We start from the raw sequence: 57,671 nt of genomic DNA on the forward strand, positions 1-57,671 counted from the left end.
GGGATAACCTCACATCTCAATGCAATATTTAGAGGTCAACTCCAACGTCAGGATTGGTTGCTTTATGCTTCTACTCCACAATCAGGCGATGACTTTAAGCGTTCTCTTCGTCAGTTCAAAGTAAATAAAGACAAAATAAAAATTCAGGTGATATATTCGAAGTCTCGGTAGTTCAATCGATTTCGAATAAGTGCTCCTAATCCTCTTCTTAATTTTAAGGAAGTGGATTATTTTTTTTGGCATGAAAGCTGTTCCTTTGTGGAAGTTTAAACCAACCTTTAAGAATTTTTCAATATGTGTGGAATTGTAGCGTATGTAGGGCAGCAGGAAGCATTGCCTATCATTCTCAAAGGCCTCAAAAGACTTGAATACCGGGGATATGACTCAGCTGGTGTAGCGCTTTTGGATAAAAACGGCCTTAGTATTTACAAAAAGAAAGGAAAAGTCTCTGAACTCGAAAAACATCTCGATTCAAACGGGGAAATCAAATCCAAAATTGGGATTGGTCACACACGTTGGGCGACTCATGGCGAACCCAATGATGTAAATGCACACCCGCATTATTCAGCCTCAGAGAAATTTGCAATGATTCACAATGGAATCATCGAAAATTACGAAGTGTTAAAGCAAGATCTCTTAAAGAAAGGGTACAAATTCGAAAGTGATACGGATACTGAAGTTTTCGTCAAATTCATCGAAGACATCTATGTCAACAATCACTGTACGCTGGAAGAAGCCCTACGTCTCGCGCTTCACAAAGTAGTCGGAGCCTACGCCATTGTATTGATTAATAAAGAAGAGCCGGATACCCTGATCGCAGCCCGAAAGGGTTCTCCCTTGGTAATCGGAGTTGGTGAAGATGAATACTTTTTGGCTTCTGATGCGACGCCTATCATCGAATACACCAATAAGGTAGTTTATCTGGATGATTATGAAATAGCAGTCATCCGAGAAGGAAAGCTTCAGGTCAAGACGATCGAAAACGTAGAAACCAATCCTTACATCAACCAGCTTGAAATGGAGCTGGAAGCAATTGAAAAGGGCGGGTACGAGCATTTTATGCTCAAGGAAATCTATGAACAGCCGAAGTCTATTGCTGATTGTCTCAGAGGTCGTCTGGATGCGAAATCCGGCAGATTGGTTTTGGGAGGTCTTCGGGATTACATGAATAAATTCCAAAATGCAGAGCGGATCATCATCACTGCCTGCGGCACTTCTTGGCATGCTGGATTGGTTGCAGAATACCTCTTTGAGGAATTTGCCCGAGTGCCGGTCGAAGTAGAATATGCCTCAGAATTCCGGTACAGAAATCCAGTCATAAATGAAAAAGATTTCGTTATTGCCATTTCTCAATCCGGTGAGACTGCAGATACGCTAGCAGCTATTGAGCTCGCAAAATCAAAAGGTGCAACCATCTTCGGAGTTTGTAATGTGGTAGGGTCTTCCATTCCTCGTGCAACGCACGCCGGATCGTATACGCACGCGGGTCCAGAAATTGGAGTAGCATCTACTAAGGCATTCACTGCTCAAATCTCAGTGTTGGCGATGATGGCGCTTAAGTTGGGTTACCAAAGAGGGACTTTACCCGAGAACCGTTACATCCAGTTGTTGAATGAACTTGAGGCTATTCCTGCCAAAGTAGAGCGAGCGCTTAAGACCAATGATTTGGTCAAATATATTGCCTCGGAATACAAAGACGTAAGAAACGCACTTTACCTAGGCCGTGGGTATAATTTCCCAGTTGCGCTTGAGGGTGCTTTGAAACTTAAAGAAATCTCCTACATCCATGCCGAAGGCTATCCTGCAGCTGAGATGAAACATGGACCGATTGCCTTGATTGATGAAGAGATGCCGGTTGTATTTATTGCTACACAAGACAGCTCCTATGAGAAAGTAGTCAGCAATATTCAGGAAGTAAAAGCAAGGAAAGGAAAAGTAATCGCTGTAGTCACCGAAGGAGATACACAGGTGAAGGCCATGGCCGATCACGTGATCGAGATACCAGCAGTAGACGAAGCTTTTGTCCCTTTGGTGGCTGTGGTACCTTTGCAGCTTCTCTCATATCATATCGCTGTGATGAGAGGCTGTAACGTGGATCAGCCAAGAAATCTAGCTAAATCGGTAACAGTAGAATAACCAAATGAGGCTGCCAGATTTGGCAGCCTTTTTTAATTACATTCACCCGAAGTCCAAGATTTCAATCCTGAAAGATCAGCAGCACATTCATTAGGGTAAGTTTTGCCATCGCAGCCACAAACAGGCCTGTAATCAAAAGTACAGGGGCCAGACCTGATTCGCTCAGGATCTATGCAATTGGTGATGGGCATCTCGTCCTCACAATGTGAAAAGATAAAAAGAGATCCAAAAAAAAGAATGACCGGCAATTTTCTCATGCAGTTTTGACGAGAATTCAACCCAATCTGCTACAAATCCTTTCGCTGTCTTTACATTTAGCGAATACTCAGCCGATTAATTCCTTACTTTTGCGCAGCGAATAAAACCCATGCTGGACAAATTACAAGCCCTCAAAGACCGATTTGAAGAAGTAGGTCAACTGATCATCATGCCGGACTCGATGTCTGACATGAGCAAGTACACTAAGCTCTCCAAAGAATACAAAGACCTTGAGAAAATCGTCATAGCCTACGACGAATACAAGCTGGTCCTTCAAAATATAGAAAGCTCAAAGGAAATTTTGGATAAGGAAAAGGATCCGGAGTTTCGTGAGATGGCAAAAGCGGAGCTGGATTATTTAAGAGAGCGAAAGGATGTCCTGGAGGAAGAGGTGAAGCAACTCTTGATTCCAAAAGACCCAAATGATTCCAAAGATTGTATTCTCGAAATCCGTGGAGGAACGGGTGGAGATGAAGCTTCTATTTTTGCCGGTGACTTGTTTCGGATGTACGAGCGGTTTTGTGAAATGCAGGGCTGGAAATTGACCGTGCTGGATTTGACCTTTGGGTCGGCTGGGGGCTATAAAGAAATCATTGCCACAGTCTCCGGAGCGGATGTCTATGGGATGCTGAAATATGAGTCCGGAGTGCACCGTGTGCAGCGAGTGCCAGCTACCGAATCGCAGGGACGGGTGCACACATCTGCAGCTTCTGTGGCTGTTCTCCCCGAAATGGATGAAGTTGAGGTGCATTTGGACATGAATGAAATCCGCAAAGACACTTATTGCTCCTCTGGCCCAGGAGGTCAATCGGTAAACACGACCTATTCAGCCGTACGATTGACTCACTTGCCATCCGGCTTGGTAGTGACCTGTCAAGATGAAAAGTCGCAGATCAAAAACTTCGAAAAGGCCCTCAAAGTATTGAGATCCAGGCTGTATGAAATTGAGCTGACCAAACACAATGATGCGGTCGGAGCACAGCGCCGATCCATGGTAGGAAGTGGGGACCGTTCTGATAAAATCAGAACCTACAACTACTCCCAATCACGAGTTACTGATCACCGAATCAATAAAACGGTCTACAATTTGCCAGATGTGATGGACGGACACATTGAAGAGTTCATTTCTGCACTTCGATTGGCAGAAAATCTCGAAAAAATGAAAGCGGGCGGAATCGAGTAAGTAAGATGGACTTTGAAGGATTGAATTAAGAGGGTATATTGAACAAATAAAAAAACCGGCGGAAGAATAACCTGAATATTTTTATGATCATAAACGGAGAAAAAGAAATAAGCCTAGTCACATGGAACGACTCCCATTTTCATCAACTCTACCCGCTAGCAAATAATCCAAAAATCGCTATGAATTTGAGGGATAGCTATCCTCAGCCTTACACCATTCATGATGCAAGACATTGGATCGAGCACAATCAAAAATTCAATCCACCGCAGAATTTTGCCATTGAATTTGAAGGCAAGTTGGCAGGATCAATAGGTGCAGAACGCGGAAAAGATGAACTCCGTACCAATATGGAGCTAGGTTTTTGGATCGGTGAGCCTTTTTGGGGAAAAGGAATTGCCTCCGAGGCAGTGAAGCTTTACACAAAATACATTTTTGAAAAATTTGATATCCAACGACTCTTTGCGCAAGTCTATGACTTCAATGGAGAATCCATGAATGTGCTGGAAAAAGCGGGATATATCCCTGAGGCAATTTTGAAAAAAGCCTTTATTAAACGAGGTAGGATTGGTGACATTTTCCAATACGTCATGATCAGAGACGAAGAGTAATCTTCGTCTCTTTTTTTTAAGCTTACCTCACCAGGACTTTTTGGGACATAATTCCATTTTTTCCCCTCAGTTGCAGGATAAGTATACCTTTTGGAAGCCCGTCAAAGTTTATTTCTGACTCTCTTGGGCTGATTTTTCTATCTCGAATCAGCTGACCAAGGGAATTGAAAATCTGCAAGTCAGTCCATAGATCCAGATTCTCTGAAGTGATCGTCAGATTGCCGCTAGTAGGATTTGGATAGATTTTCAATCCAAAGTCTTTATTCGGCTCTAGGGCTGTGATCACGTTGACATTGACGGCAAGTGATCTTTTTGTTCCAAATCCACATTCGTTCTGAGCCTCTACACTCAATTCAAAATTGCCCTCCGACTCCCAATCGACCAAAATTCTGTTACTCCCCTGACCTGAGACTATTTTTCCGCCTGCTGATACAGTCCATCGGTAATCCAATCCTGTAACTGCTACAATCTCATAGTATTGCTCACCAAGACCTATTTGATTAGCCCCGGATATTTCGGAAGGTTGGTCAGGTGATGCGTTGATGATGACATTTTTTCGAATCGGTTCTGTTTTTCCGCATCGGTTTTCTTGAGTGACTGAGACCAGTTGGTTACCTGATTGTGACCAAGTGATTTCTATTTGGCTTGTTCCTTGGCCTGAAATGATCTCTCCGCCCGTTACTGTCCAAGTGTAGGTTGTTCCATCCAAGTTGGGAAGGCTATAGCTAGATGAACCTGCTGTACAGCCTAAACCATCACCGGCAATCAGTACAGTGCTAGGTGCAATCTGGGAAACAGCTACTTCCAAGGCAGAGGTTTCCCCGCTTCCACAGAAATTGGATCGGGAGACCAAGACTGCATTTCTGCCTGGGATGGTCCATTTTACTTCTATTTGATTGGTTCCCTGCCCGGAAATGATCTCGCCACCATCCACTCTCCAGATAATCTCAGAACCTGCTAGGGGAGATTCGGAGACGGCATATATTTCATTTGAGATACATGATTGTGAGTTGCCCGCAATCTCACCTAGGGATCCGACAGGAGGTATACAATTGTAAGTGATGATGCTACCATCCGCACCTACGAAATAAGCTTTAGTATCAGTGCCTGCGCTGACCCCGGTAAAGTTTCGCAAAGTTCCCGTAGATGATTCAAGCCAAGTTTCTCCGCCATCCAATGTGACGAGGGCCATGCCTTCATCACCCGCGATGAAACCGACATTCGAATCAAAGAAATCGACGGAATTGAGATTTTTCGCAGTTCCAGATTGCACTATTTTCCAATTTCTTGCTTTGTCTTCAGATTTGAGGATGATTCCTCCATCTCCTACGATGATCGCTCTAGTCGTATCAAGTTTTGCCAGCGCATTTAAGTTTTCTCTAGTTACTTTTGGCAGATTCTCCCACACATTTCCTCCGGCGCTCCAGCTGATCTGGCCATTTTCACCTATCGCAAACCCAGTGACAAAATCAAAAAATGTGACGTCTTTCAGATTTTCGGTTGTACTGCTGAGGATCGTTTGATCCCAAGTCACTCCTGAATCGAAGGAGCGGGTAATGAATCCGTTATTTCCAGCAGCATAAAGTACCGATGGAGCAAAAAGATAGAATCCCGAAAGGGTTCTTGAAACAGGTAAAAACACAGGGACCCAGGTCGAACCGGTGTTTCCTGTCCTGTAGATTTTTCCATTTGGCGAACTGGCATAGCCAAAAGCTGTATTCCAGAAATCTATGGACTGGATGAATTCGGGCTCTGGGATTGGGCGACTTACTAAAGTGGTCGCACCATTTGAAGTCACAAAAAATGCTCCGCTTTCTCCCGCAATGAATCCTGTATTTTGATTCTTAAAATCGACTGAAGTAAAATTATTTCGTACCCCGGCAAACTTTTGTGTCCAGCTAGCACCGGAGTTGGTGGAATTGATCAGGTAACCATCCTGACCCAAGGCTGAGACAAGGGCGGTATTTGGTTTAAAGTTGAGATTTTTGATGTTGCGAAAATTGCTTGCCCCAAGGTTGGCCTTGGCAAATGTGGTCCCTGAATTGGCTGTTCGAACGATGGTTGCAGAATCTCCTACTGCCACTACGGCTCGAATATCCAAAGGGTTCACAGCTACTTTATTTAGGGTCCTGGTAGAAGTGGAATTGAGGGTGGTCCAGTTACCTCCTCCATCGATAGTTTTTAAGAAAATACCGCCTTCACCTACGGCATAACCAATTAGCGAATTGGAAAAGGCAATCCCCTTTATATCAATGCCGGGGGAAATGGTAAAGGAATTCCAATTCAGCCCCTTGTTGAAAGAAGAGAGAATAACCCCATCATTTCCTGCCAGAAAGAGTGTATCCTGACCTACCATCGCAATATCATTCAAGTCTAAACTTGATCCGCTGGAAATTTTGCTCCAAACGCTTCCCCCGTTGGATGACCTGATGATTTCGCCATTTTTTCCAACGGATATTATTTCTGTCTCAGAGATCTTGGCAATACTAAGTAAATCATTCTGAGTGCCTGAGGTTTTCTTTTCCCAATTTTCCCCTCCTGAGGAGGTAATAAAAACAGCACCATTGGTTCCTACGGCCACACCAGCAGTCTCAGTAAGGAATACAACGTCTAAAAAATGAGTATCAAAATTCTGCAATACTTCTTCCCAAGTCACTCCTCCATCTGAGGTCCGAATGATTAGATTCTCTCCTACAGCTACTCCCTTTTGTTCATCGATCCAATAGATGGATTCCAAATCTAGTCCCCAGCCCTGCATCCTAGTCCAAGTCTGACTCCAGGCTGCCCCCGTAATCATAAAAAGTAAGTAGAATAAGAGAACAAGTTTTTTCATAGGGGTTAGTAGAATCTCAAAAGATGAAAATTATCCATCTTTAAAAAACACTCCAATATTAATCGAATTACTCAGAAGATAATCTTGCGTAAAGCACTGTATTCAAATAAGGACAGATAAATTTAAAGTATAATTCAATTAATCATGAAAAAGGCAGTTTTATCAATAGCAATTCTGGTAATCATAGCAGCTTGTGGTCCCCAAGAAAGGATATCCTCCGAAACATTCAAGAAAGTAAACGAATCCATGGAAGTAAAGCGCCTGGTCGAGTCTGAAATCATCAACGAGGCGATGATCTGGGGCGATTCGATTTCTAAGGAAGCACAACAATCCTTGATCACTAGTCTTCAGGATGCGATTGCTCTAAATGGCGTACCTGGAGCTATTGATTTTTGCAATATTCAGGCTCTTCCCATTTTATCGGATTTAAGCCAAAAATATGGAGTTCAAGTGCGGCGTGCATCAAATCGCTACCGAAATCCCTCGGATCAGCCTACCGACGAGGAAAAACCAATCTTGGAGGCCTATGAATTCAATGCGGAAAATGGGAACAAAAGCGATCCCAACATCCAAAAAGTCGAAAATGGAGAGGTTTTTTTATATACCAAGCCCATCGTGATTCCAGGTGGAATGTGCCTTAGCTGTCATGGTGACCCAAAATCTGAAATCAATGAAGCAACGCTCCAGAAGTTGTCCCAGCTCTACCCTGAGGACAAAGCCAAAGGGCATAAAGTCGGAGACCTGAGGGGTATGTGGTCTATCAGAATTCCAAAAAGTGAGGTGGTAAAGAGGCTATAAATTTGAATCTGTATGGCAAATTATACTTTTTTTCAAAAACAGTATTTTTTTGATTAAGTCTGTTTCATTATTGAAAAAAAATATAAATAATTCAAGAAAAAAAATTGTTTTATTGTTCTTTATCCTTAATTAATTCAAAAAAAATAAAAACCGTTAGAATAAACAGCAAAATACAGTCAGTTTTTAAATACAAACAGTTAGATTTTTAGGTGAAAAATCAGGCAATTTGGATCATTGATTTATTTTATAATTTTCATTAACCCAAAATTGCCTATGAAAATCTCTACCAGTGTCAGGCTGACCTGCCTGACATTTTTGATGTGCCTATTCTATTTTGGCACTGCACAGGCCCAGACCAAGGAGGTGTCTGGTGTTGTAATTTCCGGCGAGGATAATTTGCCCTTACCAGGGGTTTCTATCCTTCTAAAAGGTACCACTTCTGGTACGGTAACAGATGTCGACGGGAAATTTAAAATAGCCGTCAGTTCTGATCAGTCTGTTCTTGTTTTTTCCTTTATTGGTTTCCAGACTCAGGAAGTGGTGGTTGGAGCACAGAGTGAATTCACTATCACTCTTGGCCCCGACATGAAATCACTGGAAGAGGTGATCGTAGTGGGCTATGGGGAGCAGAAGAAAGAAACGATCACAGGCTCTGTGGCCACAGTCAAAGGAGGAGAACTTGCCAAATCTCCCGCCGTCAACCTGTCCAATTCCATTGCCGGACGTATGCCAGGTGTTGTAGCAGTCAACCGTAGCGGTGAGCCAGGTTATGATGGATCTTCTATCCGTATCCGAGGATCAAATACTTTGGGGAACAATGACGCATTGATCGTCATCGATGGGATTCCAGCCAGAGCAGGCGGTATTGATCGATTGAATCCAAATGATATTGAGAGCATCTCTGTACTCAAAGATGCCTCTGCTGCAATCTACGGATCAAGAGCTGCGAACGGCGTCATCCTCGTGACCACCAAAAGAGGAAAAAGCGGCGTTCCTGAGTTGACTTTCCAAGTCAATCAAGGTTGGGCCCAACCTACGGTAGTACCTGACTTGGCTGATGCTGCACAATATGCAGGAATGCTCAATGATCTGGATATATACGCTTTGCCAGTGAGCGAATGGAACGCTGCCAATGAAGCGTACAAGCAAAACGGAGAATACCTCCGACCAAATGGTCAAATCCGAAATGCACCTTATACTCCTGAAGAGTTGGAACTTTATCGTAATGGCTCTGATCCCTGGTTTTACCCCAATACGGACTGGTATTCTGCCACACTCAAAGAATGGTCTCCTCAGACTCGAATGAATGCGCAATTGGTAGGTGGAAGCGATAAAGTACGCTACATGACTTCAATAGGCTATCAAAATCAAGATGGGTACTACAAGCAGTCGGCTACAGGATTTAAGCAATATGATATCCGACTGAACCTCGATGCCGATGTGAACAAATACATCAAAGTAGGAGTAGGTATTCTGGCGAGGGAGGAGCAGCGATTCTTCCCGACAAGAGGGGCTGGCGCTATTTTCCGTATGCAGATGAGAGGTAAGCCTAATCAGCCAGCTTTCTGGCCAAATGGGCTACCGGGTCCTGATATTGAAAACGGTGAGAACCCAGTGGTGATCACTACAAATCAGACTGGATATGACCGTGACACGCGTGATTATTTTCAAACCAATGGTACACTGGAGATCAAAATACCCGGTGTAGAAGGATTGAAAATTACAGGTACTGCCGCAGTGGATAAGACCATGCGATTCTTAAAAAGATGGGAAACACCATGGACACTATACCAGCTAGGCTCAGGATTTGAGGCGGATGGAGTGACACCAGTGTTGGTACCGTCCAAGAGAGGTCCGGCCGAACCACGCTTATCGCAGGGGAATGAGAATACACTAAACATTCTGTTGGGAACCGTGGCTTCTTATGACAGAGTCATCGCAGAGAATCATACCATCAACATTTTGGCAGGTTTCAATAAGGAGACTGTAGAAGGTAATAACTTCAATGCCTTTAGAAGATATTTCATTTCTTCTGCAATTGACCAACTGTTTGCTGGTGGGGATTTGGAGAAAAATAACGGCGGTAGTGCATTTGAACGTGCACGTTTGAATTACTTCGGCCGGGCATCCTACAATTACAAAGAGAAGTATCTGGCAGAGTTTCTTTGGAGATATGACGGATCCTATATTTTCCCTGAAAATACCCGATATGGATTTTTCCCAGGGATCATGTTGGGTTGGGTTGTTTCCGATGAGAATTTCTGGAAAAACAGCCTTGGAAAAACCTTTGACTTTTTCAAAATCAGAGGATCATGGGGCCAGCTCGGAAACGATCAAATCTTCTTCAATGGAGTCCTTCAGGAATACCAGTTCCTATCCACATATGGCTTTAGCTCCTACATCGCCAATGGGACTGAGGTAAAAACCTTGTTTGAAACTCGTGTGCCAAACAATGCTATTACTTGGGAGATCGCCAACAATTCCAACTTAGGATTTGAAGGTCAATTTCTCCAGGGCAAAGTATTCTTTGAATTTGATGTCTTCTACAATAAAAGAACCAACATCCTCTGGAGAAAAAATGCCTCTGTTCCTCAAAGTACGGGCTTGATCTTACCTGCTGAAAACATCGGTGAAGTCGAGAACAAGGGATTTGATCTCAATCTGGGCTACCGAGGAAATATTGGAGATATGACTTTCTCTGTCGGTGTCAATGGAGGTTATGCTAAAAACAAAATTCTGTTCTGGGATGAAGCTCCGGGAGCTCCCGAATGGCAACGTTCTACTGGCAAGCCGATGAACACGTTTTTGGTTTACCAATATGATGGTGTTTTCGCTACACAGGAAGACATCGATTCAGAGTCTTTGGATTACTCAGCTATCACCAATAACCTCCGGCCTGGAGATATGAAGTATAAAGATTGGGATGGAGATGGAGCGATTACAGACAAAGACCGGGTGAGAATGGACAACAATGATATTCCATTGTTTCAAGGTGGGATGACCATGAATTTCGCATTCAAAAACTTTGACTTGGCCGTACTATTTCAAGGGGCGGCAGGAGCAAGACAGTACGTGAGTGCAGGTGAATCTGGAAACATTGGAAATTACTTGTTGGAAATCCACGACAACAGATGGACTATTGATAATCCAAGCAGCGTGCATCCGAGAATAGCCAATAGAAGTGATCAGTATTACTCTGGAGGAAACACCTATTGGTTTAGAAACACGGATTATATCCGTCTGAAAAACGTAGAACTAGGCTATAATTTCCCTGCGCACCTCTCTGAGAAAGTGGGAGTACGGAACCTTAGAATCTATGCGAATGGACTCAATCTGTTGACTTGGGATAAGTTTGGTGCATTTGACCCTGAATCAAATAGCTCCACTGGACAGTATTACCCTCAGGCCAGAATTATCAGCACAGGAATTAATGTCACATTCTAACATTTGGAACACATGAAAAGAATCAATAAATATTTTGCTTTTCTGCTCGCAGCTTGCTTCACCTTGACAGCATGTAACGATGACTTTCTGAATACCAAGCCCTTGGGTGAGGTGGATGAGACAAGCGTATGGACAGATCTTGCTTTAGCAGAAGCATTCGTGGTAGGTATCTACCAAGGTCTGGGTAATGGCGGTTTTGACGAGCAAATGCTCGCTTCGCTGACTGATGAAGCTATCTTCACTCACCCGGGCCGTGGGATCAATACGATCACCGAAGCCAGATCCAATCCCGCCGATATTGGCTGGGTTAATGGGACTTTGGCCTGGAATTCTATGTATTCGAGGATCAGAGCGGCAAATCTTGCCATAGAAAAGCTTACAGACCCTGATTTTCCTCATTCAGGAGCAACTGCTGACCGTTTAATCGCTGAGGCTAAATTTATGAGAGCCTATTATTATCACCAGTTATTAAGATACTATGGTGGTTTTCCGATCATCGATTTTGCATACACCTTGGACGCAGAGACATTTGAAATCCCGCGCAACACCTTTGAGGAATGTGTCAATTTCATCGTAGCGGATCTTGATGAAGCAGCTAATCTGCTCATAGGGAAATCTGCCATCCGTGGTCGAGCGACCCAGGCATCAGCTTTGGCTCTAAAGTCCAGAGTACTTCTGTACGCAGCCAGCGATCTTCATGATGGCCCTACTGCATCTTCCAAGTCCGCAGATCTAGCTTCTTATGGCAACCTTGAAATCTTGGCGTATACTTCCGGCAATAGAACCGAGAGATGGCAAAAGGCTCAGGCTGCAGCTAAAGCAGTTTTGGATATCACTTCAGGAAACCAAATGGGGCTTTCGGCTCCAGTAGCTCATGAAGATGGAATCCAGACCTATATCAATAACTCAATGGCGAGAAATGGTGGTGAGTCTGAGATTCTTTTGGGTCGGTATTTTATCAATCTGAAAACCGAAAACGGCGGTCGGCAAGGCCTATTTAATGGTCCAAACGGCTACAACAACTGGGCTGGAAATACTCCGGTACAATTGCTTGTCGATGATTATGAAATGATGGACGGCACTTCCTTCTCTTGGGATAACCCTGAACATGCAGCTGCTCCTTATGACAACAGAGATGCTCGATTCTACGCTTCAGTTCTTTATGATGGAGCCCAGTGGAAGCCTAGATCTTCTGCCAATCAACCCCGGGATCCATTGGGTCAGATCCAGACTGGAACCTACGAAGTAGTCTCTGGAGGAGAAGTAGTTCCCCATTTCGGATTGGATACTAGAAACAGTCCGATCGAAGACTGGAATGGATCCTACACCGGCTATTATTTCCGCAAGTTCATTGATGCCAATCCCGCCATTGTGGATCAGAATACATGGCAGGAAGTTCCTTGGCCAGTATTGAGATATACAGAGGCGGTGTTGAATTATGTGGAAGCCTCCATAGAATTGGGACAGGAAGATGAGGCTAAAGCCTGGCTAAATCAGATTAGGTATCGAGTCGGTCAGCCTGCGATCACGGAAACAGGAGAAGCGCTCAAAGAGCGATACAGAAACGAGCGACGAATAGAGATGGCTTATGAAGAGCAGCGCTATCACGATGTACGTCGTTGGATGATTGCTGAAGAAACGCTGGGAAGACAGGCAAACGGCATCAACATCACCGGTACCCTCAAGCCAGGTCAGTCGCTCAGTACATACAGATATGATCCCACGGTCTACAATTATGTCTACAAAGTAATCGACATGGATCCGGGTAAGGAAAACCGTAAATGGTTGGATAAGATGTATTATCTACCCATCCACCGGGACGAAATGAACCGAAATGCACAACTGGTTCAGAATCCGGGATACTAAAAATCCTGATTAACTTGTCTGAGCTATCCCATCTGGGGTAGCTCAGATTTTATTTCTATGAAGCATTTTAATACACCCTGTTGGCTGATCCTCCTTGCATGGATGATTTTTTCCTGCGAAAAAGAAAATCAGCAAAATCAAATTGAGGATTCTGAAGCCATAGATCCCATATTTCAACTACTTAATCCTGATTCGACAGGAATTACTTTTTCAAATCCGATCGAGGAAAATCTCAATTTAAACGTACTCATGTATGAATACCTCTACAATGGTGGAGGAGTAGCCATCGGAGATCTCAATCAAGATGGATGGGATGACATTTACTTTTCGGCAAATGTGGGGCAGAATCAACTGTACCTCAATGAAGGCGATCTGAAGTTTAAAGATATCACCCAAGTTTCAGGAGCCTCCGGTAGACCGGGGCCATGGAAGACAGGCGTTGTTTTGGTGGATATTAATGGGGACAAAAAGCTGGATATCTACCTTTGTCACTCTGGCGCTTTGCAACCTGAAAAGCGGAAAAATGAGCTCTTTATCAATCAAGGAAATGATGCCAATGGCATTCCCCAATTCAAAGAAATGGCCGAGGAGTATGGCATAGCCTCCCAGTCCACCTCTACCTCAGCAGCTTTTTTCGACTTTGATCTCGACGGAGATTTAGATCTCTTTCTATTGAATCACAATACCAAATCAATTCAGAATTTTGATCCATCTGTCACCAAAAAGCTTCTGACTGAAAAGCACGAAGCAGGTTCTCAGCTCTTTGAAAATCAAAATGGAAAGTTTGTTGAGATCACTCAAAAAGCTGGAATTTCAAGTTCTAGCCTTTCCTATGGCTTGGGTGTGTCCGTGGCCGATGTGACTGGAGATGGATGGCCGGATATCTACATAGGCAACGACTACTCTATGCCGGACTACCTGTATATCAATCAGCAAGACGGGACATTTCGGGATGAAATCCAGACTATGCTGGATCATGTCTCTCATTTTTCGATGGGTAATGACATCGCTGACATCAATAATGATGGCTTGCTGGATATTTTTACGCTTGACATGCTTCCGGAGGATAATTTGAGACAAAAGCTCCTCCTTTCTCCCGATAATTTCGAAATGTTTCAGTTGAATCTGGACAGGGGGTTTTACTATCAATACATGCGAAACATGCTGCATATCAATGCAGGAGATGGGACTTTTCAGGAAGTTGGACAGCTCTCGGGCATCTCCAATACTGACTGGTCTTGGGCAGCACTTTTTTCTGATTTTGATCTCGATGGGTGGAAAGATATCTACATCACCAACGGCTATCTGAGGGATTACAACAATCAGGACTTTTTGAAATACATGGATAACTATGTCAGGACTTCCGGCGGACAGTTGAAGCGGGAGGATTTGCTCAATCTGGTCAAATCCATGAGTTCTTCCAATTTGAAAAATTACACCTTTAGGAATAATGGTGATCTGACCTTCGAAAATGTAAGTCAGGCATGGGGCCTTGCCCAAAACGGTAACAGCAACGGTGCAGCCTATGCTGACCTCGACAATGATGGTGATCTTGATCTAGTCATCAACAATATTAATTCCCCAGCTTTTGTCTATGAAAATCTCGCGGTGCAAAAGCAAAAGGGAAATTTTCTAAAGATCGAGCTAAATGGGGAAGGGAAAAATACCCAGGGCCAAGGTGCTTTGGTTTCCTTGTTTTCCAAGGGGAAAGTACAAGTTCAGGAGCAAAATCTCTATCGCGGATTCCAATCTTCCGTTTCTCCCAAATTGATATTTGGCTTGGGGCAGAATTCAGGGGTTGATTCCGTTCAGGTGACTTGGCCAGGAGGGGAAGTTTCCAGACTTTTCAACATTGAAGTCAATCAATCTATCGTGATTTCCCAAGCAGAAGCACAGAAAGTTCCAAAATCCAAACCTATCAAAATTGATCCTTTGCTGGCTTCAGTTGGCAAACTTGACGTTCCAAAAGCTTTAGAAGTAAATGATTTCAAGCGTCAGCCTCTGTTAAGTTTTGGAATATCCGGCAATGGAAAAGCGATGCTTGCAGAGGATTTCAACTCAGATGGAAATCCAGACATTTTCATAGGGGGTGGGGCAGGAGTAAGCGGCAGAATATTTTTTGGCCAAAAAAACGGGCAGTTTGGAATACCTGATTCCACAGCATTTTATACCTCTGCTGGGTCTGAAGACAGCGATGCCTTGAGTTTTGATGCCAATAGCGATGGATTTCCGGATCTGTTAGTGACCAGTGGAGGCATGCATCAATTTTCCAATGGAGATTCAAAGTTTCAAGATCGCCTGTATCTCAATGACGGCAAGGGGAAATTTACTCTTTCTCCAAACTCACTTCCCACTGAAGCTTTTGCAACAGGCTCAGCTATTATTCTTGATTTCAATGGTGACAGCATATCCGACATTTTTGTCGGAGCTAGGGTCATTTCCGGCCAGTATCCGACTTCTTCAGGAGCCAGGATTTGGATTGGCGATGGACAGGGGAATTTCACTGACCAAACCGATCAGTTGGTTCCAGAATTCAAAAACTTGGGCATGATCACAGATTCAGGCGTCGCAGATTTGAATGGTGACGGACAGGAGGAGCTGGTCCTAGTAGGCGATGCCATGCCGATTTCTATCTTTTCCAAGACAGAAAATCGCTGGATCAATACCACAACAACCTACTTCGAAACACCTCAGGTCGGATTTTGGTCTGATTTGCTGATTGGTGATTGGGATGGTGATGGCAAGCCAGAGCTTTTTGTGGGCAATCACGGACGGAATTCCCAGCTATTTTCATCCGAAGAACAGCCCATGGAATTGCTTTACAAAGACTTTGATGGCAATGGATCCACCGATGCAATCCTGAGTTATTACATTCAGGGCGAAAAATATCCTTCAGCCAGCCGCGACGAGGTTTTGGGTCAGGTTCTGTTTTTGAAGAAGAGATACCTTGATTTCAAAAGCTTCTCTGAGGTGAAAATGGATGAGCTTTTTACTCCTAAAGAGCGAGAAGATAGTCGCTCTATTTTCATCAATCGGCTTGAAACCAGCTATTTTGCTTTGGATCAAAATTCAAAATTTCAGCCCAAATCTCTTCCTTTGGCAGCCCAGTTTTCACCGGTTTTCGCCGCTGCAGCTGTAGATTTGAATCAGGATGGAAACTTAGACCTGATTTTTGGAGGGAACCTGTTTGATACCAAACTCAAATTTGGGAAATACGACGCCAATCATGGAACAGTATTTCTAGGTGATGGGAAGGGAAGCTTCCAATCAACAAGTTCAATGGAATCCGGTCTCGCTCTTAAGGGTGAAATAAGAAAAATTGAGGTACTTGGTGATTATTTGCTTTTCTATCTGAAAGACAGCGGAATTCATGTTTTTAAGCGCCATTTATCAAAAGAAATACCTCAGTAAAATCAGAATACAGTAATTTAAATTTGTAATTGCCCCGGCGTAACCCTGAATTCGAGCTTGACCGAAAAGTTATTCACAAGAATGATTATCTGAAATGCGAGATTGCAAATGGCCGCGAAAAAATATAGTCAAATGAAAAAGTACCTTGCTGCAACAGGCTTGTTGCTCATGAGCTTCCAGGTGAATCAAGATGATGTCTTTGAAGCCTATACCCAAAAAATACCCGGAACAGAGGTCACTTTCGACCTTACACCTATACCTGCCGGTTCATTTTTGATGGGCTCGAATGATCAGCAGTTTCCTGATCAAAATCCAGCACATGAGGTGAAAATCGATGCCTTCTGGATCGGTGTACATGAGGTGACTTGGGATGCTTTTGAGCTTTTTCTGGATAAGCATTACGAAGAATCAATGACCGAAGGTGGATTGGAGGAGCGGGTAGATGGATTGACGCGTCCCAGCTTGCCATACCTTGATATGACTTTTGGGATGGGAAAAGAAGGCAAGCCTGCCGTAGGAATGACACAATACGGAGCCCTTCAATTTTGCCATTGGCTGTATTTGAAGACCGGTATTTTCTACAGAATTCCAACAGAGGCTGAGTGGGAATATGCCGCAAGAGCAGGATCAAAAGAGCGATTTTTCTTCGGTGATGATGCTTCCAAACTTTCCGAATTTGCTTGGACCAAAGCAAACAGTGAGGGAAGTACTCAGCCAGTAGGCAAAAAGAAACCCAATGCATGGGGACTTTTCGATGTTTATGGAAATGTTCAAGAGTGGACTATGGATCTTTACGAACCCGATTTTTATACCAGGTCAGGCAAGGATAATCCACTTAATAAAGCGGACAAACTTTATCCCCATGTTGTTCGGGGAGGTAGTTTTAAAACTGCAGAGGATCAGATCGGCTCAGCTTACCGAAGCCCATCGGACCCGGCTTGGAAGCGCATCGATCCCCAAATCCCAAAAAGTCAATGGTGGTTTCCAGAGGCGCCGTTTATCGGCCTGAGGATCGTAAGACCGCTTATTCCACCTTCTCCAGAGGAAATCCAAGCTTATTATAACCAAGAGCCAATCGCAGATTATTAACAACCCTAATTAACCATATCTATGAAAAACTTGAATTCCAGAAGGGATTTTATCAAGACCTCCGCCCTCGTCACAGGTGGGATATTGGCCCCTTCATTTATCGTTCCAGGGGCATATGCTGCTCCTGCCAATGAATTGAAACTGGCAGTAATCGGCTGTGGCGGCCGGGGAACAGGCGCAGTATTTCAGGCTTTTGAGACAGGACATCCGATCAAACTCGTTGCAATGGCGGATGCATTTCAAGATCGATTGGACAATAGCTACAAGGCGATTTTTGACAAGTATGGCAAAGACAAAGTGGATGTACCTGTAGAAAAACGTTTTGTAGGATTTGATGGGTATAAGAAAGCCATGGCAGAGGCAGATGTAGTCATTCTGGCCGCACCTCCAGGCTTCCGTCCCTCCCATTTTGAAGAGGCGGTGAACCAGGGGAAGCAGATTTTTGCTGAAAAGCCGATGGCTACAGACGCAGCAGGTATCCGAAAGGTGTTGGCAGCAGCCGAAGTTGCCAAGGCCAAAAAATTGAATGTGGTGGTAGGTCTGCAGCGTCACTATCAGAATAACTATCGGGAGGTGATGAAGCGGGTGCACAATGGTGACCTCGGAGAAATCATTGGTGGACAGGTGTACTGGAACGATGGAGGAGTTTGGGTGCGCGAGCGGAAGCCCGAGCAGACCGAGATGGAATACCAGATGCGAAATTGGTATTACTTCAACTGGCTCTGCGGAGATCATATCGTAGAGCAGCATGTGCACAATATTGATATCGCCAACTGGGCTAAAAACGCTTACCCAGTCAAAGCAGAGGGAACAGGTGGGCGAGCTGTCCGCACAGGCAAAGACCATGGAGAAATTTTTGATCACCACGTCCTGACTTTCACCTATGCGGATGGGTCAGTGATCCATTCGGAGTGTCGTCATTTCCCGGGTGCCGCAAACCGTGTCGATGAAACCTTCCAAGGAACCAAAGGAAAAGTATTTCTAAGTGCAGGAAATCACGGCGTGATGACCGATTGGAAAGGCAATCCCATCTACACCCATGATCGGGAAAATCAACCAAATCCGTACCAGCAAGAGCACGATGAGCTTTGGGCCACTTTGGTCAAAGGCGAATACAAGTTTGCTGATGCCGAAAACGCTGCGAAATCCACTATGACAGCCATTATGGGCCGCTATGCCACCTATTCCGGCAAAGTGTTGACTTGGGATGAAGCGCTAAATGGATCGATTGATTTGTTCCCAGATACATTAGCATGGGATGCCATGCCAAAGATCCTTCCTGGCGATGATGGATATTATCCACATGCAATTCCGGGTAAATCTAAAGTGGTGTAATCATGGAAAGAAGAGGATTTATCAAACGGATGGGCTTGGGAAGCGCCATTCTAGGAGCAACTGGCGCGATGAGTATTCCGGCAATAGCAGGAGAAAAAGTGAAGGCTCCCACGTTCAATATGGACTTTGCACCGCATTTCGGGATGTTTAGAAATTCTGCCCCGGGAGGAATCGTCGACGAGCTGAAATTCATGGCAGATCAGGGATTCCGTTCTTTGGAAGATAATGGGATGCTCAAAAGATCAGTAGCAGATCAGGAGTTGATCGGAAAAACGCTCAATGACCTTGGCATGCGAATGGGCGTCTTTGTCATTGATGGCGGCGACAACTGGAAAGTATCTCTGACTACAGGCAAGCAGGAATTTTTGGACGTGTTCCTGAAAACCTGCCGGGAATCTGTGGAGGTAGCCAAGCGGGTTGGAGCCAAATGGGCAACGGTTGTTCCGGGGTATTTTGAGCGGAATCTCCCCATGGGTGTGCAGACTGGAAACGTCATCGAAGCCTTGAAACGGGGTGCTGAAATACTGGAGCCTGCTGGCTTGACCATGGTGTTGGAGCCGTTGAGTGATAATCCGGATCTTTTTCTTCGCCATGCAGACCAGACGTACATGATCTGCAAAGCAGTGGATAGTCCGAGCTGCAAGATCCTCTACGACATCTACCACATGCAGCGTAACGAAGGAAACCTAATCGCGACGATGGAGAAGACTTGGAGTGAAATCGCTTACATCCAGATCGGAGATAATCCGGGAAGAAAAGAACCGGGCACCGGAGAGATTCATTACGGGAATGTTTTCAAGTACATTCATTCCAAAGGATTTAATGGCGTCATGGGTATGGAGCATGGGAATGCGCTACCGGGTGTCGAGGGAGAAAAAGCCCTGATCGAGGCCTACAGAAAAGTGGATATTGTATGAAGCTAAAGCTTCTTTTGATGATTGGACTGATTTGGGCAAATTTTTGCCATGCCCAAACAATCCAATGGAAAGAACTAGAAACACCTGTGAAAGCCTCCCTGAGGGGGCTTTCACCCGTTTCGGACAGGATTTGCTGGGCAAGCGGAAGCGGTGGAACCTGGCTCAAGACCACCGATGGAGGTGAGACTTGGGAGACTGGAGTGATTGCTGGATTGGATACGGTGGATTTTCGTTCGATTCATGCTTTTGATGAAAATACCGCTGTAGTTGCTTCTGCCGGTCAGCCAGCTGTCATTTACAGAACGGTGAATGGAGGCCAATCTTGGGAAAAAGTCCACCAAGAAGGTCCAGAAGCATTTTTTGACGGGATTACCTTCCTAAACGAAAGCAAAGGCTTTATCATCGGCGATCCCGTCGGCGGAAAATGGATGATCTTGGAGACCTCAGATGGAGGTAAAAGCTGGAAATCATTGGAAAATTTGCCTGCTGCCGAAGTGGGAGAAGCAGCTTTTGCTGCAAGTGCCTCATCGATGATTGTGACAAAAAAAGGACTGTTATTTGGTACAGGAGGTGCTGTTTCAAATCTTCATCAGTATGATTTCCAAAGTGAAAGCTGGAAAAAAACAAGAACCCCTATTTTGCAGGGAGAAGCTTCACAAGGAATTTTTGCACTTGTGGAGGCAGGTAAAGGGGTGATTGCTGTAGGAGGAGATTACACCAAACTTGATTTTAGGGAGAAAAATGCATTTCGGATAAATGGTAAATCCATCCAACTACCTAAAGAATCCCCACTGGGCTATCGGTCTGGAATTGCCTTTTTGCCCATTAAAAAACTAACCCTTGCTGTGGGCCCTTCTGGCTCGGATTTATCAAAAGACAATGGAATGACTTGGGTTAATTTTTCCTCGGTAGGGTATCATGCTGTCAGGATTTCACCGGATCAGAAATCAGTTTGGGCGTCGGGTGGACAGGGAAGGATCGGGCTTTTGAAACATTGATAAAAAATTAAGGCTAGCATTAGTTAAGTTTCATAATTTCCGCTTGATCTTTTCTGAAAATTTAAAGTTTTGGCTTTCCCTGCTTTTTATACCACCGCTCAGTAGTATATTTATCCGAGAAATTAGCTCGAATACAATCCAAAAACTGACGAATCGTATCACCCATGTTTGAAATAATCCCCTCCATTTGGATAATTGACGGAAAATGTGTCCGGTTGAAAAGAGGCGATTTTGCGACTCAGGAAGTGATTTCCAACAATCCTCTTGAGATTGCCCAAACTTTTGAAGGCATCGGTATCAAGCGTCTGCATTTGGTAGACTTGGATGGGGCCAGACGTGGAGAGCCCAAAAACTACCACATCTTGGAAGCCATTGCTGGATATACTGACCTTTTGGTAGACTTTACCGGAGGTATTTCTACAGACGGAGATGTGATCAAGTGTTTTGAGTTTGGAGCCAAAACGGTCACCATCGCTTCTGCTGCAGCCAACCATCCGGAGCGATTTGCTCAATTTATTCTATCCTACGGTCGTGAAAAAATCAATCTGGCTGCGGATATTAATCCTGCGGATCATAAAATCAAAATCAAAGGTTGGCTCAAAAAGACAGAAATCGATTTGTTTGATCACATCGAATTTTTCTATGATCGAGGTTTGAAGTATTTGAAATGCTCAGATGTGACCCGAGATGGAGTGATGGAAGGACCAAATTTTGGGCTTTACAAAGAAATTATGGAGAAATTCCCCTCCATCCATATTGCCGCCTCAGGTGGGGTAAGGGGTATTGACGATTTCAAAAAAATCCGTGACCTCGGCCTAGCAGCAGCTGTTTTTGGACGGGCATACTATGAAGGCAAGATAAGCATCGGCGACCTGGAGAAATTTCTTCAGGAGTCCTAAAAAAAAAAGAGGCAATTGCCTCTTTTTTTATGTCAATTCTGGAAAGCAACTTGAAAGTTCTAGTCAAAAGATTGGAATTACTTCACCTGTTTCCCATGCTTCATCACCAGATCCACATCCTGTAGCAGGTTGATGTAGCGAAGGACGTCCCCACGCACGGCGATGATGTCGGCGTATTTTCCTTCAGAGATCGTTCCGTAATCCTTATCTACTTTCATGGCCACCGCAGGCCAGTAGGTCGCAGCTTTGATTGTCAGGAGTGGATCCATGCCAAAATGATTGACCCAAACATCGAGTTCGTTCCAGGTGCTTTGGCTGTGAAACTTCATGGGAATGCCGCTGTCCGTACCCACGAGCATCACCACGCCGCTTTCTTTCAATTGCGCAAACTTTCGATCCAGAGTGGGCTTTCTCACCGGAGTCAACTGGAAGTAAGACATCCTTCCCGGAAAGCGTAGCGAAGCACGGATATCCCTAATAATCGAATCCGGCAAACCCAAGTGCCATGACGTGTCGTCCAGCTTTTCGGGATTGTCGCGTACGTATTCGTAATTGAAGAGTCCCTCCACAGTCGGTGTCCAGAAGAGTGGACCAAGGTTCATTTTGGCTGCCCGCTCTTTCATCATCCGCATGATGTCTTCGGGATATTCCGGAGCAGAACTCAGGCCTGTATGCTCAAAGTTGTCCACGCCTATCTGAAGTCCGATGCGGATTTCGTCAGGGCGGTGAGAGTGACCTACGACCATTTTACCGTACTTGTGCGCTTCATCTACCACGGCTTGGGCTTCCTCCAAGGTCATCTGATCCTGATCGATCAGCTTGATCACATCAACTCCTGCGTCGATTAGTTTTTTGACTTTGGCCCGGGCATCGGCGGCCCCATTCACTCCCCAGCGGAAAGCTTCGGTATTGGGATAAGGAGCTTTTTGGATAAAAGGACCAGACACATAGATCGTCGGGCCGGGAATTTCACCCTTGTTGATCCGGTTGCGAACGTTAATGCTAGCTTCTAAAGGCGCTCCCAAATCTCTGGCACTGGTCACTCCTGCCATCAACAGTTGATGCGCAGAAGAAGGCATGATCACCGACTCAAACACATCGATATAGGTGCTGTCCCAGTGGGTGTAGTCGCTGTGTCCATTGAGCATGAGGTGCACGTGCATGTCCCAAAGGCCTGGAAGAACGCTCATTCCCTCGGTAGAAATAATCTCTGCACCGGCGGGAATTGCCAAACTTCCCACTTGGCCGATAGCTTTGATCCGCTCTCCTTCGACAATAATGACCGAGTTACGAATCGGTGTACCTCCAAAACCGTCGATCAGGGTGCCACCGACAAGGGCTTTGAGATTTTGGGAAAAGGAATGGGAGGTTATCAAAAAGAAGAAAAACAAGAGGGTGTATTTCTGAAGATTCATAGGATTAATGGCTTTGATATGATTTTAAAAGGTAATGAATTTGGGCTTTAAATTTTAACTTTCGCCCTCATTCCAAGTTTGCAAAAATGCCCAAAGGAAAACTTTTCTTAATCCCCAATGTCCTCGCCGATAATACGGCACATTGGGTGATTTCGCCCCAAGTACAAGAAGTCATCGCGCATACCAAGATCTTTTTGGTCGAAAATCCCCGCTCTGCCCGTCGCTATATCTCCAGCCTGAAGCTTGGAGTGAATCTGGAAGAAGTGCACATGGAGGTGTTAGACAAAGGAACTCCGCCAGAATCCATCAACCGACTCATGCAGCCCCTAATGAACGGGGCCGATATCGGCGTAATTTCCGAAGCGGGCTGTCCGGGAATCGCCGACCCGGGATCCTTGGCAGTCGCCTATGCTCACCAAAAGGGAATTCAAGTCGTCCCGATTTCAGGGCCGAGTTCCATGTTTTTGGCACTGATGGGGTCTGGATTTTCAGGGCAGTCTTTTGCTTTTCATGGATATTTGCCCATAGATAAAAAAGAACGAGCTGCGGCATTGAGAAAATTGGAGTCCGAATCCCTTCGGGAAAAGCGGGCCCAGATTTTTATGGAAACTCCCTTTCGGAACAATCAGATGCTCGAAGAAGTCTTGGGTACCCTTTCAGGAAATACCAAGCTCTGCATCGCAAAAAATCTGACCGCAGCAGACGAATTGGTCCAGACTAAAACCATCTCCGAATGGAAAAATTTCCCTCTTGATCTTCATAAAATCCCAACCGTTTTTGTTCTCCAATCCTTCTAATAGCCATGTTTACGATAGACGCGCACCTCGACCTAAGTATGAATGCCCTCGAATGGAATCGGGATCTGACCAGACCGGTCTCAGAAATCAATGCCCGGGAAAAAGGTCTGTTCGACAAACCTGATCGGGGAAATTCAACCGTTTCACTACCTGAGCTGCGCAAAGGAAACATCGGTCTGGTCGTCGCGACACAGATTGCTCGCTTTGTGGCGCCGGAAAATCCCCTTCCGGGTTGGCATTCTCCAGAGCAGGCTTGGGCTCAGACTCAGGGACAATTGGCTTGGTATCGTGCCATGGTAGAAAAGCGAGAAATGACCCAAATCCGGGATTGGAATGAGTTGGAAGCGCACTTGGCTCACTGGAACCTAAGTGAGGACAAAAGCCAAATGCCAGTGGGATTTATCCTTTCACTGGAGGGTGCTGACTCGATCGTGAATCTCGATTATCTGGAGAAAGCCTACGAAAGCGGTCTCCGCGCCTTAGGTCCGGCACATTATGGCCCAGGGAGATATGCTTTTGGTACCGATTCTTCCGCGCCCTTGAGTCAGCAGGGAAAAGAGTTGGTGAAGAAAATGGACCAACTGGGGATCATTCTCGATGCGACACATCTCTGTGATTTGGCGTTTTGGGATGCTTTGGAGATTTACCAAGGTCCCGTTTGGGCCAGTCACAACAACTGCCGAGCGCTCGTCGATCACAATCGGCAATTTTCAGATGAAATGATCAAAGCACTGGTAGACCGTGGAGCTGTAATCGGAGGGGCATTTGATGCCTGGATGCTCAGTCCGGGTTGGGTGCGGGGAAAAAGTACACCCGAAGAGCGCAACGTCACTATCTCAACTGTTTTGGATCATTTGGATCATATCTGCCAAGTCGCAGGCAACGCCAATCACATCGGGATAGGTTCTGACTTGGATGGAGCATTTGGCACAGAGCAGAGTCCTGCAGATCTGGAAACTATATCAGATCTACAGAAAATACCTGAATTGCTTCGCCTTCGGGGCTATTCAGATTCCGATGTTCAAAAAGTGATGCATGGGAATTGGTTGAATTTTTTGAAGAAAGCCTGGGGATAATCACATAATAATTGAATTATATTGATAAGAATGGTTTGTTTTATTAGTCCCAATTCAATTATTTGCGACACTATCCACGCTGATTATCACCTATGAATTTCAAACGTTTACCAATTTCAATCTTTTTCGCTCTTGTTGCTTTTTCATCCTATTCTCAAAAAATCATGCTTACCGCAGATCATTCTGATGCAAAATTTATTTTGCTGAATGATTACGATGACTCTGACAAGCAAGAATTGGGGACAGGCACAGTCGAATTAAAGCTGGAGAAAGACTCCAAAAACCGCGTAAAAGTCACCAAGCCAGGCTACCAGCCTGTGATCAAAGAATACAACAAAGACCTCAAATGGGATAAAGAGCAGTGGATTTCTCTGACTACCAGACAGGTAGATATCACTGCCGAGCCTTTTGATGCTGAGATCTTAGTCGATGGAAGGGTCATAGGAACCAAAGCGATCTACCTCTATATCCAAAAAGACCGCTTCCTGACAGTAGAGGTCAAAAAGCCCGGCTTTGCCACTGCCACCAAGGTCTACTACAATCAGCCGGATAAAGAAACGCCTCCGATGAAGGATCATTTTATCCTCAAGGACAGGCAGATCCGACTAGAAGTCATGCCTGCCGATGCTTCAGTTGCAGCCAATGGGATATTGCTCGGAAAAGGAAATCAGGATATTAGAGTTCCCTTTGGAGACTGTGTCACCGTATCTGTCACCAAGGATGGCTTTGTGAACTATGAAAAAGTGCTGTGTAACAAAGAAGGTGATCCTGAACCTCCGGTACGTGATAAGGCTGTCTTGGAAGATCGATTGGTGAAAATCACCACAGCTCCAAATGATGCATCGATTGAGATCGCCGGCAAGCGAGTGGGCAATGGAAACTATGACCTGAAGGTGCCAAAGAATTCCTGCGTAGAGGTCAGAATCAGCAAAGATGGTTTTATCCGATATGTAAAAAACTACTGCAATCAGGCGAATATGCAAGAGCCACCAGTTGCAGATTTTCTTGAAATGCAAGTAGATGAAGCTTATACTTCGTCTGTCTCTTCAGATCTGGCAAATGTCAGGATCACCATTCCGGTAAAAGTAGGCATCGCTCCAGAAGAATCCTGGAAGATTCTCAGCTCGATCATCACTGGCTATTTTGACATTTTGGAAACGGTCGATTACAATACCGGCTACCTCACTACAGCATGGCAAGTACAAAATTTCCAATCCAGCATTATCCGTACACGGGTGATCGTATCCTCAGGAGGGAATAGCGATCAGATTACCTATGCCGTCAAGCTGGTCAGTCAGGAAGCTTTCTTGGATGGAAAAAATTCTGTGACGGTCAAAGACGACGAGAAATTCGAAGATTGGGCAAGAATCCTCAAGAAATACGATGGCTTGATTCAGGAGATTCAGGCAAGACTTCAAAACTAAATACTCCCCCACCAACCAAATCCAAAACTCCGAACCAAAATTCGGAGTTTTATTTTTTATTTTTTTCGGGAGATTTTTCACAATATCAATCGATTTCCTAGCAGGTTTTACTCCAAGGTCCAATTCATGTGCAATTGGAGGCCTTTTTTCAATTCCTAAACTTTGTAATTTATCAGGCCAAAGAGTGGTTTTGAACCCTTTTTGGCCAAACCCAAAGTATTCCCAATGCAAAAACCCAAACTCTCCTTTTCCCAGATCATCAACATGAATGTTGGTTTTTTTGGGATTCAATACAGCTTTGGACTCCAGCAAAGCGCGGTAAATCCTATCTACGATATGCTCGGTGCAGCACCTGATGAGATCCCGCTTTTAAACTTAGCAGGACCGATGACGGGCTTATTGATTCAGCCGATCATTGGCGCCCTGAGTGACAGTACCTGGAGCGATAGGTTCGGCAGAAGGAAACCCTACTTTTTCATTGGTGCTTTGATGTGTAGCATTTGTCTCTTTTTCTATCCATTCAGCAGCACATTATGGATGGCTGCAGGCTTGCTTTGGGTCCTTGACGCGGCTAACAATACCGCCATGGAGCCCTATCGTGCATTGATAGCCGACTCACTCCCAGAGGAACAATATGGACAGGGTTTCTTGACCCAAAGCTTCTTCACGGGCCTCGGCATCACGCTGGCCAATATTTCACTTTTCGTATTTCAGATTTTCTTCAAAGGAATGATCGGTTCGCTGCCGATGTGGGTCTATGCGTCATTTTTCCTAGGGACGATTTGTTCGATCACCTCGGTGCTTTGGAGTATGTCCAAAACGCCTGAATACCCACCTTCCGCTGAAGAATTGGCACTTTTGAAGGAGCGAAATAAAGGCATGCCTCATCCGGCTATCCAGTTTTTCCTATCGATTTTGACGACCCTAGTTGCGTATTTGGTATTTTTCCTACTGCTGATTCCTTCGATTTTTGACAGAAAACTGATTCGAAAAACGATCCATTGGGCAGAAAACAACCCGACAACCAAAGTCCTTTTTGCCCAAAATCTGGAGATCATCGAGTCCATCATCCAGATGCCTTCTGTGATGTGGAAGCTTGCTTTAGTTTACCTTTTCCAATGGTATGCGCTTTTTTGCTATTGGCAAAATGCGGCAAAAAGCATCGCTCTCTCGGTATGGGATGCGACACCTGCGAGTGATCCGTCCAAGTATGAGGAGGCTGTAGGTTGGACAGGCCTAGTCAATGGCTGGTATAATATCGTGACCTTTCTTTCGGCCTTCTTTTTAGTAGGCTTGGCCCGAAAATTTGGTCCCAAAAAAGTCCACTTCTTCTGTCTGGTGATGGCAGGTGTCGGATTGATCATTTTCCCGATGATCGAAAACAAATACCTCCTCTTTGCTCCTATGACGGGATTTGGGGTAGCCTGGGCAAGTATGATGGGGATTCCGTATCTATTGGTGGTCAATGAAATCCCCAAAGAGCGCTATGGCGTGTATATGGGAATCATCAATATGATGATTGTGATTCCAATGATTCTGCAGACCATCACATTTGGATTTATTTCCAAGACTTTCCTACAAAATGACGCGGGCCAAGCCATTACTTTCGCCGGTGTCTTGCTGCTAATCGCCGCAGCAGCCACCTTAAGAATCCAAGAAAACAAGCAAATCAATCCAGAAGTCGCACCCATCTCAGGAGGACATTAATCGCAACTATCAAAAATTACAAGTACCCAGAAATGCATCCCGAATCACTTATAAACGATAAAATCAACCAGCTTTTAAAAGAAAATAGGCTGGGGAAAACAAGCGCTGACAAAGCTTTTGAATCCCGCCTTTTTGATCATTTGCCTCTTATTCACCGGCTTTTTGGAGAAATCTACAGTGCACATCCTGCTGCAGAGGATCAGTTTTTTCAATTGATCGTCAGTCTGGTCCAAGGTCATCAATCTCGGGAGAAGGCTTTAATTAAGCGGGACCAGGAAAAAGCTAAAAATGGCATCTGGTACCTGAGTAATGAGCTGGCAGGGATGAGTTTGTACGTGGATCGCTTCGCAGGTCATCTGAAATCGATGCCTGACAAGCTTCCGTATTTAGAGGATTTGGGGGTGAATTTCCTTCATATCATGCCGATTTTCGAAAGTCCTGCCGGAGAAAGTGACGGGGGATATGCTGTGTCGGATTTTCGTAAGGTAGATGCGCGATTTGGGACTCTGGAGGAGTTGATTTCCCTTCGGAAAAAGATGCACCACCAAGGCATGTATCTGATGCTGGACATTGTTCTCAATCACACTTCCCATCACCACGAATGGGCCAGAAAGGCTAAGTCAGGGGATTCATACTACCAGGATTTTTTCTACACTTATGACAACCGCTGGATTCCGAATGAATTCGATGCAGCGATGCCTGATATTTTCCCAGAAAGCGCCCCAGGCAACTTCACTTGGAATGAAGAAATGGGCAAATGGGTGATGACGGTTTTCCACTCCTATCAGTGGGATTTGAATTACACTAACCCGATCGTTTTCCGTGAAATGATGGAAAATATCCTCTTCTACGGAAATCTGGGAGTCGATTTGCTTCGAATCGATGCGCCGGCATTTATCTGGAAAAAGACAGGAACCAGCTCTCAAAATCTTACTGAAGCGCATACGCTACTCCGCCTGATCAAGCAATGTGTCCAAGTGGCCACGCCGGGGATGGCTTTACTTGGGGAAGCGATCGTCGCGCCAAAGGAAATCATGAACTATTTCGGAACGGGAGAATTTATCGCACAAGAGTGTGATTTTGCCTACAATGCTACCCAAATGGCACTCCAGTGGGATATGTTGGCTTCCGGTGAAACCCAGATCATGCTTAATGCACAGCACGAAATCCTCAAAAAACCCTACGGCACATCCTGGATTACGTATACCCGCTGCCATGACGACATCGGCTTGGGATACGATGATTACATGATTGCGCAGGCGGGGAAAGATCCCTACCAGCACCGCAAGTTCTTGAAAGAATACTATTCCTTCTCCGGTGAGCAGTGGATGAGTCCGGCTCGAGGTGCACTTTTCTCCTCCAACCCAAAAACAGGTGATGCGCGAATCAGTGGTACGCTTGCTTCACTCTGTGGTCTGGAAAAAGCATTGATCGAAAATAGCCCGCTTGGAATTGACCAAAGCATCCAAAAAATCCTGATGATGCAGGCCCATTCCATCTTTTTGGGAGGATTGCCGATGCTGTTTTATGGGGATGAAATCGGCTATACCAATGACTACAGCTACCAAAATGATCCTGGTAAAAGCTACGACAACCGATGGATGCATCGCCCGATAATCGATTGGGAGAAGGTAGCGAAAGCGAAGACTGAAGGGACGGTGGAAAACAGGATTTTCTCAGCGCTGAAAAAAATGCTTCAGATCCGAAAGCAACGAGACCTTTTCAGCGATCTCAGCAATATCACCTGGATGGGCCCACACAATATTCATATAGCAGGATTTGTGCGGAGAAAAGGAAATGAACGGGTGTACTGTCTTTATAATTTCAGTGATCAGGCAGCATATCTGACCTGGTATGCCTTTCGTGAGCAGGGGGAAGGAGCTGAGGTTTTGCTAGACATGTGGGCAGAAACCGAATACCGTATCGGTCCTGATCATGAGTATCTGATTTTAGCACCGCATGGTTTTGTGATTTTGGAACCAAAGTAAAGGCTGCATCATCTTTCAATCGCGCTTTTGAGAGGATTGCCTTACGATCAGTTCTGTTTTCATTTCCACGAGCTGTTCCTCTCCGACTTCATGATTCTTTATCAAATCGATCAGCATTTCGGTGGCCTTTCGCCCCATTTCAAAGCCATGCTGATCTACAGAACTGAGATTAGGCGAGATGTATTCCGAAAGCATCCAATTGCTGAACCCCATCAGACCAACTTGTCTTGGTACATCGTACCCGGCAGATTTTAGGTATTTCATAGCTCCCAATGCCACTAAATCTGTGATACAAAAAATCGCATCTGGTGGATTGGGACTTTCCATGAGTTCCTTGGTGAAGTCGTACCCTTCTTGCTCCAAGATATCCCAACAGCCTTTTACCCATTCTTCACGATATTCCAGTCCATGGTCTTCAAGCGCTTTTCGATAACCTTGATACCTTCCTTGGGCATTTTTGACTTCTAACCTTCCACTCAGGTGGGCGATCTTCCGATATCCGTTGTAGATCAAATTTTTTACAGCTTCATAGGCTCCTTCAAAATCATCAACCACCACTTTGGGAGAAAGGATATGATCCGTCACTTTGTCAAACTGCACAATGGGCTTCCCTTCGTCCAAAAAGTCCTGCAAGTGCTCGGCTTCGAAGGTCTCATTGGACACAGAGATCACCAGTCCGTCCACGCCGATTCCCAATAAGGTACGACATGCAAAAATCTCCCCGTCTTTCACATCACCGGATTGGGATACGAGGACATGATAGCCGTGCTTTTTGGCAGTTTCGATTACACCTGATATGGTGGTGGAGAAAAAATGATGGACGATATGAGGGACCACCAACCCAATGAGCGAAGTTCGATTTTTACGAAAATTGACAGCCAAAGTATTGGGAACGTAATTGTGCTTTTCTGCATATTCCTTTACCTGTCTGATCGTCTCTTCCGAAATTGAATGATAGCCATTTAACGCACGAGAAACCGTGGAGGGAGAGAGATTCAGCGCAAGCGCAATATCTTTTAGAGTGACTCTTCGCTTTTCAGACATGTACAGGATAGTTTGGGTTTTATAAGTTATTTGATTTAGGCAGAGTTAACAATTCAAATACAAAAAAGACCCAGAAAAAATCAGGGAATTGTCTGCTCTGTTCCATTTTTAAAAAAAGTCTATCTTTAACATAGGGTGTTTCAAATGCCCAAAACAACAATAACCCAAAAACTATGCAACCTATTGTACAGATCTCCCTGGATCTGACCAATATTGACGAAGCACTGGAAACTGCTGCTTTGGCACTCCGGGCTGGAGTCGATTGGCTGGAAGCCGGGACTCCGCTTATTTTAGCAGAAGGTCTTCATGGAGTTAGAAAACTCAGGGAAGCATTTCCCGGAATCCCCATCGTCGCCGATCTCAAAACCATGGACGGTGGCTACCTCGAAGCAGAAATGATGGCCAAAGCCGGAGCCACTCACGTCGTGGTCATGGCACGGGCGCATGCCGAAACCATCAAATGCGTGGTCAAAGCCGGAAAAGACTTCGGAGTGGAGGTCATGGGTGATAATATGATCTGCCCTGACATGGTGGAAGGAGCCAGGTTTTTGGAGGATTTGGGTTGCGACTATGTCATACACCACATCGGTTACGACGAGCGTAGAGGGATTGCAGCCGCTGGACATCGGATGCCAAGCCCACTCGATCAGCTTCGGGAGGTGGTGAAAGCGGTGAATATTCCCGTACAGGCTGTGGGAGGGCTCTCCCTAGAGCAAGCCATCAAATGTCCTCAGTATGGCGCACCGCTTGTAGTTTTAGGCGCCCCATTGACCATCGATGCAGATTCCTTCAAAACGGCAGATGGCAATCTCGAAGAATCACTTCGGATGATCTGCGCCGCAATTCATGCTCAAGAAACTGTTTTCCCTACTAAATCCTAACCCATGTCCAGCATCAAAATACCTGCAGTAGTCAATTTTTCGGAGAAAAAACATTCCGTCGAAATCCGTGAAATCTCGATTCCTGATATTGGAGATGAAGATATTTTACTCGAGGTGGAAAATGTCGGCGTCTGTGGCAGTGACCTCCATCAGTGGACTTCGGATCACAGTTGGCCGGTGAATTATCCGGTCGTTTTGGGCCATGAGTTTGGAGGAAAAATCGCAGCAATTGGAGATCGAGTTTCTGGCTGGAAAGTCGGGGATCGAGTTGTCTCCGAGACCGCAGCCGTGATCGACAATCAAAATCCCATGAGCAAGGTTGGGCTTTACAATTTGGACCCAACGCGAAAAGGTTTCGGCTACGGCGTAAATGGAGCAATGACTCGCTTCGTCCGAGTTCCGGCTCGTTGTCTTCACGCGGTTCCAGAAAGTCTATCTTTTGAAGAAGCCTGCCTGACCGAACCTTGCTGCGTCGCTTTCAATGCCTTGGTGGGGAACTCCCATATCAAACCGGGTGACAGGGTGGTAGTAATAGGACCTGGAACAATTGGAATTCTTTGCGCGGCTGTAGCCAGACTTTGCGGAGCAGAAGTTGCAATTCTGGGTTTGGAAGGAGATCGCGGCCGATTGGAAATCGCGCGAATAGCCTATGGATGTGACCCGCTGATTGGAGAAGATGCCGCCGAGGCTTGGGCTAGAAAGCGGGATGGTCTGGGTGCTGATCTGATCGTGGATGCAGCGGGTCATAGCAGCACTTTGAAAATTGCCATGAAACTCGTCCGTCAAAATGGTCAAATCACGAAAGTGGGTTGGGGTCCTCAGCCTTTGAATTTTTCAATCGATCCCATCGTGCAGAAAAATGTACGGCTTCAGGGAAGTTTCAGTCACAATTGGCCGATCTGGGAGCGAGTGATTTCACTCTTGGCTAGTGGCGCATTGAATGTCAAGCCGATCATCGGAGGCGTTTGGCCAATTACCGAATGGCATGAAGCTTTTGAAAAAATGCATACCGGACAAATTGTTAAAGCAGTACTTAAACCCGTCTAACATGCGACTCAAAGACAAAGTCATCATCGTCACCGGAAGTACCACTGGGATCGGCAAAGCCATCGCCAAACGCTGCATAGCGGAAGGTGCAAAAGTGGTCATTCATGGGTTGGAGCAGGACCTTGGCAAAGAGGTCTTGGCCGAAATCGGAACCGAACACGCCGTATTTCATTGCGAAGACATCACCACTGAAACTTGTCCTGACAATCTGGTAAATCTTGCAGTGAAGACTTTCGGGAAACTCGATGCCGTAGTCAATAATGCTGCTTTGGTCATCGCCTCCGATATCCACAATACCGATCGGGCTTTTTTTCAAAAAGTACTCGACATCAATACCGTTGCGCCTTTTCTCCTGATTCAAAAAGCACTTCCCGAACTCATAAAATCCAGAGGCTGCGTCCTTAATATTGGCTCGATCAATGCCTGGAGCGGTGAGCCCAACTTACTTGCTTATTCTGTTTCCAAAGGTGCAATCATGACTTTGACAGGCAATCTGGGCGACTCCCTGATGCGGGAATATGGCATCCGTGTCAATCAAATCAATCCGGGCTGGGTACTTACCGAGCGGGAAAAAGAGCGGAAAAAGCTCCACGGCCTATCCGAGACTTGGTATGAAGAGTTACCGTCGATTATCGCTCCCTCGGGAAGAATTCTCTGGCCGGAAGAAATCGCTGCCGCCTGTATTTTTTGGCTTTCTGACGAAAGCGGTCCAGTATCCGGACAAGTCTTGACTTTGGAACAGCATCCGATGATCGGCCGCAATCTCCCAAAAGACACTAAAACCTTTAAATAAGCTCCGATGCCCAAATTAGCCGCATTTCCCAAAGCTTTCATGCAGCAACTCTGCAAAGATGGAAGCATGAAAATCGCTGATTGGGTGAAGCTTGCCGCTCCACTTAAGATCGACGGATTGGAATGGTATGCAGGTTTCTTGGAAATGGGAAACGAGAAAAACTGGCCGAAATTTCGGAAGATGGTCGAAAACGAGGGCATGGTCATTCCGATGATGTGCTGCTCACCGGATTTTACCCATCGGGATAAAGCTTTCCGTGATAAGGAAATCCAAAAACAGCGACGCTGGATCAATATGACTGATGAACTTGGAGGAAAATACTGCCGAGTTTTGTCAGGCCAATTTCGACCCGAGCTTTCCATCGATGAAGGAATCAAACTCGCCAAGGACTGTATCGAAGCTTGCCTTCCCTACGCCCAAAGCCTGGGAATTACGCTGATTATTGAAAATCACTACAAAGACGATTTCTGGGAATATCCTGAGTTTGCCCAAAAGCGAACTGTTTTCACTCGGCTCGTCAAGTCGATTCAACATCCGAATTTCGGGGTGAATTACGACCCGAGCAATGCGTTTCTGGCAGGGGAAGATCCGTTGGATTTGCTCTACGATGTCTCCGAACGGGTGGTGACCATGCATGCCAGTGATCGATTTTTGAAATATGGCACGATCGAGGACCTGAGAAAAGAAGAAGGCGGGGCCGTCGGCTATGCCAAGCGACTCAGCCATGGAGAAGTCGGCAAAGGAATGAATGACTACGATGCCATCTTCACCGAACTCAAGCGCGTAGGTTTCGACAACTGGATCAGTATTGAAGATGGTGTTGATGGTATGGATCAGTTGGAGCGCAGCGTGGCGTTTTTGAAGAAGAAGATCGCCCAGTATTGGGGGAGGTGATTTACGAGTTACGAATGACGATTTACGACATCTTTTCTTCAAGTTGACCTTGTTTTAAGCTGGAATCATTAGTGTCCTATAAATTTTCAAATCTTTCAATCCAACCACCGTGAAAAATACCTTAATGAAATCTATTCCGAGTCAGTGCTTCCTCGGCGAAGGCCCGCTTTGGATAGCCGAATTAGGCTCTTTCTTCTGGGTAGATATCGAAAAGGGAAACCTGCATCGCTACCATTTGGCTTCTGAAAAGCTGGAAATCCGGCATTTCCCACATTATTTGGCAGTTGTTCTTCAAGGTCAAAATGGAAAGTTGATTCTGGGTTTGGATCGGAAGTTAGTACGCTACGATTGGGATTCGGAGGAAATGGAAGAACTCTGTGAAGTGGAAGCCAATGAATCCCTGCATCGCTTTAATGATGGAAAAGTTGACCCGTATGGTCGCATTTGGATTGGGACCCTGAGTACCAAATTCACCCAAGGCGCAGGTTCGTTGTATCGAATTGATTCGGCTCTGAAACCTGAAGTCCAACTGAAAAACTTAACCATTTCCAATGGAATGGCTTGGACGGAAGATCAAGAGACGTTTTACTTTATCGATACTCCAACTCGAAAAATTCAGGAATATTCATTTGCTCCAGAGACAGGAGAAATTGAATTTAGAAGAAATGCTATAGAGATTCCCGAAGACCTGGGATTTCCTGATGGGATGTGCATCGACCAAGAAGGCATGGTTTGGGTTGCGTACTATGGAGGTTCGGGAGTCTATCGCTGGGATCCCAATACAGGTCAACTTTTAGACAAAATAGACCTTCCCGTGCCGCATGTCACTTCCTGTTGCTTTGGGGGAGAAAATTTGGACTTGATGCTCATCACATCTGCTCAGGAAAACATGTCCGAAGATGATTTGGGCAACTATCCCCAAAGCGGAGATGTGTTTTTGGTGAAGGTAGAAGTAAGAGGATTTGAGCCAAATAGAGCTTCTCTTTGATTTATGTTCCCACAGATTGTCACAGATTAAAATCACAGATGCACACAGATTTTCCACTGTATTTATTTTATCAGTGTAAATCTGTGTCCTTATCCGTCCTGATCTGTGGGAAAATAAGAAAGCCAATCTCTCGATCGGCTTTTCTTAATTTCTATAGCAGCGGCCTGAATTGACTCAGGAATCGCACGTCGTTTTCAGTAAACAGTCGCAAATCCTTGATCTGATATTTCAGCATCGCGATGCGCTCGATGCCCATTCCGAAGGCAAAACCCGTGTATTTTTTCGAGTCAATGCCACAGTTTTCCAAGACATTTGGATCCACCATGCCACTTCCTCCGATCTCTACCCAACCGCTTCCTTTGCAGACATTGCAGCCTTTTCCTCCGCAGATCAAGCAAGAAATATCGATCTCCGCACTGGGTTCGGTGAAAGGGAAGAAAGAAGGTCGGAATCGCACTTTGGTCTCCTTGCCAAACATCTCCTTGGCAAAGTGGTACAGCGTGTTTTTCAAATCGGCAAAACCCACATTTTCATCCACATAGAGTCCTTCCACTTGGTGGAAGATACAATGTGCACGGGCGGAAATCGCTTCATTCCGATAAACCCGTCCAGGAGAAAGCGTCCGAATCGGCGGTTTTTGGTTTTCCATTACCCGCACTTGTACCGATGAAGTGTGCGTACGAAGTGCGATATCTGGATTTTTCTCGATGAAAAAAGTATCCTGCATTTCACGGGCGGGGTGATTTTCAGGGAAATTCAGCGCGGTGAAGTTGTGCCAATCGTCCTCGATCTCAGGACCTTCGGAAAGGTTGAAACCGATCCGCTCAAAGATCTCGATGATCCGCTGACGGGTCGCGGTAAGTGGATGAATTCCTCCCAAAGGATAATTTGACGGCGGCAAAGTCAGGTCGATATCCGCAGATTTCGACTTTTTATTGGATGAAGCCACCTTCTCGATCAGCTCCTGAAACTTCTCCTCAGCCAATTGCTTGACGCTGTTTACCACCTGACCGTAGGTACGCTTTTCCTCATTCGGAATCTGTCCCATCGCTGCAAAAAGCTCCCCAACGACACTTTTCTTGGAGATGAATTTCATCCGATAAGCCTCTAATTGGTCGGGAGTATGCGCCACTGCTTCTGCTATGGCCGCTTTGATTGCTTCGATTTTCTCTTGGTACATGACTGCAAATTATTCCAGCCACAAAGCTATCAATTTTGAGCTTTTAGGCGCAAAAGTCGTTGGGGAAACTGAGAAATCGTTTTTTAATTATGTCACCCCTTGCGGGGTTTAAATGAATGTGTAGCCGATCTATTCTATAATAATTTCAGCCATTCTGGCTTTATAATCCCGAAGGGATGACAGGATTATAGTTTGAATGTGCCTTTTATGCAATGCCAACCCCAACAGGGTGACATCATTTTTTTGAAGAGTTTAAAAGTGATTTTCCTTCGGATCAACCTTTGCCTTTTACAAATTCCAAAAAAAAATCTTTGGGAACCGATCCAAGCCCGAAATCAGCCTCGTAAGTGCATCCATATCAGAAAAAAACCAAAACAATAAAAACATGAACAAATTATTCAAAATGGCTTTCGCAGCCTTCGTATTTCTTTCAGCTAATGCTGCTTTTGGTCAAATGGAAAAAACAGTGGAAGTAGGAGGAGCACCGATGTATCCTTCCAAAAACATCGTGGAAAATGCGGTAAACTCTGCCGATCACACGACACTGGTAGCAGCGGTAAAGGCCGCAGGTTTGGTAGAAACACTTCAAGGAGCTGGCCCTTTCACAGTTTTCGCTCCAGATAATGCAGCTTTTGCAAAACTTCCTGCCGGAACGGTAGAGACGCTTTTAAAGCCTGAGAACAAAGCACAATTGCAAGCAGTCTTGACTTACCATGTGGTAGCTGGTAAAATGGGTTCCAAAGAAATCGCAGCTGCAATCAAAGCCGGAAACGGCAAAGCAACGTTGACGACGGTACAAGGCGGAACTATCACGGCTTGGATGAAAGGGAAAGACCTCTACATCACCGATGCAAACGGTGGACAGTCTAAAGTGACGATTGCCGACGTATGGCAGTCCAATGGAGTGATCCATTCCGTGGATACCGTGGTACTTCCAAAGATGTAATCTGAAAAGCAATCCTTAAAATGAAAAATCCCCGCTTGAATTCGTTCAAGCGGGGATTTTAGCATAGAGTTAATCATGAAATTCTAATTCTTGGCGATGAATTTCGCTCCAAGATTCCTCGTTCCATTCATAGAGAATTGCAGTCAAAGTAGTAAGAACTGCATTGTTGCTAGTTGACCGAATTATTAAAAATCCAATTGTTTTGTTTTTGCCATTAAGAATTACCGGATTTGAAATCTTGACACTGTAATATTTTTTGGATTTTGAAGGGTATTTTCGAATGGTTTTTGATTTGCAAGAAGAAGGAATCTGATTAATCTCTTCTAACATAATTTGATTATTAATCACTTCAAAATCTACCTCTTCTCCCATTAAATCAGCGAAGTTTTTAGCAATTAAATTCCCGTTTTTTATAATCGGAAACAAAACGGATTCAAATTCTTTACCATCCTCAATTTCATCAGAAACAGAAAAGGTCCGGTTCAAAACTTGATATTGACTCGATCCAAGTTTTTTACAAAAACCATTAATTAACCCTTCTTTGCTTTGGCAAAAAACATAGTCAATTTTAATTAATATCATTCCAACAAGTAGAAGTAAAACGGGCTTGACCTTTTGCATTTGAGTCAAATTAGAATTGTGAAAGAATAAATATTAATTTCCAAACGGCTTTTTTAAATATTCATATTCTTTGAAATTGAAACTACAATTTTTTCACATAAAAAAGCCCAAATCTTTCGACTTGGGCTCGTTTTAGCTTTCTCACTTTAGCCTACCTACGACAGGTAAACCTTCTGACTTTCACTTTTACCAAGTTCTCGTCCCTCCGGGTCTTCCCATCTGCCAAGGTTGCTGTGGCTGTGCTTCCGGCTGCTTGAAGTTGCCGATGATGTAGGTGAAGGTCAGCATCGCATAGCGGGTGAGTACATTGGTGAATACATCGGTTACCGCCACATCGGAGATCGTTCGTGTGACGCTATTGTTTTGATTCAGCAAATCAAAAACGACTACTTTCAATTCAGCCTTGTTGTTTTTAGCGAAGCGATAGCCTCCTTCAATATTCCAAAGCCAGAAGTTCTGATCAAACCCTTCGGAAAGTCCTGTGTACAGCGTGTGATTCAGGTTATTTCCGATGAATAGCTTTCCATTATTTGGAGAAAAGTAGAGACGGATATTCGATTCCTGTTGGTAATAGTTGTTGTCCAGGTTTTGCTGCAAGCTGGAATTCACAATCGTATAAGTTCCGGTACTGCTCAGGGTGAAGTCAAAATTCTTGCTGATGTTGCTGCTGAACGTCAATCCCTGACTTAATCCCAAGTTGTCATTCAGGTTGGTTTCTCCATTGATGATTCCGGGAATCCGGTTGAAACTGACTCGGGTGTTGGTATTGAATTGGGTTTTGATCTTTTTGATCGGCGCACCATAGGTCAGGAAAAAGGTCGTGCGGAAGTTGCCGTCCAAATTGACTGGTTGGGTGATCTGTCCTCCCGGACGCAGGAGAACTTCACCATTGATCAAGGTATCCTGAGCGGTGATGAAGGTATTCGTTCCGATGTAATTGCTCGTCCCGGAGTAATTGAAAAACATAAACAGCGTATGGGATTTCTCCAGGTTTACTTTGCTGATATTGGCAAAGATGTTATGGTTATAGCTCTGTCCCAGCGATGGATTACCCACGCTCATGTTCAGCGGGTTTTGGTTATCAATGACATTTTGTAGCTGGTTGACGCTAGGTTCATCTGTACCTGTTCGGTATCGAATTCGATACGAAATTCCTTTTGGTTGATTTCGATAATTGATATTGGCGCTGGGCAGGATGTTATTGAAGTCCCGCTTGAAATCTCCCGGAATCGGGAAAAAGGCAGTGTTGTCCAATCTGGCGTTTTGGTAATCCAAGTTGAGGTTTAGACTTAGTCCCTTGTTGTTGTAAGCATATCCTGACCGGAGACGCTGCGTGATAAATTTATTATCAAACTCATTGCTCAAAGCAGTATCTAGGACAGGTCTCCGCTCATCGTCTAGGATAAAGGTTTTTTGATCTGCCGTTGATTTGTTGTTTCCGATTTGGTAGCCGAGTGTACCGATGGATTTTTCACCCAGAGGTTCAGTCAAGGTCATATTGACCCGGTAGTTAAATCCGCTGGACAGCGCTTCTGTTTCCTGAAGTGTCGTGTCCAAGAGAAGTCTGTTGAAGTCTCGACTTGCAGCCAGTAGATCGGAAATTTGGTCCCGATTGTTCCATGATGTGGAAATATCGGTGGAAAGCGTTCGTCCTTTTTTCTCAAACTTGTATCGATAGGTGATATTGTTTGAAATGTTGAGGGCTTTGGTTTCAGCATTGGAAATAGACCGAAGCGCACTGAGGGAATCACCAGTACTAGCCAAGGTCAAGGCGTCTCGATCGCTGAAAACTGTGTTTTCCTGAAAGGATATCGAAGGCACTACAATGATGGAGTTTTTCTCATTTAAGTCTGCCTCCAATCGCCCATTAAATCGGTGATTGAAATTGTCGACGGTGTTAATCAGGCTTTCCTGATAGAATTGTCGCAGATCTTCATTGACTACAGTTTCCCGATTGGTGGTCTGAAGTAGGGAATTGGTGCTGTTGTTGAAAAAGTAGCTACCTGAGAAGTTTACTTTTTTGCCCCATTTGTCCGAATAATTTAGGCCTATGGAATTGGTATTCACGATTCCTCCGGAGTTTCCCACAAAGAAATTGTTGTTACCGCCTCCGCCAAAGCCGCCACCTCCGCCACCGGGTCTGCCGCCTCTACCTCCTCCGCCACCGGATGCATTGGCAGTGACACCTGCCAGGTCCTGGCTGGAGAAATTCTGTTGGTTGATGTTATTGAACAAGCCAAGAATTGAAATCCGCTGATCCCCCTTAAACAAGTTGACACTGCCTCCCGCCGTATAGCGATCGTCCGTGCCATATCCGGCATAGGCTCTTCCAAACTGTCCGTTTTTCCTGTCCTCCCGCAAAATGATGTTGATCGTTTTGGTGTAATTCCCATCGTCGAATCCAGTCAATCGGCTTTGATCCGACCGCTGATCCAATACTTCCACCCGATCGATCGCATCTGCAGGGAGATTTCGCAGGGCAATGTTGGGGTCACTTCCAAAAAACTCTCTTCCGTCTACCAGGATTCGCTGCACTTGTTCTCCTTGGGCTTGAACCTGACCGTTTTGCATGGTAATACCTGGCATTTTTCGGATCAAATCCTCCGCCTGGGCATTTTCTTGGGTTTTAAAGGCGTTGGCATTGAAGGAAGTCGTATCGCCTTTTACTTCCCCTACCGGCACTTGCCCTTCGATCAGAACCTCGCCCAGTACTTTGGTGTCTTCGAGTAGGATTAATTCTCCGAGATCAAGCGGCTGACGAAATTGGTGAGTAATGGATATTGTCTTATAGCCGATGAAGGTAATTTCTACCTTGACAGACGGGATGTTTGGTCTGAGGATTTCAAATCTTCCCTCTGCTCCGGTGACTGTACCCAGAAGAAGGGAATCAGTCACGGTTTTGATCAGCACATTCGCCCCTATCATTGGGGTTTTGGCCACGCCATCGGTTACTTTTCCGGAGAGTTTTCGCTCTTGCTGATTGGCAGGGCCTGCAGGCCTTTGGCCTAGGGCCAGATTACTGATTAAAAGGCTGAAAATCAGTAAAAAAAACAGGGTAAAATTTTTCATATCCGTTCAAAGTTCAGCTCTTTTGACTGAACTTGAAAGACAAAGGTTTAAGCGGTCTTGCCTAATAAATTAGAGCGGATTTTTAGCAGGATAAAAGGTAAAAAACGACTTTAAAAAATTTAAACCTGAGCCATAATTTCCTGATAGGAAATTCCATAGTGACTGGAGTCGTATACTGCTTTTCCGGCTTTGATCAGAAGTACCTGAGGAGATTCATGGGGAATTCCAAACTCTCGTTCGACCTGATCAGACAAGGATCGGTGGGCGATCAGGTCCAGATAAAATGGCGTAATTTTCTCCTCATCGCCTGTTTTCCAATTGCGAATAAGCCGATCCAAAGACATACTGCTGATCGAACAGCGGGTGCTGTGTTTAAAAATCAACACTGGTTTATCGCTACTCATCTGCTTGAGGGCGTCGATTTGGGAAGATGAAGTCAATTTATTCCAGTTCATGTCGTTGATTGTTTACTTTTGGGGCAATTGTTGCAAGAGCTAAATAGTTCCTTTTCGAAAACGAAAATACCGCAATGAAAATAATTAGAAGCACCTTGTTTGAAACTATCGGGAGGATGATTTTTCTGTCCTTGATTTTTACAAGTGCCTGCAAAAGCTTAAATCCGGCTTTGACGCCGGACCTTCCACCTGTACCCCAGGCTTATTCTAGGGTGAATGTCCCTGTCCAAATTCCTTTGGGCACCATAGAAAACCTGCTGAATCAACGGATTCCACCAGTGCTATTTGAAGAGAATGGCATGGATCTCGGTAATGGTGTCGTGGGGGATCTTATTTTTTCCAAAAATGGACTGACGACCATCCAAGTGATAGATGAAGAAAAAATTCAGGTGGAATTACCGATTCGGGTGCGTGGTCAAGTAGGGCTCAAGCCCGGCGGACTCCGGAACCTGTTCCAGTCAAAAATTCCATTAGATCAGTCCTTTTCGCCTGTTTTTCAAATCAATCCGGAAATTACTGAAAATTGGTCTCTGGGGATCTCGGAATTTGAATTGCTGGATTTGGGTGGGAAAATGACCTTCAGTGTCTTGGGAATGGAATTGGATCTCAGCCAATTGATTGCGAAAGAGATTCAAGATTATGCCTCCAAAAACCTGACAGCAAAGCCCGATTTGGTCAGGTTGAAACCAAGCGTGGATCAATTGTGGAGTCAAGTGGGAAAACCTGTTTTGGTGGAGTTTGAAGGGAATAAAATGGCCTTTTCCATTCAGCCAGATTCTGTTTTAGTAGCGGAAAGTTTCGGCGCTTCAGGGAATTATCAACTCAATCTGGGTATGAAAGGAAAAGTCAACACGCATCCGGCTGATGCAGTACCAAGCAGAGCCTTCCCCCTGCCCGGGCTGACCGAAAATACCAGCTCTGATAATTCCCTCGATATCAGGATTCCGATCAGTTTGACTTATGCTGAAATCGACCAACTTCTGAGTGAGAATTTTGAAAATCAGTCTATCCGAGTGAACAAGTCGACCATTTTCCGCCCGGGAAATTTCAAATCGAGGGCATTTGGTGAAAAGCTCGGAATCAGCATGGATTTTCATGCAGAACAGAGCAATGGCAAAGCGATTGATGGTGAGTTGTTTTTGGTAGGAAAGCCAGGCTATGACAACGAAAATCAAGTTTTAATCTTCGATCAGGTCAATTTCAATCTGGAGAGCGATAGTAAAAAAGCAAAAACCGCTGCGACGCTGAAAAAAAGAAAAATTATCCGACAGCTCAATCAGAAACTTCGGTTTCCCATGGCCGAGGTACTCGAAAGTAGTCTAGGTGGTATTCGCGAACGACTGGCTTTTGATACGCCTTTTGCTGATTTAAAAATAGTCGATTTGGAAATCTACCCAGACGGATTTTACCCCACGGCTACGGGCTTGGAAATCCAGCTGAAGGCTACTGGGAAAGTAGATGTCCGCTGGAAGTAATCATCGAAGTAATTCTTTGTACGTGCGAATTCCCTTTTTTTCTGCCAATCTCAACAGTTTCAAAAATAATTGTGCTGTCAAAAAAGCGTCCCCCGCAGCAGTGTGTCTGTCCTCCAGTTCTATTCCAAAGCGTATGCAAAGTTCATCCAGACTGTAGGCACCCATTGGAATTCGGCTTAGGTCAGCCTGAGGACCATGTTCTAATCTTACCGCAAAATTCAAGGTGTCGATGACAGGATTTGGCATTTGAGCGATACCGAATGGCCTTACTATTTTGCCGATCATTTCCAAGTCAAAGCCAATATGGTGACCTACCAAGACGGAATCACCCAAGTAGGGCAGGAGCAATTTGACGAATTCTTCCTCGGAGATTTGGTCAATAATGTCTATTAATCCATGGATTTGGGCAGCTTTTCCGGGGATGATCCCAGACTTGGGATACCATTCCACTGCTGTCGGAACTTGGATTTTCATCGATTCCACCTTCACCGCTCCAAAAGAAAGAATCGAATCCTTTGCCGGATCCAGCCCGGTCGTCTCTGTGTCCAAGACGGTGAATTTCAGCTGGCTAATGGACCGAATTCCGGGAATGGGTGTTTCATTCCCTGCCAAAAAATCCCGAACGAAATCCAGTCGCTCCTTCTTTGGTTTCCAAAATTCCCACCAACTCATCGTCTGAAATAGTCAAGCTGAAACCGGATATTGACGATGTCCTGAAGTTCGGATATCGGCACGAAAGCATTTTTTAGCAATTGGCGCTGCAGTTTTCCCAGAGATTTTGGATTGATGTAGCGTCCGCTGTTTTTATTTTGCAGTCCTTCCAGAGCCCGCATTCGCATCAAGATTTCATAAGCTTTGCCTGCCTGAGAAAAAAGCTCCGCATTGTTGGGTTCCAGTTCTGCCAGTTTTTCAAAGCGACGGAAGGTGTTGTTGATCCCGACGACTTGGTGACTCAGAACCAAAAGTCTGGCAAGATCAGTCAGGGGTAACATTGCCCGAAGTTTGATGTCAAACTGGTCCTGATTTTCACCCGATTTTTCGACAACAAAGTCCTTAAAAAAGCCAAGAGGTGGAGGATTTTTCATTGCGTTGAGCGCTAGAAAGTTCAGGAATACCTGCTTTTTGCCAATTTCCTGATAGATATGATCGGAGAGCTCCGTTGCCAGACTTTTGCTTCCGGCTACGGACCTAAAATCGAAGAAAATCGACACCTTCAGTAGGGATTCTGGAGAAGGATGCAGAATCCACTCGGTAAAATAGTCTTTCCAGGTCGAAAGCGGCTGAACCCACTCCGGATTGCTCGCCATGATTTTACCAGGACAGAGATCAAAGCCGCAGGCCAAAAGTATCTCTACCACACCTTCTCCCAATTTCAGGAAATATTCCGATGTCTTTTCTCGAAGATCCTCCGGCACATCCTCATAGAGAATGGCGTTGTCCAGATCTGTCCGGAGCAACTGTTCTTCCCGACCTTCGCTTCCCATAGAAAGGAAACAAAACCGAATGCTGCTCATATTCGGATAGTCCGTCTCGAGCTGGTTTGTGACGATTTTCAATGCCTGTCGGATGATTACATCGTTGATCTCGGTCATGATAGAAGCCACAAATTCCATCGAAACTTCATTTTCCAAATAGTACTCCAGCATTTGCCCGGCTCGATCACGGATTTTCCGCATTTCTGCTATCTCCAAGGTATTCATCAAGCCATGGATTAGCACCGCCGGACTGTTTCCCATGGAAAGAAATACATCATGATCGGAGATTATCCCACCGATGGGGCTTTGATCCGACCCATCTTCAGTCAGTACCAAGTGGTGGAGGCGATGGCGGATCATGGTCAGGTACAGATTGGAAAATCCATCTTGCTTTTTCCGCGTGATCACGGGGCTGGTCATGACTTCAGATACAGGCTTTTCAGGAGAAATTCCTGCTGCCAAAACCCGAGATCTCAGGTCCTTATCAGTCAAAATTCCTGCAGGAAATGATTTTTCATCGCAAATTACAATACTACTCACTTGCGCTTCAGCCATTTGCAATGCAGCGGCTTGAATGGAAGTATCAGGTGGACAAGTCAAAACTTTCTCCGAAAAATTAACTGCCGATTGATCCGAAAAAATCAGTAAAGAATGATCTCCGGAGTCATTTTTGAATTCACCCCGAGCTTTTTGTCCTTGAGAGAGATCTTGACGGACGACCACCTGACCTGCAGCGAAACCTGCCGCAAAAAAGAGTGCCACCCGGCTGTTTTCTTCCAGGATTTTTTCAAAAACTGCCACAGGGACTGAATAGATCAAACTGTTCTCGATGACCTTGGAACTCAGTAAGTAAGGCCGCTTTCCCAGCAAAGCCAACACACCAAAAACGTCACCCTCATCGCAAATTTCACGGATTTGGTCACCATCTGATGCATTTTCTACGAGCTGAATCTGTCCTTCTTTCAGGATAAAAAAATGAGGCCTTGCAGCCTCACCCTGTCGGAAAAATATTTCCCCTTTTTCTAAATACTGAATCTCCACACTTTGAGCCACACGCGTCAAATCCTCCTTTCCCAAAAATGAAAAAGGAGGGAATCTGCGAAGGAACTCCGCAACCCGATTGACGATGACGTTGGCCATTTTTAAAGTATCTAGTATCTAGATTTTAGTATCAAGATCAGAGTAAAGAAAAAAGAATCTAGAAATTCAGAAAGCAGAAAAAATGGTAAAGCTTAACCAAAAAGGAATAGCTTCCAAACTTCCTAGCCTCCTAACTCCCTTACTTCCTGCCCTCAATAATTTTTTCCACCACATCCGGATCCAATAGCGTACTCGTATCACCCATATTGTCCAGACTTCCTTCGGCTACTTTTCGAAGAATCCGTCGCATGATTTTTCCGGATCTGGTCTTTGGAAGTCCTGGTACGATTTGAATCTTATCCGGCTTAGCGATCGGCCCGATGATTTTTGAGACCGTGTCTTTGATTTCATTGATGAGGTTTTCCTCAGTTCGGTTGGCCATATCGCAGATCACATAGGCATAGATGCCTTGACCTTTGACCTCGTGAGGATAGCCCACCACGGCAGATTCGATGACTTTTGGATGTTCGTTGATCGCATTTTCTACTTCCGCAGTTCCCATTCGGTGCCCGGAGACGTTGATCACATCATCCACACGTCCAAGGATTCGGTAGTAGCCGTCGTGATCCCGCTTGACCCCGTCACCTGTGAAGTACATTCCTTTGTAAGTAGAAAAGTAAGTCTGCTTGCATCGCTCGTGATCACCATAGGTCGTGCGGATCATGGAAGGCCAAGGGAATTTAATGCAAAGATTACCTTCCACAGAGTTTCCTTTCAGTTCTTTACCTTCCGGATCGACAATACAGAGCTGAATCCCTGGCAATGGTAAGGTAGCAAATGCAGGTTTGGTCGGGGTCAGTCCTGCCAAAGGCGATATCAGAATTCCCCCGGTTTCTGTCTGCCACCAGGTATCTACGATGGGACATTTTCCCTTGCCGATATGCGTATGATACCAGTGCCAAGCTTCCTCATTGATGGGTTCGCCGACTGATCCTAGCACTTTGAGTGAGCTCAAATCATGTCCCTGAATCGGCTCGGTACCGTAAGCCTGAAGTGCGCGGATTGCGGTCGGTGCAGTGTAGAATATGTTGACTTTATGCTTTTCCACGACTTCCCAAAAGCGGCTTGGCGAAGGATAAGTAGGCACACCTTCAAACATCAGAGTCGTCGCTCCAGCCAATAAGGGCCCATAGACAATGTATGAGTGGCCTGTGATCCAACCGATATCCGCGGTACACCAATACACATCGCCCGCGTCATATTGGAATACATTATCAAAAGAATATTTGGTATACACCATGTACCCACCAGTGGTATGGACTACTCCTTTTGGTTTACCGGTGGAGCCGGAAGTGTAGAGGATAAACAGCATGTCTTCGCTGTCCATTTCTTCTGCGATATTCTTTTCGGACTGACCACTCATGACCTCGTGCCACCAAAAGTCCCTGCCTTCTTTCATGGTGACTTCCTGACCGGTTCTTTGGTAGACGATCACGGTTTCTACTGATGATTTTTCAAGGGCCTCATCGACTACGGATTTTACACCGATTTTTTTGCTTCCTCTATAATTTCCATCGGAAGTTAAGATAGCTTTTGCGCCGCAGTCTATCACCCGATCTGCTAGTGCAGAGCTGGAAAATCCAGCAAATACCACAGAATGGATCGCCCCGATTCTGGCACAGGCAAGCATAGCCACGGCAGCTTCTGGCACCATCGGCATGTAGATGATGACTCGGTCACCTTTTTGGATTCCTTTGGATTTCAGGACATTTGCAAACTTGCAAACTTCCTGAAAAAGCTCCTGATAGGTGATTGTCCGGGTGGACTCACTAGGTTCACTCGGTTCCCAAATGATGGCCGGACGATCTCCGATGGTGTAGAGATGCCGCTCAAAAATATTCTCAGTAATGTTCAGCTTGCCATTGACAAACCACTTCACATCCGGTCCGTCAAAATTCCAATCCAGGACTTTATCCCAGCGCTTTTTCCAGTGAAATGAGTCAGCTATTCTTGCCCAAAATTCCTCGGGCTGTGCTACACTTTTCTGGTATTCATAGAGGTATCCGCTAAGGGTATGTAATCGATCACTCATGATAAAATAAGGTTTTTGGGTACTTAAAATTCTAATGGTGTTGTGCCGAACCTGCTCCTTTTGGTATCCGGATTTCCTGGATTAGATCTTGGACATGCTGTGGCGGTGCTGGGGTGAATTTGGATACTGCAAAGCACATCACAAAATTGATCAACATGCCCACTGAGCCGATTCCCTCCGGTGAAATTCCAAGCCACCAATGGTCTAAGGTATTCAATTCAGGACTGATAAACTTGAAATAAGTGATATAGCCTAGCGTGAAAATCAAGCCTGAAACCATGCCGGCTATCGCACCTTCTTTGTTTACTCGGGTGGAAAAAATCCCAAGGATAATTACAGGGAAGAAAGAGGCAGCCGCCAATCCAAAGGCAAAAGCCACTACTTCTGCCACAAATCCAGGAGGATTGACGCCAAAATATCCGGCGAAAATTACCGCTCCTGCAGCTGCCAGTCTTGCGATCTGTAATTCTTTTTTCTCAGAAATCTCCGGTTTGAAAGTTTTGACCAAATCCCTTGAAACAGAAGTGGAAATCACCAAAAGCAGTCCAGCTGCAGTTGAAAGTGCCGCCGCCATCGCACCTGCAGCGACCAATCCCACCACCCAATCAGGGAGGTCGGCGATCTCAGGACTGGCTAGGACCATGATGTCTTTGTCAATCTGGAGTTCATTGACTTCAGGATCGGCGAGGTATTGAACCCTTCCATCCCCGTTTTTATCTTCGACTTGGATGAGATTGGTCTTCTGCCAGTTTTGTACCCAAAGGGGCAATTCTGATATGTTTTTTTCCGAAGTGGAATTGATCGCATTGTAGATGCCGAAAGCTGCCACAGCTGGTGCGGTGGTGTACAATATCGCAATGAATGCCAAAGCATATCCTGCCGAAAGTCGGGCGTCTTTGACTCTGGGCACCGTAAAAAAACGTACAATTACATGGGGTAAACCGGCTGTTCCCACCATGAGCGCCAGCGTGATCATAAACATATCTGTGATTCCCTTGCGTCCGGAAGTATACGCTGCAAATCCCAAATCTGAAAGGACCCCGTCGAGCTTTGCGAGCAGTGGAGTTCCATCCGCTACGCTTCCACCGAGTCCGAGTTGCGGTATGGGATTGCCTGTCAATTGCATTGAAATGAAAATCGCAGGTACCATATACGCAAAAATCAAGACGCAAAACTGAGCGACTTGCGTATATGTGATTCCTTTCATTCCCCCTAAAACGGCATAGAAAAAAACGATGCACATCCCGATCACGACACCCCATTCGATTGGAATCTCGAGATAGCGGGAAAACACAATTCCTACTCCACGCATCTGCCCAGCGACATAAGTGAAAGAAATAAACAGGGCACAAATCACGGCAACAACTCGTGCTTTGTTGGAATAGTAGCGGTCACCGACAAAGTCCGGCACAGTGAATTTCCCGAATTTCCGAAGGTAAGGAGCAAGCAAAAGCGCCAGCAGGACATAGCCTCCGGTCCAGCCCATCAAATACACTGAACCATCATATCCTGAAAAAGAAATCAAGCCAGCCATTGAAATAAAGGAAGCTGCGGACATCCAATCCGCTGCTGTGGCCATTCCATTGGCAAGCGGGGAAACGCCACCTCCGGCTACATAGAATTCATTGGTAGATCCGGCTCTGGTCCAAATGGCAATACCGATGTACAAAGCAAAAGAAAGTCCGACGAGTAGATACGTCCAGCTGAGAATGTCCATATCGATACTTAATCTTCGTTGACGTCAAATTCCCTATCCAGTTTATTCATCCGGCCGACATAGACAAAAATCAAAATGATGAAAACATAGATTGACCCTTGCTGCGCAAACCAAAAACCAAGAGGGTAACCGCCAATTTTGAACTGATTGAGCGGCTCGGCTAAAAGAATCCCAAAGCCAAACGAAACCAAAAACCAGATCGAAAGTAAAATAACCAGAGTTCTTAGGTTTTTCTTCCAATAGACCGACATGCGATTGGGTATTTCAGGCATAATTCTTTTGGGTTTTTGTAAAAAAAGCACAGGAATTATTTCCGTGCATGCTTCACTAAAGGAAGAATGATCCGGAAACAAATTCAAATCTGAAATACTTCAATCTGGGGACAGAATCCAAACCCTTTTCCATGAAATGCCAAAGATTTTTGGATTCACTGCTCAGAATCCAAGGGTTTCATTCGTTGAAAAGTTACCAAGGCCGCACTTTGAATATCGCTCAGATCAAATATTCGGAAGCGATGGCAAGACCTGCGGCCAGAAAGGTCACCAGCAATTTGTTCAACTGGAACTTGTGATGTGGGCTACTTTCAAAAAATATGGTGGTTGAGATATGTAAAAACCCACCGGTCACCAGTCCATAAAGCAGGCCGATTCCTTCTTTTGAAAGAATTCCCTGACTAATAAAGAAGGCACTGGAAAACATCCCCAGAGGAGACGCCAAAGCAAAAAGCGTCAATAAAATAATGGTCCACCGCTTACTCAAGGAAGCCGAAAGTACAGCTGCCAAAGCAAAGGCTGCGGGTCCTTTGTGCATGATTATGCCTAGTAAGACGGTTTTGTCACTGTGGGAATGCCCTGCTACCAGTGATTCCTCAGCCATGGCAGTACCATGGGAAAGTAGGGTTCCCTCGAGAAAAGCGTGAATAAAAAGTCCAATCATCAGGGTTATTACCCCTTTTGAGGTTTCGCTGTGGTGCTTGTGGATGTGTCCATGCTCAATCCCACTGGACCAAAACTCCAAAATCTGCTGAAAAAGGAATCCGATCAGAATGTAAAGCCCCATTCGGGTACTGCTATATCCGCTGTCGAAAAGCTCCGGAATAATGTGAAGAATCGTGATCGAAAACAGATAGGAACCGGCAAAAACCAGTAAAAGCTTAAAATATTTCTCCCGAAATGATGGAAAAATGAACACCAACAGGCCTGCAATCATTGCAGTAGAGAAAAGAAAAAGAAAATTTATTCCCATGAGTTTGATTCAGCTCTTCCCTCATTGGGAAAATGCTTTGCAGGAGATAACCGCGGCAAAGATAAGAAAATTCAATAGTGTTGCATTTGCATGAATTATTTTATCGGAAAAGATAAAAAAGGTTTTAGCTCAGGACTGGCATAATACTTCATTTTTCCACCCCGTTCGTTGTAGACCAGCAGCATCTGCAGATCATTCCGGGCCGAATCCAGTTGAATGGCGCTTTTCCATCCCAATACCAACAAAGCATCTGCTAGTGCGTCTGCGGTTTTAGCTTCTGGCGCTAGGACTGTCACACTCAAAAGCCCATTTCCCACAGGATTTCCTGTCCTTGGATCCAGTTTAAAGGCTAATTTGAGCGAATCTCGGGTATAATATTCCTCAAAATTGCCAGCTGTGGAGATCGCTTGGTCACCAAGAGCTACAAAGCCATTAGCTTTTGATCCGGTGCTGTCTTTGAGATAGAATAGACCGATTTTCCAAAGTTCCCCTTGTTCATTTACACCATTGGTCAGATTTTCTCCTCCTATCCGGATCAGGAAATTTTTAACTCCTTTTGCTTCCAAAAATTCAGCAATTTGATCTAAGGCCATGCCTTTCGCAGAAGCAGAAAAGTCAAGCACGATTCCAGGGTTGGTTTTTCGAATCAGGGTATCTGAGACGATGATTTTTTTGAGACCTACCAAATTTTGGAAAATCCTCACATCTGTGCTGTCTTTGAGTCTAGCACCGGAAGCGGAAAAGGTCCATATTCTTTCCAGAGGACCCTGAGTAGGATCCAATGCCCCGGAGGTTAGGTCATAGACGCGATTGGATTCTCGGAGAGCATCAACCAAAGTCTTAGACGGATTTACTAAAGTGTCCACGACATTTAGCCGATTAACAGCAGAGGTAGGCTCGTACACCGACACACTCAGGTTAAACTCGTTCAGCAAGGAGTCAATTGAACTTTGGAAGTTTCTTCCCTGCTCATCGAGATAGATTAGCTGATAATCCGTGCCCATGGTTTTTCCTGATAGGGAAACCGTGCCCGAGGAGATTTTGAGGTCACCAGAATTTTTCACACGCCCGTCTCTGGCCCGCCAGGCATAGACAGCAGCAACCATTGCAAGCAAGACTAGAGAGTAAATGATGTTTTTTCTGGCGTTGGAATTATTCATTGCGCTTAATTTTCAAGGCGAATTTAGGTCATTTTTTGTCAGGCAATACAAAATGAAGAAGTTCCACACTTAGTGATTTGTTTATATTTGTCTGTATTCCCAAAAACATGAGAGAAGATTACCTGAAAGGAGACGAGGAAAATTTAAGTCCCAAAGACCGTGAATTTGAGCGGGCATTACGTCCGCTGAGTTTCGATGACTTCACCGGTCAGGCCAAAATCATCGAAAATCTCAAGGTCTTTGTCCATGCTGCAAAAATGCGGAATGAGCCTTTGGATCATGTTTTATTGCATGGACCTCCAGGCTTGGGCAAAACCACTTTGAGCAATATCATCGCCAATGAACTCCGTGCAGGGATCAAAATTACCTCAGGTCCTGTGCTCGATAAACCCTCCGATCTGGCAGGTTTGCTGACCAATCTCGAGGAAGGAGATGTCCTGTTTATCGATGAAATCCACAGACTAAATCCTATTGTGGAGGAATACCTGTATTCTGCTATGGAAGATTTTCGGATTGATATCATGCTGGATTCCGGTCCGAATGCCCGTTCGGTACAGATTACCTTGAGCCCGTTCACCTTGATCGGAGCGACTACCCGATCAGGGTTGTTGACTTCTCCGCTTCGCGCCAGATTTGGGATCAATTCTAGATTGGAATACTACGATGCCAAGCTGCTGACCGATATTGTGATCCGATCTGCAGGCATTTTACAAACGCCAATCGATGAAGTCGCTGCTTATGAACTGGCCAGAAGGAGTCGAGGTACGCCTCGTATTTCCAACATGCTCCTGCGCCGAACCCGGGATTTTGCAGAAGTCAAAGGAAATGGAACCATCACGCTGGAAATTGCCAAGATCGCGCTCAATGCACTCGATGTGGATGAAAACGGCTTGGACGAAATGGATAACAGAATCCTCCTGACGATTATCGAAAAGTTCAAAGGCGGTCCCGTTGGACTGAGCACCATTGCCACTGCCTGTGGAGAAGAAGCAGAAACGATCGAGGAAGTGTATGAACCGTTTTTGATTCAGGAGGGCTACATGAAGCGCACTTCAAGAGGTAGGATGGCGACAGAATTGGCGTATAAGCATTTGAAAATCAAGCCTACCGGAGGGAGTGGGAGTTTGTTTGATTTGTAAAAAAATTGAGCCAGAAGAAGTTATTACTATTTTCTCTAGATGAATTTTTCTTAGGATTTTGGCTAAAGCTTAAACTTCTTGGGATCAATTCCATTGGGTCTAAAACTTACAATTTCAATATAATCCCCCTTAATCCTGTAATAAATACTTGTTTGCTTGCTGAAAACACATTTCCTCAATTCTGGCTTTTTGAGAGAAGAAGGAAACATTTCGGGATTTTCAGCTATCAATTCTAACGTATTTTCAATTCTTTGGTAGATCTCATTGCCTTTGTTAACACCATAATTCTTAATGATATACTCCAATAGATGGATTTGCTCACCTAGTGCACGAAGAGAATATTTTATTTTTAAAGGCAAGGCTAAAAATTGAATTTGCTTTTCATTAGATCCTTCACTTCTAAATGCGAAATGCTCTTTCCTTGATCCAATTGTCTTATCCCTTCATTTATAGCTAACTGATCTTCTTCAGTTAATTCATCCCAGAAATCGTATGAGTCTTCAATTTTCAACAATTTCTTGATCTCATTCAGAATTTCATCATCCGAGGTTTGAAGAATTGCCGTTATCAGATTTTTTTTAGTCTGGATATCCATGATTTCTATATTCAATATCAATTTAACGGATTTCTCCCTAACCTGATATCTCTTGCTCTTAAAACATCTTGTTAGAAAAAATTCACTTTTGGCAATCAGTTTTTTATAAAGTTTTTAAAATCTTTTTTAATCTATGCCCTTTTCTGTGCTAATCTGCGGGAAAAACAAAAAAAGCGGCTGTTACACCGCTCTTGCTGTTTCCATCTGATTGATGATATCCTCGTAGTCCAGCTTATCCCAGTTTTCCGTGATCAGCGGACTTGCCATTACTTTGTTCATGATCGCTTCCTGAAGTTTCCCTTGGGCATACGCTTCGGCATAACTCATATCAGTAAACGTCACCATGGTATAGAGTGGAATCCATTCTTTTGGATAAAGTTCGTGTAGTTTGGCTTCGATTTTTTTGCGAAGCAAAAACTTCGGACTGGAAACTGAATCCCGCATTTCGATGAAATTTTCCATTGCCAACTGGCAAATCGCATCCGTATCCGGTTTACGGTTTTTCTGGAATTTCTCAAAAACCAAACTCCACGAATTAGTGCCTAATTTCTCAATCAGTCCATTCAAAATGGAACAATCCTCAAAACCACAATTCATCCCCTGACCGTAAAAAGGCACCATAGCGTGCGAGGCGTCTCCCAAAAGGATGGAATGTCCCTGAACCCAAGGATAGCACTCGATATTGACCAAAGCGGCTGTGGGATTTTTGAAAAACTCAGTTTTCAAATCCGGCATCAGGTGATAGGCATCGTCAAAATAGGCCCGGAAGACTGTTTCGAGATCTTTTTCATCCTGAATTTTCTCAAAGCATACCTTAGTGCCCTCGAAAGGAAGGAAAAGTGTGCAGGTAAATGACTTGTCTGGATTTGGAAGGGCGATGAGCATAAACTTCCCTCTAGGCCAGATGTGCAGGGCATTTGGATCCATCGCAAAATCACCCGAAGCCGTTGCCGGAATCGTCAACTCCTTATAGCCATGAGAGATGTATTCCTGACGATAATTGAATCGGATTTGCTTTTGCATGGACATTCTCAAGGCCGAATAGGCTCCATCTGCTCCGATGACCACTTTTGGAGTGAGTTTTTTCTCTCCCTCAGGAGATTCAAAACAAACCTCATTGGTCCTGAAATTCACATCCAAACACTTGTGCTCAAAGTGGATTTCGGCTCCCAATCGCTCGGCTTCTTCTACAAGCAGCTGATTGAAATTGCCTCTGGAAATGGAGTAAATGGCCTGATCCGCTTTGCCGTAAGGCACGAAAGTAGTTCCTCCATGTTCGTCATGGATCCGTCTCCCATACATAGGAATAGCAAAAGGCATGACCTTATCCTTTAATCCTACTTGCTCCAGACTTTTCCAACCTCTGTGACTCAAGGCCATGTTGATGGATCTACCAGCTTCAGAATAGGGGTTTTTGCGCTTGTCTGGGCGCTTGTCGTACATCGCGACTTCAAGCCCCTGACGCTTGAGATATATGGCCATTAGGCTGCCAATCAAGCCGGCACCTAGGATGGTAATTTCGTTTTTTTTCATCGGATATGTTTATCCACGCTTCTTTAAGCGAATTTATTCAGGGATTGTTCCAAAATCTTTGCAAACCGGAATACATCCAAGAAGCTGTTATAGAGCGGAGTAGGTGCGAGACGGATTACGTTTGGATTTCTCCAGTCACCTACCACTCCCTGTTTATACCATTCATCGAAGACTTCTTTGCCGCCACGATGAATCAGCAAAGATAACTGACAACCTCTTTCAGCTGGATTTTTTGGGGTAATTATTTCCAAAACACCTGATTTACCGCTGATTTCCTGGATCAGAAACTCGAGGAAACCTGTTAGTTTTTCACTTTTTGCACGAAGATTTTCTATCCCTGCTTCCGCAAAAATATCCAAAGAAGCCTGATGTGCAGCCAATGCCAAAACATTGGAGTTGGCGAGCTGCCAACCATCCGCACCGTACATGGGCACAAAGCCCTTTTCCATCTTAAATCGCACTCCCTCATCGTGTCCCCACCAACCCGCAAATCGAGGTAAGTCCGGTCGCTCTGCAAAACGCTCATGCACAAAAATCCCGGAGACGTTTCCAGGACCCGAATTCAGATATTTGTAGCTGCACCACGTAGCAAAATCCACATCCCAGTCATGGAGTTTGAGGACCACATTGCCTGCTGCATGAGCCAAATCAAAGCCTGCCAAAGCACCCACTGAATGCGCAGCAGCTGTAATCGACTGGATGTCAAAAACCTGCCCAGTATAGTACTGCAGTCCTGCCATATTGACCATAGCTAAGGTATCGCCATGACGCTGAATCTCCTTGACGATATCTTCAGTTCGCAAAGTGAATTCTCCTGATCTTGGAGCAAGCTCAATCAAGACCTCCTTGGGATCCAGTCCATGAAACTTGATCTGAGTCTCGAGCATGTATTGATCCGAAGGGAAAGCTCCTGCCTCCACGATGATTTTATACCGCTGCTGAGTAGGCTGATAAAAGGAAACCATCAACAGGTGAAGATTCACCGAAAGGTTATTCATTGCTACCACTTCATGCTCTTGGGCACCGACTAGGTGCGCCAATGCTGACTTTGACTTTTTCCGCACATGGTACCAAGCATCTTCTCCGTGAAAATGCCCATCCACAGCCATATCCGCCCAATTATTGAGTTCTTTTTCGAGGTAATCTTTGACCGATTTGGGTTGAATACCCAGTGAATTCCCGCAAAAATAGATCGCTTCCTTCCCATTTACTTTTGGGAAATGAAATCGGGAACGGAAGTGTGAAAGGGAATCCTTTTGGTCCATTTCGCGGGCAAAAGATTCGGAGAATTGGTAGTTCATATTTCTTTCTTGTCAACGGACGTCGGACCACAGTCCACCGCCAGAGATAATAAGGTTTGAAGTCTAGTTTTTCCTGCTGTCGACGGTCGACAGTGGACTGTTGACTTTATTTCTCCATATATGTCCCGCAGCTTTTACATGTTCTTAGTTCTTCGCTAGACCAAAAGCCCTCCATAATCGGAGGAAGTTGTGTGACGATATCGGTGAGCTCCACATATTCTTCATGCAGCAAATTGCCACAGTTTTCGCAGTGCCAGATGAAACCGTCCTTTTCTCCCGGTCTGCGGTAGCGTTCCATGACCAGACCAATCGTGTTTGCAGGACGCCGAGGGGAGTGTGGCACTTTGGCAGGCAAAAGAAAAATCTCTCCCTCTTTGATTTCAATATCCACTGGCTTTCCGTCCTCGATGATCTTGAGCACGATGTCACCTTCCAATTGGTAGAAAAACTCCTCTCCTTCGTCGTAATGGAAGTCTTTCCGGCTATTCGGTCCGCCCACTACCATGACAATGAAATCATCATTGCCTTTGAACACCTGCTGATTTCCCACCGGAGGCTTGAGCAAATGGCGGTTTTCATCGATCCATTTCTTGAAGTTAAAAGGTTTGGAGACGGACATGTTTGATTCGGATTTGAGTGAAGATTACCTCCAAATATAGGTATTGAATCTAAAACCAGTTGTTAAATAGTTTTTTGATCAATTGATCAAATCAAAGACAAATTCCGAAGGGTTTCCGAAGGCTTCAGTAATGGATGAAA

The 57,671-nt window shown here is 45.0% G+C and carries 45 protein-coding genes (1 of these 45 cut by a window edge); 26 read left to right on the plus strand and 19 right to left on the minus strand.

Annotation, left to right across the window (positions count from 1 at the left end):
• Together DK188_RS02410 and glmS are read left to right on the plus strand one after the other, a co-directional pair.
• Positions 1 to 171 carry the 3' portion of a DUF4270 family protein gene (locus DK188_RS02410; protein WP_111669178.1) on the plus strand. The gene continues 1,200 nt to the left of window position 1, outside the view, so the window shows 171 of its 1,371 coding nt (coding positions 1,201-1,371); the start codon falls outside the window, past its left edge; its stop codon occupies positions 169 to 171.
• A 123-nt stretch (positions 172 to 294) separates the two neighbouring features.
• On the plus strand, positions 295 to 2,136 hold the full coding sequence (gene glmS / locus DK188_RS02415) for a glutamine--fructose-6-phosphate transaminase (isomerizing) (RefSeq protein ID WP_111669179.1): 1,842 nt from the start codon (positions 295 to 297) through the stop codon (positions 2,134 to 2,136).
• A gap of 32 nt (positions 2,137 to 2,168) precedes the next feature.
• On the opposite strand, the gene DK188_RS02420 is transcribed toward glmS, so the two are convergent.
• A complete protein-coding gene (locus DK188_RS02420) occupies positions 2,169 to 2,393 on the minus strand; it encodes a Kazal-type serine protease inhibitor family protein (RefSeq protein ID WP_111669180.1) in 225 nt (74 codons plus the stop codon).
• Positions 2,394 to 2,503: 110 nt separating this feature from the next.
• On the opposite strand from DK188_RS02420, the gene prfA reads away from it, so the two are divergent.
• Together prfA and DK188_RS02430 are read left to right on the plus strand one after the other, a co-directional pair.
• Positions 2,504 to 3,577 (plus strand): peptide chain release factor 1, encoded by a 1,074-nt coding sequence (gene prfA / locus DK188_RS02425; RefSeq protein WP_111669181.1) that lies wholly within the window; start codon positions 2,504 to 2,506, stop codon positions 3,575 to 3,577.
• An 83-nt stretch (positions 3,578 to 3,660) separates the two neighbouring features.
• Positions 3,661 to 4,185, plus strand: coding sequence for a GNAT family N-acetyltransferase (locus tag DK188_RS02430; RefSeq protein ID WP_111669182.1), 525 nt, complete (start codon positions 3,661 to 3,663; stop codon positions 4,183 to 4,185).
• A gap of 22 nt (positions 4,186 to 4,207) precedes the next feature.
• Here DK188_RS02430 and DK188_RS02435 read toward each other — a convergent pair whose 3' ends face one another.
• On the minus strand, positions 4,208 to 7,018 hold the full coding sequence (locus DK188_RS02435; protein WP_111669183.1) for a YCF48-related protein: 2,811 nt from the start codon (positions 7,016 to 7,018) through the stop codon (positions 4,208 to 4,210).
• A gap of 144 nt (positions 7,019 to 7,162) precedes the next feature.
• On the opposite strand from DK188_RS02435, the gene DK188_RS02440 reads away from it, so the two are divergent.
• From DK188_RS02440 to DK188_RS02480, 9 genes are all read left to right on the plus strand, one after another.
• Entirely contained in the window at positions 7,163 to 7,816 is a 654-nt protein-coding gene (locus DK188_RS02440; RefSeq protein ID WP_111669184.1) for a Tll0287-like domain-containing protein, read from the plus strand.
• A gap of 273 nt (positions 7,817 to 8,089) precedes the next feature.
• Positions 8,090 to 11,260, plus strand: coding sequence for a SusC/RagA family TonB-linked outer membrane protein (locus DK188_RS02445; RefSeq protein WP_111669185.1), 3,171 nt, complete (start codon positions 8,090 to 8,092; stop codon positions 11,258 to 11,260).
• Between the two features lie 12 nt (positions 11,261 to 11,272).
• Positions 11,273 to 13,126, plus strand: coding sequence for a RagB/SusD family nutrient uptake outer membrane protein (locus tag DK188_RS02450; RefSeq protein ID WP_111669186.1), 1,854 nt, complete (start codon positions 11,273 to 11,275; stop codon positions 13,124 to 13,126).
• Between the two features lie 57 nt (positions 13,127 to 13,183).
• Positions 13,184 to 16,537 (plus strand): VCBS repeat-containing protein, encoded by a 3,354-nt coding sequence (locus DK188_RS02455; protein WP_111669187.1) that lies wholly within the window; start codon positions 13,184 to 13,186, stop codon positions 16,535 to 16,537.
• Positions 16,538 to 16,669: 132 nt separating this feature from the next.
• Entirely contained in the window at positions 16,670 to 17,626 is a 957-nt protein-coding gene (locus DK188_RS02460; protein WP_111669384.1) for a formylglycine-generating enzyme family protein, read from the plus strand.
• A gap of 21 nt (positions 17,627 to 17,647) precedes the next feature.
• A complete protein-coding gene (locus DK188_RS02465; protein ID WP_111669188.1) occupies positions 17,648 to 18,961 on the plus strand; it encodes a Gfo/Idh/MocA family protein in 1,314 nt (437 codons plus the stop codon).
• A gap of 2 nt (positions 18,962 to 18,963) precedes the next feature.
• Positions 18,964 to 19,878: a hydroxypyruvate isomerase family protein gene (locus DK188_RS02470; protein WP_111669189.1), complete on the plus strand. Its 915-nt coding sequence runs from the start codon at positions 18,964 to 18,966 to the stop codon at positions 19,876 to 19,878.
• A complete protein-coding gene (locus tag DK188_RS02475; RefSeq protein WP_111669190.1) occupies positions 19,875 to 20,876 on the plus strand; it encodes a WD40/YVTN/BNR-like repeat-containing protein in 1,002 nt (333 codons plus the stop codon). The genes DK188_RS02470 and DK188_RS02475 overlap by 4 nt, the downstream gene beginning before the upstream one ends.
• A gap of 164 nt (positions 20,877 to 21,040) precedes the next feature.
• A complete protein-coding gene (locus DK188_RS02480) occupies positions 21,041 to 21,775 on the plus strand; it encodes a 1-(5-phosphoribosyl)-5-[(5-phosphoribosylamino)methylideneamino]imidazole-4-carboxamide isomerase (RefSeq protein ID WP_111669191.1) in 735 nt (244 codons plus the stop codon).
• A gap of 77 nt (positions 21,776 to 21,852) precedes the next feature.
• Here DK188_RS02480 and DK188_RS02485 read toward each other — a convergent pair whose 3' ends face one another.
• Entirely contained in the window at positions 21,853 to 23,190 is a 1,338-nt protein-coding gene (locus tag DK188_RS02485; protein ID WP_111669192.1) for an amidohydrolase family protein, read from the minus strand.
• A gap of 86 nt (positions 23,191 to 23,276) precedes the next feature.
• Here DK188_RS02485 and DK188_RS02490 point away from each other — a divergent pair, with 86 nt between their 5' ends.
• From DK188_RS02490 to DK188_RS02510, 5 genes are all read left to right on the plus strand, one after another.
• The gene (locus DK188_RS02490) at positions 23,277 to 23,987 is read left to right on the plus strand and encodes an SAM-dependent methyltransferase (RefSeq protein ID WP_111669193.1); all 711 of its coding nucleotides are present in this window, start codon (positions 23,277 to 23,279) and stop codon (positions 23,985 to 23,987) included.
• A gap of 5 nt (positions 23,988 to 23,992) precedes the next feature.
• On the plus strand, positions 23,993 to 25,063 hold the full coding sequence (locus tag DK188_RS02495; protein WP_111669194.1) for a dipeptidase: 1,071 nt from the start codon (positions 23,993 to 23,995) through the stop codon (positions 25,061 to 25,063).
• 164 nt (positions 25,064 to 25,227) lie between these two features.
• On the plus strand, positions 25,228 to 26,487 hold the full coding sequence (locus DK188_RS02500; protein WP_232825641.1) for a hypothetical protein: 1,260 nt from the start codon (positions 25,228 to 25,230) through the stop codon (positions 26,485 to 26,487).
• 225 nt (positions 26,488 to 26,712) lie between these two features.
• Positions 26,713 to 28,194, plus strand: a complete 1,482-nt coding sequence (locus DK188_RS02505; protein WP_111669196.1) for an MFS transporter — start codon at positions 26,713 to 26,715, stop codon at positions 28,192 to 28,194.
• Between the two features lie 32 nt (positions 28,195 to 28,226).
• The gene (locus DK188_RS02510; RefSeq protein ID WP_111669197.1) at positions 28,227 to 30,182 is read left to right on the plus strand and encodes an alpha-amylase family glycosyl hydrolase; all 1,956 of its coding nucleotides are present in this window, start codon (positions 28,227 to 28,229) and stop codon (positions 30,180 to 30,182) included.
• A gap of 15 nt (positions 30,183 to 30,197) precedes the next feature.
• Here the strand turns inward: DK188_RS02510 and DK188_RS02515 are convergent, their stop codons facing one another.
• Entirely contained in the window at positions 30,198 to 31,226 is a 1,029-nt protein-coding gene (locus tag DK188_RS02515; RefSeq protein ID WP_111669198.1) for a LacI family DNA-binding transcriptional regulator, read from the minus strand.
• A 173-nt stretch (positions 31,227 to 31,399) separates the two neighbouring features.
• Between DK188_RS02515 and DK188_RS02520 the strand changes: the two genes are divergently transcribed.
• The 5 genes from DK188_RS02520 (at position 31,400) to DK188_RS02540 (ending at position 35,829) form a co-directional block, all read left to right on the plus strand.
• The gene (locus DK188_RS02520; RefSeq protein WP_111669199.1) at positions 31,400 to 32,107 is read left to right on the plus strand and encodes an orotidine 5'-phosphate decarboxylase / HUMPS family protein; all 708 of its coding nucleotides are present in this window, start codon (positions 31,400 to 31,402) and stop codon (positions 32,105 to 32,107) included.
• Between the two features lie 3 nt (positions 32,108 to 32,110).
• Positions 32,111 to 33,154, plus strand: a complete 1,044-nt coding sequence (locus DK188_RS02525) for a zinc-binding dehydrogenase (RefSeq protein ID WP_111669200.1) — start codon at positions 32,111 to 32,113, stop codon at positions 33,152 to 33,154.
• Between the two features lies 1 nt (position 33,155).
• Complete coding sequence (locus DK188_RS02530; protein ID WP_111669201.1) at positions 33,156 to 33,947, plus strand: SDR family NAD(P)-dependent oxidoreductase; 792 nt, start codon at positions 33,156 to 33,158, stop codon at positions 33,945 to 33,947.
• A 6-nt stretch (positions 33,948 to 33,953) separates the two neighbouring features.
• A complete protein-coding gene (locus tag DK188_RS02535; RefSeq protein ID WP_111669202.1) occupies positions 33,954 to 34,841 on the plus strand; it encodes a sugar phosphate isomerase/epimerase family protein in 888 nt (295 codons plus the stop codon).
• A 109-nt stretch (positions 34,842 to 34,950) separates the two neighbouring features.
• The gene (locus DK188_RS02540; protein ID WP_232825642.1) at positions 34,951 to 35,829 is read left to right on the plus strand and encodes an SMP-30/gluconolactonase/LRE family protein; all 879 of its coding nucleotides are present in this window, start codon (positions 34,951 to 34,953) and stop codon (positions 35,827 to 35,829) included.
• 151 nt (positions 35,830 to 35,980) lie between these two features.
• Here DK188_RS02540 and pheS read toward each other — a convergent pair whose 3' ends face one another.
• Positions 35,981 to 37,009: a phenylalanine--tRNA ligase subunit alpha gene (gene pheS, locus DK188_RS02545; protein ID WP_111669204.1), complete on the minus strand. Its 1,029-nt coding sequence runs from the start codon at positions 37,007 to 37,009 to the stop codon at positions 35,981 to 35,983.
• Between the two features lie 385 nt (positions 37,010 to 37,394).
• Here pheS and DK188_RS02550 point away from each other — a divergent pair, with 385 nt between their 5' ends.
• Positions 37,395 to 37,955, plus strand: a complete 561-nt coding sequence (locus DK188_RS02550; RefSeq protein ID WP_198672955.1) for a fasciclin domain-containing protein — start codon at positions 37,395 to 37,397, stop codon at positions 37,953 to 37,955.
• Positions 37,956 to 38,024: 69 nt separating this feature from the next.
• On the opposite strand, the gene DK188_RS02555 is transcribed toward DK188_RS02550, so the two are convergent.
• From DK188_RS02555 to ytxJ, 3 genes are all read right to left on the minus strand, one after another.
• Positions 38,025 to 38,576, minus strand: coding sequence for a hypothetical protein (locus tag DK188_RS02555; RefSeq protein ID WP_111669205.1), 552 nt, complete (start codon positions 38,574 to 38,576; stop codon positions 38,025 to 38,027).
• A gap of 186 nt (positions 38,577 to 38,762) precedes the next feature.
• Complete coding sequence (locus DK188_RS02560) at positions 38,763 to 41,645, minus strand: TonB-dependent receptor (protein ID WP_111669206.1); 2,883 nt, start codon at positions 41,643 to 41,645, stop codon at positions 38,763 to 38,765.
• Between the two features lie 119 nt (positions 41,646 to 41,764).
• A complete protein-coding gene (gene ytxJ / locus DK188_RS02565; protein WP_111669207.1) occupies positions 41,765 to 42,100 on the minus strand; it encodes a bacillithiol system redox-active protein YtxJ in 336 nt (111 codons plus the stop codon).
• Between the two features lie 74 nt (positions 42,101 to 42,174).
• On the opposite strand from ytxJ, the gene DK188_RS02570 reads away from it, so the two are divergent.
• Entirely contained in the window at positions 42,175 to 43,575 is a 1,401-nt protein-coding gene (locus tag DK188_RS02570; protein WP_111669208.1) for a DUF4403 family protein, read from the plus strand.
• Here the strand turns inward: DK188_RS02570 and DK188_RS02575 are convergent, their stop codons facing one another.
• The 7 genes from DK188_RS02575 to DK188_RS02605 form a co-directional block, all read right to left on the minus strand.
• Positions 43,576 to 44,247: a 3'-5' exonuclease gene (locus tag DK188_RS02575; RefSeq protein WP_111669209.1), complete on the minus strand. Its 672-nt coding sequence runs from the start codon at positions 44,245 to 44,247 to the stop codon at positions 43,576 to 43,578.
• A complete protein-coding gene (locus DK188_RS02580; RefSeq protein ID WP_111669210.1) occupies positions 44,244 to 46,190 on the minus strand; it encodes a DUF294 nucleotidyltransferase-like domain-containing protein in 1,947 nt (648 codons plus the stop codon). The genes DK188_RS02575 and DK188_RS02580 overlap by 4 nt, the downstream gene beginning before the upstream one ends.
• A gap of 139 nt (positions 46,191 to 46,329) precedes the next feature.
• On the minus strand, positions 46,330 to 48,222 hold the full coding sequence (gene acs, locus DK188_RS02585; RefSeq protein WP_111669211.1) for an acetate--CoA ligase: 1,893 nt from the start codon (positions 48,220 to 48,222) through the stop codon (positions 46,330 to 46,332).
• Between the two features lie 31 nt (positions 48,223 to 48,253).
• Entirely contained in the window at positions 48,254 to 49,939 is a 1,686-nt protein-coding gene (locus tag DK188_RS02590; protein ID WP_111669212.1) for a sodium:solute symporter family protein, read from the minus strand.
• Positions 49,940 to 49,947: 8 nt separating this feature from the next.
• The gene (locus tag DK188_RS02595; RefSeq protein WP_111669386.1) at positions 49,948 to 50,211 is read right to left on the minus strand and encodes a DUF4212 domain-containing protein; all 264 of its coding nucleotides are present in this window, start codon (positions 50,209 to 50,211) and stop codon (positions 49,948 to 49,950) included.
• Positions 50,212 to 50,431: 220 nt separating this feature from the next.
• Entirely contained in the window at positions 50,432 to 51,184 is a 753-nt protein-coding gene (locus DK188_RS02600; RefSeq protein WP_111669213.1) for a ZIP family metal transporter, read from the minus strand.
• Between the two features lie 95 nt (positions 51,185 to 51,279).
• Positions 51,280 to 52,344, minus strand: coding sequence for an FAD:protein FMN transferase (locus DK188_RS02605; protein ID WP_111669214.1), 1,065 nt, complete (start codon positions 52,342 to 52,344; stop codon positions 51,280 to 51,282).
• 107 nt (positions 52,345 to 52,451) lie between these two features.
• Here DK188_RS02605 and ruvB point away from each other — a divergent pair, with 107 nt between their 5' ends.
• Positions 52,452 to 53,483: a Holliday junction branch migration DNA helicase RuvB gene (gene ruvB / locus DK188_RS02610; RefSeq protein WP_111669215.1), complete on the plus strand. Its 1,032-nt coding sequence runs from the start codon at positions 52,452 to 52,454 to the stop codon at positions 53,481 to 53,483.
• A 62-nt stretch (positions 53,484 to 53,545) separates the two neighbouring features.
• Here ruvB and DK188_RS21825 read toward each other — a convergent pair whose 3' ends face one another.
• From DK188_RS21825 to DK188_RS02635, 4 genes are all read right to left on the minus strand, one after another.
• Positions 53,546 to 53,842: a type II toxin-antitoxin system RelE/ParE family toxin gene (locus DK188_RS21825; RefSeq protein WP_157963147.1), complete on the minus strand. Its 297-nt coding sequence runs from the start codon at positions 53,840 to 53,842 to the stop codon at positions 53,546 to 53,548.
• A 416-nt stretch (positions 53,843 to 54,258) separates the two neighbouring features.
• A complete protein-coding gene (locus DK188_RS02625; protein ID WP_111669218.1) occupies positions 54,259 to 55,611 on the minus strand; it encodes an FAD-dependent oxidoreductase in 1,353 nt (450 codons plus the stop codon).
• Between the two features lie 23 nt (positions 55,612 to 55,634).
• On the minus strand, positions 55,635 to 56,912 hold the full coding sequence (kynU, locus tag DK188_RS02630; protein ID WP_111669219.1) for a kynureninase: 1,278 nt from the start codon (positions 56,910 to 56,912) through the stop codon (positions 55,635 to 55,637).
• 106 nt (positions 56,913 to 57,018) lie between these two features.
• Positions 57,019 to 57,531, minus strand: coding sequence for a 3-hydroxyanthranilate 3,4-dioxygenase (locus DK188_RS02635; protein WP_111669220.1), 513 nt, complete (start codon positions 57,529 to 57,531; stop codon positions 57,019 to 57,021).
• Positions 57,532 to 57,671: the final 140 nt, after the last annotated feature.

It is taken from the genome of Algoriphagus litoralis, from assembly GCF_003259255.1.
In the GTDB taxonomy this organism is placed as follows: domain Bacteria; phylum Bacteroidota; class Bacteroidia; order Cytophagales; family Cyclobacteriaceae; genus Algoriphagus; species Algoriphagus litoralis.

Bases quoted from the DNA above. Each gene is read 5' to 3' on its own strand.
- DK188_RS02445 (WP_111669185.1), top strand. From the start codon at position 8,090: ATGAAAATCTCTACCAGTGTCAGGCTGACCTGCCTGACATTTTTGATG.
- DK188_RS02480 (WP_111669191.1), top strand. From the start codon at position 21,041: ATGTTTGAAATAATCCCCTCCATTTGGATAATTGACGGAAAATGTGTC.
- DK188_RS02505 (WP_111669196.1), top strand. From the start codon at position 26,713: ATGCAAAAACCCAAACTCTCCTTTTCCCAGATCATCAACATGAATGTT.
- DK188_RS02530 (WP_111669201.1), top strand. From the start codon at position 33,156: ATGCGACTCAAAGACAAAGTCATCATCGTCACCGGAAGTACCACTGGG.
- DK188_RS02475 (WP_111669190.1), top strand. From the start codon at position 19,875: ATGAAGCTAAAGCTTCTTTTGATGATTGGACTGATTTGGGCAAATTTT.
- DK188_RS02555 (WP_111669205.1), bottom strand. From the start codon at position 38,576: ATGCAAAAGGTCAAGCCCGTTTTACTTCTACTTGTTGGAATGATATTA.
- DK188_RS02515 (WP_111669198.1), bottom strand. From the start codon at position 31,226: ATGTCTGAAAAGCGAAGAGTCACTCTAAAAGATATTGCGCTTGCGCTG.
- DK188_RS02605 (WP_111669214.1), bottom strand. From the start codon at position 52,344: ATGAATAATTCCAACGCCAGAAAAAACATCATTTACTCTCTAGTCTTG.
- DK188_RS02595 (WP_111669386.1), bottom strand. From the start codon at position 50,211: ATGCCTGAAATACCCAATCGCATGTCGGTCTATTGGAAGAAAAACCTA.
- DK188_RS02510 (WP_111669197.1), top strand. From the start codon at position 28,227: ATGCATCCCGAATCACTTATAAACGATAAAATCAACCAGCTTTTAAAA.
- DK188_RS02450 (WP_111669186.1), top strand. From the start codon at position 11,273: ATGAAAAGAATCAATAAATATTTTGCTTTTCTGCTCGCAGCTTGCTTC.
- DK188_RS02580 (WP_111669210.1), bottom strand. From the start codon at position 46,190: ATGGCCAACGTCATCGTCAATCGGGTTGCGGAGTTCCTTCGCAGATTC.
- glmS (WP_111669179.1), top strand. From the start codon at position 295: ATGTGTGGAATTGTAGCGTATGTAGGGCAGCAGGAAGCATTGCCTATC.
- DK188_RS02535 (WP_111669202.1), top strand. From the start codon at position 33,954: ATGCCCAAATTAGCCGCATTTCCCAAAGCTTTCATGCAGCAACTCTGC.
- DK188_RS02460 (WP_111669384.1), top strand. From the start codon at position 16,670: ATGAAAAAGTACCTTGCTGCAACAGGCTTGTTGCTCATGAGCTTCCAG.
- DK188_RS02520 (WP_111669199.1), top strand. From the start codon at position 31,400: ATGCAACCTATTGTACAGATCTCCCTGGATCTGACCAATATTGACGAA.
- DK188_RS02590 (WP_111669212.1), bottom strand. From the start codon at position 49,939: ATGGACATTCTCAGCTGGACGTATCTACTCGTCGGACTTTCTTTTGCT.
- DK188_RS02470 (WP_111669189.1), top strand. From the start codon at position 18,964: ATGGAAAGAAGAGGATTTATCAAACGGATGGGCTTGGGAAGCGCCATT.
- DK188_RS02485 (WP_111669192.1), bottom strand. From the start codon at position 23,190: ATGAATCTTCAGAAATACACCCTCTTGTTTTTCTTCTTTTTGATAACC.
- DK188_RS02455 (WP_111669187.1), top strand. From the start codon at position 13,184: ATGAAGCATTTTAATACACCCTGTTGGCTGATCCTCCTTGCATGGATG.
- DK188_RS02490 (WP_111669193.1), top strand. From the start codon at position 23,277: ATGCCCAAAGGAAAACTTTTCTTAATCCCCAATGTCCTCGCCGATAAT.
- DK188_RS02465 (WP_111669188.1), top strand. From the start codon at position 17,648: ATGAAAAACTTGAATTCCAGAAGGGATTTTATCAAGACCTCCGCCCTC.
- DK188_RS02635 (WP_111669220.1), bottom strand. From the start codon at position 57,531: ATGTCCGTCTCCAAACCTTTTAACTTCAAGAAATGGATCGATGAAAAC.
- DK188_RS02500 (WP_232825641.1), top strand. From the start codon at position 25,228: ATGCTTACCGCAGATCATTCTGATGCAAAATTTATTTTGCTGAATGAT.
- ytxJ (WP_111669207.1), bottom strand. From the start codon at position 42,100: ATGAACTGGAATAAATTGACTTCATCTTCCCAAATCGACGCCCTCAAG.
- DK188_RS02435 (WP_111669183.1), bottom strand. From the start codon at position 7,018: ATGAAAAAACTTGTTCTCTTATTCTACTTACTTTTTATGATTACGGGG.
- DK188_RS02600 (WP_111669213.1), bottom strand. From the start codon at position 51,184: ATGGGAATAAATTTTCTTTTTCTTTTCTCTACTGCAATGATTGCAGGC.
- DK188_RS02550 (WP_198672955.1), top strand. From the start codon at position 37,395: ATGAACAAATTATTCAAAATGGCTTTCGCAGCCTTCGTATTTCTTTCA.
- DK188_RS02420 (WP_111669180.1), bottom strand. From the start codon at position 2,393: ATGAGAAAATTGCCGGTCATTCTTTTTTTTGGATCTCTTTTTATCTTT.
- DK188_RS02495 (WP_111669194.1), top strand. From the start codon at position 23,993: ATGTTTACGATAGACGCGCACCTCGACCTAAGTATGAATGCCCTCGAA.
- DK188_RS02440 (WP_111669184.1), top strand. From the start codon at position 7,163: ATGAAAAAGGCAGTTTTATCAATAGCAATTCTGGTAATCATAGCAGCT.
- DK188_RS02525 (WP_111669200.1), top strand. From the start codon at position 32,111: ATGTCCAGCATCAAAATACCTGCAGTAGTCAATTTTTCGGAGAAAAAA.
- ruvB (WP_111669215.1), top strand. From the start codon at position 52,452: ATGAGAGAAGATTACCTGAAAGGAGACGAGGAAAATTTAAGTCCCAAA.
- DK188_RS02625 (WP_111669218.1), bottom strand. From the start codon at position 55,611: ATGAAAAAAAACGAAATTACCATCCTAGGTGCCGGCTTGATTGGCAGC.
- DK188_RS02430 (WP_111669182.1), top strand. From the start codon at position 3,661: ATGATCATAAACGGAGAAAAAGAAATAAGCCTAGTCACATGGAACGAC.
- DK188_RS02560 (WP_111669206.1), bottom strand. From the start codon at position 41,645: ATGAAAAATTTTACCCTGTTTTTTTTACTGATTTTCAGCCTTTTAATC.
- acs (WP_111669211.1), bottom strand. From the start codon at position 48,222: ATGAGTGATCGATTACATACCCTTAGCGGATACCTCTATGAATACCAG.
- pheS (WP_111669204.1), bottom strand. From the start codon at position 37,009: ATGTACCAAGAGAAAATCGAAGCAATCAAAGCGGCCATAGCAGAAGCA.
- prfA (WP_111669181.1), top strand. From the start codon at position 2,504: ATGCTGGACAAATTACAAGCCCTCAAAGACCGATTTGAAGAAGTAGGT.
- kynU (WP_111669219.1), bottom strand. From the start codon at position 56,912: ATGAACTACCAATTCTCCGAATCTTTTGCCCGCGAAATGGACCAAAAG.
- DK188_RS02575 (WP_111669209.1), bottom strand. From the start codon at position 44,247: ATGAGTTGGTGGGAATTTTGGAAACCAAAGAAGGAGCGACTGGATTTC.
- DK188_RS02570 (WP_111669208.1), top strand. From the start codon at position 42,175: ATGAAAATAATTAGAAGCACCTTGTTTGAAACTATCGGGAGGATGATT.